Origin of the sequence: Nitrospira moscoviensis (assembly GCF_001273775.1) — a bacterium.
GTDB lineage: Bacteria > Nitrospirota > Nitrospiria > Nitrospirales > Nitrospiraceae > Nitrospira_D > Nitrospira_D moscoviensis.
The window spans coordinates 1,447,984-1,503,488 of record NZ_CP011801.1; the positions used below are offsets into that span (position 1 = coordinate 1,447,984).

A 55,505-nucleotide genomic window follows, 5' to 3' on the forward strand; every position below is an offset into this window, starting at 1 on the left:
GTTGAAGCCGCTTGCCCGGGCAGGTGCGAAGTGCGTCCAGAAGGTAGCGGGCGTTGAAGCCGGCTTTGAATTCCTTGTCGGCGATGACGGCCGGGATACTTTCCGTTCCTTCCCCGACGTCCGCATTCTGAGCATGGATCGTGAGCGTGTCAGGTGTCAGAGCCAGGCGCACGGCTTGGGTCTGATCGCGAGAAATGATAGCCACCCGGTGTAGCGCCTCTTCAAAGATTTCGCGGTCGATCTCCATGCGTGCACCGTTCAAGATCGGGATCACTTGCTGGTAGTTGGGATAGGTCCCTTCGACGAGCCGGCTCGTCAGGATGACGTTCTTGACGGTCACGCAGAAGAGTTTCTTGGAGATGGCGATGGGGACATCCAGCGTATCATCCTGAGCGAGAAGCGTGGCGAGCAACTGAGCGGCTTTCTTGGGGATGAGGGCGTTGAACTGCTGAGGTGGGGAAGTCACCCACCTGCCGGCACGTGATTCAGAGATGACCAGGCGGTGCCCGTCGGTTCCAACGAGTTCGATCGCGGGCGATTCGTGTGCACTGATGCTGATGAGCACGGACTGCAGGACGAACCGCTGGTCCTGATCGGGAACCGCGGGGAGCACTTGCTGCAGGCATGTGAGGAAATCGGTGCTTGGGATGCTGAACTGGGCAGGCTCATCGAACGCAGGGAGCTGGGGATAATCATCTGCGGGCAGGCCGTGGAGCGTGAAGCGGCTGTTCCCGGACGCGAGCTTGACCACGTGTTTGTCGTCAGCCTGCCAGGTGATGGGATGCTCGGGATCGAGTTCCTTGAGCACATCGCCAAGCGCCCGAGCGTTGACGGTGACGCGTCCGGGTTTCTGCACGGTGCCGTCGTAGACGCCTTGGAACCCGGTTTCGAGGTCTGTGCCCAGGACCTTGAGGCCTGTGGGTGTCGTTTCCAGGAGGGCATTGGCGAGGATCGGGAGAGTGGACCTGATCGAGGTAAGGCTGAGTAGATTCCTGATGGCGCTCAGCAGGATGTTGCGGGTGCACATGAATTTCATAGCAACCTCCACACGGGAGAAGATGTGAGTGATGTTCTTGAATCGTCGGGCGCAGAGATCGAGAGTCAGGCGGCCCTATGATCGGATTCATCCTGTGATGCTGCCTGCAACGCCTTTCGGACCAAGCCGCCGTTGGTCACGAGATCCATGAACCAGAACTGGTCCACCTTGCGTAGCGGGAAGGCAAGGGGATGTTCGATGATGAAGCGGAGGAGATCCCTATCGGTCACGTACCAGGCGTCGTGGGTTCGCTCGGTGCCGCGCCGTCTGACCTGGAGCTTCTGCTCGCGAACCCATCGTTCGATCACGCGGTGATCGCATCCGAAACAGAGCTCAAGCTCACGTAGCGTGTACCCCTCCCGGTACCGGACACTCAGCTCCATGTGGCGGCATTTCATCTTCACGGACGTGAGGGAGCGGTGCAGCTTCCTGGCGATCCAGGGCAGGAGGCGGGTGCCAACGTGTTCCAGGAGAAAGGCTTCTTCTTCCTTGGTCCAGGGCTTCGGATCGAGGTGATACGTGAGTCCAAGCTCGGCGGCGCGGCGTTTGATTACCCAGGTAGGCCATCCGAGCAAGGCGGCAATTTCAGCCGCGCGCCCTTTGATAGTTCCATCGTAGCGGTCACGAAGCACCTGATCGCAGTCTGCTGTCCAGATGTATTTCTTCGCCCTCTGCTCTCGATGTTTCCATCGGCAGCACGGGCCATACTGCGCCGCCTCTGTGCCCAGGAATGGTTTCCGGCAATCCTTGCAGGATCGTTCTGACTTCATGGCGCACCCGCAAGAAGTGCTCACCGCCTTCCGCGGCCTGGAGTCCTGGGTGCTCGATGGCTCGTTGCTGGATGTCATGGTGTCTCTGGTGCGACATCTCCGCGGTGGTCGACGCAATTGACGATGACGTGCTGGCCGTAGGTAAGCCCTTCGGTGATGTCCCAGGCCTGGATCTGGGGGACGAACATTTCGATGACGCGCGTCACGGTGCGGGTCTCGCGTCCCCTCTGGATGTCGTATTCTTCCTGCTCGGGCGGCAGTTGTTTGGTGGTCTTGTCGGTGAAGCCCTTGATGATCCAGCGTGAGGACCCGGTCGCGATCGTCTGGTTGTTCAACATGCCCGCCGCGATCATTCTCGCGAGATGCCCTTTTCTGAGCGGCATGAGTGGAGTACAGGGGCCCGTGACGGGAAAGTGGAGCGCATCGTGGATGCGGGGGTCTTGCCAGATGCCGTATTTGGAAGCCTCAGCGAACTGGTCTTCAGGAGAGACCCAGTGGCTGCGAAACTCGATCGGTCCTGCGATCACTTGGGGAGGAATCGCATAGAGCGGGGTGAGGCTGCCCTCGAGGGAGCGGTACTCAATCTCCTCGGCCACGAGCGCATCGAGCCGTCTGCGATCGTGCGAGGGCGAGGCGGCTTTCACTCCGAAGAGGACGACCTGCCGGAAGGCGAGATACTCCGGATGAGGAAACCTGTAGAACGTGACCTGCCGGTAGTGCGTGGCGAGATAGCGGCGGATTTCCTTCGTCACCCGCGGCTCCGGGATGATGAAGACGAGAATGCCTCCCGGTTGCAGGGCGGGAGTAAGCAGGCGGAGCCATGCGGGTTCGCTGCGCTGGCGTTTTCCCACATCGTCATACGGGGGATTGAGGAACACCATGGACATGCTGTGCTTCTGGATCGCGGTGGCAAAGGCGTCGGAGCGGAGCGTGTGGTTGAGGATGAGCTTCGAGGCCTGGAATCGTTCTTTGTCGAGTTCGATCCCGAAACTGAGCAGCCCGAGCGACTGGGCCAGGGTGCGTGCTGGTTGTCCGACGCCGCAACAAGGATCGCAGAGTCGGCCGGGATGGTGGGCGGGGTTGTGAATCAGCTTGGCGATGGCGTGGGTGACCGGTTCCGGCGTCGGATAGAATCCCGCCTTCGCTCTGGCGATCGTTCTCATGGTCCGTGGCTCTCGTGTGAATGGTGGAATGTTGTTCCCGCCCTGCTCAGGCTGGAATGGGCAGTGCGCGGGCTTGGAGCTGGGTGGTGATGAAGTCCTGCACGACGCTGCGAGGAGGATGGATCTCCCAGGCATGCAGCCTGTGTCCGATCAGGGGAGTGACCCATCCGGCTTCCAAGCCGAATTGCCAAAGGGCCTCCGCCCAGGGAGCGAGAATCGGAAATGGCAGCAGCCGGTCGAGCAGCGGGATAAAGCCGGCCGGGGTCGTGGTGACGGTGCCAGGAGGGGCAATGAGATACGCCGGCTTGTTGGCTTCAATCCCATAGGCCGTGGCGGTCTTGGGGATCCAGAGGGAGGACATGAGTCCTGAGGGGAGCCGGCGGTGAAAGGACTGGATCTCCAGGTCGGAGGGCCTCGGCCAGGAGAGTTGTCCGACCCCGTCGATGTCAACCTGATGTCCGAGGCTCATGTTGGCGCGGATCGCTCGCATGCTGGACTCTCGAGCGATGAGTGACAGCGCCCGTAAAGAGAGACAAGACTCCAGGTCCTGGTACGCATAAGATTCGATCAAGGCATCGAAGCCGTTGACCCGGAGCATCTTCGTTTCGTCGTCCATCGTGCTCGAGCGGTCGTGTGTCATGCGGGCCTCATGGATGAGTTACAGAATGAAATGGGTCAGGCAGCGAAGAGACCGAGTTGCAGGGAGAGCTCTGGGGATTGCGCGTGAGCAGGCCCAGTTGGCGCGATGGCGACAGCTTGTTCCACGGCCGGTGATGTGGCCATGAGATGCAATGGGGGCTGAGGTGATGGGTCGCCGACGAGCTCCCGTTGCTCCTGATACGCGCGGGCGAGGTCGCGAAAGGCGTTTTCCGCGCTCATGAGCTGAGGGTTCTGGTCGAGGATGAAGCGGATCAGCCCGATGGTGACGTCGTCCTCTTGATTGAATGCGGCCATCGCGTGACTGGTGATGTCCCCCTCGGTGTACAGGCTGGCCTTGATCCCGCTGGCGATGAGGGACCAGGCCTGTTCCTGGGCCGTGCCGGCATACATGAGCGGTCGCACGTCGACGGGCTGCTGTTGTCCCGGCCGCCAGGAGCGGCGAGAGGCTTGCCGGACAGTTAGGATGTTGTAATCCGACTCGAAGAATCGCAGGCTGGGAAAATCCAGGAGATCGAGGCCGGTTTGCACGAGACGGGGATTACAGATCAGCACGTCCAGGCCGGCCTTCACCCAGTCCTCGATCCATTCCTCCCTCCGCTCGGCTTGCACAGAAGCGGTGAGCACCGCGGTGCGAAACCCGGCTTGCTTCAGAATCAGATGAAGGCGCGGCGTGATATCGCGCGTCCCCGTGTGGGTGCAGTACACGAGGACCCGGCGATGCCGGTTCAAATTGTCTTCCACTTGTCGGAGCAGCAACCGTTCTTTCGGATAATGGATGGATTCGGGTAACGGTGGGAGGAGGAACTTGACCTGTCCAAACTTGTTCGTAATCCGTTCCTCGCTCGTACAGCGGTCCGGGTAGGCCACCAGCGCCTGGATGACCGTCGACAGCAGATGCCCGTCGCGGGATTTCCTGGCTTCCCGGATCAAGGGTTTGGCCGCTTTGAAGAGCTGCTCGTAATTTTCCTTGAGTTGGCCTTCGAGCTCACAGGTCTCCACGTGCTCTTCATAGGGTGGGAGGGCGATGTCTAGGTCCTCCATGCGGAGGAAGCAGGCCTTGTCGACCAGTTGCGGGATCAGCCGAGGCGAGATCCCAGGTCGTTCCAGGACCGTGACATAGACTTTCCGTTTCGACTGACTTCCGTGCTCGACCACCTGGTCGGCCTCGATGGAGGTGGTGCGGGTCTCGCGGATGCCATAGATATCGACCCAACGGGATTCGTCGTGGAAACGATACGCCGACTTGAGGCCGGGAATGAGACGCCAGAGCAGGTAGAAGAGCGAGGTGCTGCGTCCGTTCGACAGCGTGCCCGTCAATCCGATGACACGGTCCGTGACCTGCATGAGGTTCGCAAAGGCGATGCCCTGGGCCGTGGCTTTGCCCTTCAGTTCGTGGATCTCGTCCACCACCAACGTATCAAACAAGGTCGGATGTTGCTTACAGATGTAATCGGCCAGGGAGTACCGGCGTGGCCCGTTCGGATCGAAGTCGTACAAGGGAGAGCGACAGTCGCGACATTGAGATTTGGCCGGCAAGGTCTCCGGTGTGAGGGGCGTATCGTCGGCATCCCGGATCTGGGCCCCACAGTGGGGACAGCAAAAGAGGTCCACCAATCCGTGCTCGCCCTTCCATCGTTTCAGGACCAGAGCTGGTTTCGTGGCATACGAGAGCTTGGCTTTTTCGCGGGAGATGATCGCAAAGAGGGGGAGATGGTTGCGGAGGGGAGTCCGGGCGATGAGATCGATGCTGCTGAGCGATTTCAGCTGATGGACCCGGGCGTCCGGCAGAATGCGTTTGATTTCCCTCTCCCACTTGCGGAGGAGATGGGGCGGCGCCATCACCAGCACGCGTCGGGCACCTCGGATGAGACAGGCACCGACCGAGGTGCGCGTCTTGCCGGTCGCCATCTCTCCGACGATCAGCGCGCCGCGATGCTGTTGCAGCACTAAGGCGGTCGCAGCGGCGACATCCGCTTGCGGAGGCCAGAGCGGTTCCTTGAGTTGATTCAAGATCGGCTGGGCCTGGATCCGGTGCTCGGGTCTGAAGGTAGGCCTCAGCTGCGAAGCGGCCGATTCACAAAGGCTGGCGCTGAAGGTCTCGATAAACGTCGTGATCGGAACCTGGCGCGTGTCCATGGCGTCTCCGTGCAAGATCTCGACTGAACAATTCTTGTGTTGTTACGCGAAAGTGGAGGGAACGCACGGCGAAGCTTGGTGCTAAATGCCGCTCTTGGTGAGGTGGAACGGCGAGATGCGGGTCCGAGTCTGAAGCAGGAGCTTATGGAGGTCCTTCACGCCTGCCTGGTGGTGCACTCGGACTTCCACGACGTGCATGCCCAGTCTGGTGACCAGCGCGATCGCTTCCTGCTGGGCTTTAGGACCCTTGTCAGGCTCGGGGTCATTGTCCAGCGCAAGGTACACGATCCTGGCATGGAGCCGAGTCAGGTACTCCGGAAGTTTGCCGACGTTGCCGATTCCATTCAGAGCACAGAGTGTGAACGTAGGGCCGCACAGAACATCGCCAGCCAAACAGTCTAGGATGCTTTCCGTGACGAGGACTGCCGCGTTCTGGCGCTTCAGGATCGCCCCATCGTGGCGCGAAGGAGTTCGTTCGGAACGTCATGGAGCGCTCGACATTCCAATCCGTGCATGACGTGGATGTTCGGGCTGGGAAGCGGGATGCCGATGTACGGGGTCTTGGCCTCGCCGCGGGCTATCCAAACCGCTCCGAGGTGGGGATGGTACGGGACCTTTCGAGAAACGAAATACTGCCGAATCTCCTCTTCTTTCTCGGGCGTCATACTTGCCTTGGCCCTGTGGAAGGCCTGCCGCGCCTGGTCGATGCGCCGCCGCTGTTCTCGATTCGAGTCTGTGCGGGATTGGCGCGGAGGGGGGCCGTCGACGATGGGATGACCGAGCAGCTTCCGCACCGCTTCAGGGAAAGTGAGGTGAAATTGCTGCTGGATGAATTCGATCACATCGCCGTGTGTGCCTGGGCCGAAGTCGTACCAGACCCAGCCGCTGTTGACGTAGGAGACGGAAAACGAGGGATGGCGATCGTCACGCAAGGGCGAGTGGAAGAGGGCATGGTCCTGACGGCGGGACACGGGCTTGTGGCCCAGTCCAATGAGCATCTCGATGAGATTGACCGAACGGGCCCGGCGGATATCGTCAGGCGAGAGCTTCATGATGAGTCGTGATCCTTTGCGTAATCCTGCGATGGAGGTCCCGGCAGGGAGGGTATTACTGCGAAGACGCCGTCGGATTGTGATTCGGCAACTTTCTCCTATTCGTCCTCCAGCGCGTAGACGCGCGACGGCTTCTCGACCAGCAGCGCATCCAGCTGGGACTTGATCGCTCGCATCCCTCCGCGAACGACCGTGGCGACGGATTCGTCCGTGCGGATGCGCGCCGGCTCCATCCCCGAGAGGAGGCCCTTGGCCTGATCGACGAGCTTTTGCAAGTCCAGATCCCGACTGAGATTGCGCGCGTCGAACCGGTTCAAAAAGTCCATCAGGTTGGTCACCGTACTGGCCCTGAACGTCTTGGCCTTGCCGTTGGCGTTGGGCGTGAGTCGCTCCATAAGGTGATCGACCAGTTCCGCCATCGCCTCGCGCAGGGTGGTCTTGGCTTCCTCAAGCATCTGCCTGACTTTTTTCGAGACGTTTTCCGTCTCACGCATGAGCAGCCGCTCGCTGAGGGCGCTCAGGGTTCCGGGAATGTCGAAGGTCAGATATTGGCATTCGAAAAGAAAGCCGGCCTTGACGGTGTCGACGTCCGGGTAATCGGCTGGATTGTAGAGGTCGGCCAACTTGAGCTGGGCTTCTTCTCTGCGCTGGGGGTAGACCTGGACAAAATAGTCAATCAGGCTCTCCCGTTTCTCTTTGAAGTTCAGGATCAGCTCGTCGACTTCTTCCAGCAGAGCGTTGGGGACGAGGTAGATCCCTGGCCGGAGGGAAGACGGCAGCGTATAGCTGGAGAGTTTCTTGCGGATCTGCGCGTCGAGCTTCGTGATGGCCTCGTATTCAGGACAGGCCAGAAGCGCCTTGGTCACCTTGACCATGGCGCGGTCGGTCTCGACGGCGAGCACATCCTGGTGAACGGTCCGCTTGATGCCGAGTTTCCGCAACGTGAGGACGAGGCAGACCGCGTTCTTCCAGAGTGCGGACAGGGTGGCTTGTGGGGTATCCATGGTGAACCTCATGCGCGATGTGAGTGGTGGAGATGCGAGTGATCGCCGTGCTGTTCCTGAAGCAGGCGTTCCGGCCGCTGAACGGATTCAGTGTGGCCGCCGGCGAGTTGGTTCAGCAGTTGGAGCAGATCATCCGCTTCCCGATGGTTGGGCATGCTGATGTCGTCCGTGGTGACCGTCAAGCTGCCGTCCTGGGCGATGTGCACATGAATGGCATCAGGTCTGTGCATGACCGGCTCCTTTCCCTGCCACGATCAAAACTTGGTGAGGACGAAATTGGATTCGGATGTGTCCGCGGATTCGAGGGTCCAGCCAAATCGGGACGCCACGCTGTCAAGAATCTGATGGGCATAGGATCGTTGCAGCGTCTTCACCAGTTCTTCCTGGCCTCGAGGAATCACGGCCGACTGGGCGGACACGAGGAGCGTGATTCCGTCGGGCGTCTGGATGCGCAGCGCCTCTCCCTCAGGGAGCACGGTCCAGCCGAGCCGTTCAGCGGCCTGTGTGAGGAGCGTCTGATCGGCGGCTTTGAGTTCGACGGTGGCGGTGGCGGTCATCCAGCAGGGCATGGGGGCCTCCTAGAAAAGGGAGAGCGATGCGCTTATGCCACGTACATGCGGAGGTTCGGTCCCTGAGCGGCCTCGGCCTTGTCCATCAGATAGGGGCCCGGGTAGCTGGCTGAGAGGTAGCGATAGTTGGCTTGCGAGCGCAGCTCCTTGAGCTGGTCCGCGGCGCGGATCGAGACGGGGATGATATAGGCGCTGGCTTCTTCCAGAGAGCATCCGAGTTGCCAACTCAGCTCGCAGCAGGTCCGGATCTCATCGCCCGTCCAGCCCTGGTCCGCCGGCAGGGCTATCTCGGCCGGGATCCGGAAGTGTCCGCGATAGATGGCCCAGATAGTCTCCCGTTCGGCCGCCGAGGGCAGATCGAAGAACATGACGCCGTATTTGAAGCGGCGGAGCAGCTCCGGCGGGAGGGCGCTGACATTGTTGCTGGTGGCGATGAAGAGGACATTGTCATCCGCGACGGCGCTGACAACGCTGAGCGCCTGGCGGAGCTGGCCTTCGGATTGGCCTACGAGCGAGGCTTTCATGGCGCCGAGGTCGAAGCAGATCGCGGGCACCCCGGCTTCCGTGCCGCTGGCCTTGGCCACCATGGATTTGCACGTCCCCGGGGGGCCGACGAAGATGACGCCTCTGGCCTTGTGATCCTGCATGTAGGTGAGCAAGGTGCCCAGCATAGAGACGGTGACGCCAGACGAGTCCTGATTGGAGGAGAGGGAGCCGCTGAACATTTTCTCGATTTCATCGAGGAAGACGACGGCCTTCGGCGGATCGTTGCCCTTGAAGAGTTTGGAGAGGAAGTCTTTGGCGGCTTGCACGCCGCCGATATCCTGGAACCGTTCATTCCCGCCCCACACGGAAAGCCCGGGCGTGGCGTTGATCATCTGCCGTTTCCGTTCCCACAGCCGCGCCAGGTTGATGCCGTTCCTTTTGCTGAGCGACAGGGCCACGACCTGTTCGGCCGGAAAGGCTGCGAGTCCTTGGAGGGCGGAGACGGCCTGCGCCATTGCGTCCTCGGAGGGCGGATTGATCTGCGCTTGGACGCATTGGTCCTTGATGATCGCGGCCAGTTGTTCCCGCCCCGGCAGCGTTTCTTCCAGGACCAGGAGATCATGGAAGAGTTCCGCGGGCACGTCGATCGTGGGTGCCAGCAAGACGAGGGTCGCTGGTTTGCCCTTGAAGAGGTCGCGCAGATTCCAGATGCCCTGCGAGACGAACTCGTTGCGGATGAAGCGATGGGCGTTGTGAAAGAAGACCACGCTCTTCGGGGGGACATTCGCGAGGAGCTTGAGGGTTTCCGAGGGATTGATCGTGACGCTGGCTTTTCCTGTTCCCAGCAGCGCCGCCAAAGCTTTTTCAGCCCCGCTGTTGACGGGCATGAGGCCCCGGCTGACGTCCCAGGAAAAGACGGGGTCTTCCTGGTCAGATCCAGGACTTCGCAGCCCGTAGGTCCGGATCAGGCCGATCGTGGCGGCGGGATCGGGTGTCGTGATGGCGAGGAGAGGAACCGAAACGCTGCGGGCGCGGACGAACTGCGCCACGAGATCGGGCATGGAAGTCTGCATGGCCTACTCCTTTGTGATGGCTTGTCGCGAGAGAGTAAAGAGACGGCTAGGTGGGGGAAGGATCGGATGATTGTGATGGTCGTAGCGCGGCTCGTTGGGAGGGTTCGGCCGAGCCGGACCGAGCAGGGGAGCCCGGTGTGGAGACGGGAGCGTTGACGAGTGCGGCGACCCGCCGCGCGTGCTGAATGAATGCATACTCATGTCCCTGCACGTAAGCCTCTTCGCATTGGTCGAGCAGCCGCATGATGGAAGAGAAGCGCGGATCGTCGCCTGTGATCCCGGAGGTGAGTTCGGCCAAACGACGAAAGCGTTTGAACCAGCGGTCCGGGCCGGTGAGCATCGGGGGATTGGCGGAAGTACTGCCGTCATAGCCGTGCGGATTGACGGTCCAGGCGGCGATGCAATGACCGGCTTGATCGACGGCTTTGACGGCGGTGATGTTGGCAATGGGGAGGGTGACCCCGGAATCGAGGTTGACTCGACCGTTGGTACTTGGGTCGAGGATCTCGATGATCCTGCCATCCTGCAGTCGGTCTTTGGCATCCCGGTACACCACGGTCCATCCGACTTGAAGCCCAACGTTCTGAGCCGTCCCTGGTGTCACCGCAGGCGTGTTGAGGGGAACGGACGGTGGTAGAGACTGGGGAGGCATGGCCGACCTTTCTCTCTCTATATAATGGTGAACCGTCAACTGCACTTGGTCCAGCCGCAGTGCCGGCAGATCAGACAATTCTCCTGCCGAATGGTGCCCTGGCTGCATTGCGGACAGGGAGGGAGTCCATTGCCGTTGTCTTTGACCAGTTGACTCATTCGGAGCGCTCGGATGATGGCGGCCGGGATGCTGGCGACCGATCCGTATCGCTGGTTGGCCTTTTCCAGTTGTTCGAGCAAGGCCTCCACCGGCACACCCGATCGTAAGGAGATGGAGAGCACTCGCGCAAACGACTCGTAGATTTCAGTGTTGCTGGCCTCGACGGGCGTGTGGATGAAGACCTCGAGCGGTCTGGTCTTGAAAGTCGAAATCGTGACGTACACATGACCATCGGTCGTCTTCACCTGCACCCGCTTTGCGTCTAAGACGTCCGGCAACTCGAACGGGTTGGCCACAGGGAGGTCCCCGTCTCGCACCTGGCTTGTTCCGTTCGAGGACAGGCTCCCATTGCTGTCCGCCTTGCCCAGATTAAGGACCTGGCTGGTGCGGCTCCCATCGCGGTAGACGGTGATCCCGCTGCAATCGAGTTCCCATGCGAGCACATAAGCGTGGCGGACGTCTTCGACAGTCGCCGTGGAGGGCAGGTTGATCGTCTTGCTGACCGCTGTGTCGCTGAACCGCTGCCAGGCGGCCTGGACTCGGACATGCTGCTCAGGGGTGAGATCGTGGGCCACTGTAAAGATCTGTTGCCAGTGGGCGGGAACTTCCTTGAGCCCCTGGCAAGACCCGTGATTGGCTACGATCCTGTCGATGAGGTCGTCGTGCCACCAGCCCTCCCGCCTGGCCGTGGTTTCGAAGAGGTCGCACAGGTAAGGGAGCTTCCTCCCTTCGAGGACGTGCTTGAACCAGACCAGCGCGAACTCGGGCTCACAGCCGGCACTGGTGTCGGCGATCATACTGAGGCTGCCTGTCGGCGCCACGGTGGTCACGTAGCTGTGCCGGACCTGCCTTCCTTCCTGTTCATGCTTGCTTCCCTTCCACGCGGGATACACGCCTCGTGTTTTGGCCAGTTGCTCTGACGCGCGCCACGCCATGGCTTTCATCTGGTGCGCGATCCGCTCCGTCAAGCGTATGGCTTCTTCGCTGCCGTAGGGAAGGCCCAACGCCATCAACAGGCGGGCATACCCCATGATCCCGAGGCCGATGCGGCGGGTCTGGCGCGTCATGGCGTTGATCTGGGGAAGCGGATGGTCGTTGGCATCAATGACGTTGTCCAGGAATCGAACCGCGAGGCGGATGGTCTGGTCTAGACTCTCCCAGTCAATCTCGTACTGACCATGGCCTGGCTGGATCCGAACATGTTTCGCTAAATCGATGGAGCCGAGTGTGCAGGCATCGAAGCCGTGTAAGGGAACCTCGCCGCACGGATTGGTGGAGACGATCTCGCCCATGGCAGGAATGGGACAGGCCCGGTTCGCGCGGTCGATGAAGAACAGCCCGGGATCGCCGGTCTTCCAGGCTTCCTCGACGATGCGATCGAAGACCAGCCGTGCGAAGACTTCCTTGACGGGGTGTTTCGTGCGGGGATTGATCAGGCTGTAGGGCTTGTCCTCCTTGACCGCGTTCATGAACTCGTCCGTGACGGCCACGCTGATGTTGAAGTTCCGGATCTGGCCGTCCAGCGTCTTGCAACTCACGAAGTCTAAGATGTCCGGGTGCTGGACATGGAGAATTCCCATGTTGGCCCCCCTGCGGGTTCCGCCCTGGCGCACCTGTTCGGTGGCGCCGTCGATGATCTTCATGAAGGAGACCGGGCCTGACGCGACGCCGCCTGAGCTCCTGACGCGATCTCCCTTCGGACGCAAGTTGGAGAACGAAAAACCGGTGCCTCCCCCGCTTTTATGGATCAACAAGGCTGCTGTGACGGCATTCCCGATGGACTGCATGTCGTCCTCGATGGGGATCACGAAGCAGGCGGAGTACTGCTTGTGGGCGCCGGGTCGACCCGCGTTCATCAAGGTGGGGGAATTGGGCAGGAACGTGCGAGAGGCGAGCATCTGGTGGAACTGTTCCTCGACAGACGCCACTTCCTCACTCGTCGCACCATACAGGGTCTCGACCGTGGCAATTTCGCAAGCGACTCGCTCCCAGAGTTGATCGACGGTTTCAATGATATGCCCCTCGTCGTCTTTGGCCAGGTACCGCTCGCGGAGGACGGTGAGCGCGTTTTCCGAGAGCGGCATGCTTTCGGGAGTGGCTTCGTGAACGGAATTGGTTCTGTGCTGCGTCATGAGTAACCTGTCGTTGTGGTGAAACTCTGAAGGCCTCTACTCAGAATTACTTCTGGTGCGTGCCAGCCGGCTATTTGGAAACGTCAAGATTTCGGAACAGGTGGCCGAGCCGCTCTCTGATTCAGACCTGAGTGCTGGGGAATGGTCGGGCGGTGTGTTGAGCCGGAGGAGGTGGCTGAAGTAAGACGGTTCTAAGATGTTGGCGGTGTGGGGTAGTCGAGTAAGATGGCGGGGATGTGGATGGCTTGAAGCCTGACTCCTGGGCCTCGGCAGCTGAATTCGCGAGAGCAGCAGCGAGTGTTTAACCCCTTGCCTTCTTCTGGCTATGCATCTCTGTTCAGGCTGCGCAGCAGGACAACTTTGTCACGTCCTTCTTGAACGTCAGCGCGGCGAGCTTGAGGCCTTCTACCATGGTCAAATACGGATGAAACGTATCCGCAAGGTCTTGGATGCTTAGCCCGAACCGAATAGCCAGCGTCGCTTCCTGGATCACTTCACCCGCCTCTGCCGCGAGCACGTGTGCGCCAAGCAATCGGCCTGTCTCATCTTCGGCCACCAGTTTGATCAGGCCTTTGGTGTTCCGGGATGCCAATGCACGCGGGACATGATGGAGAGGCAGGACGGCGGTTCGCACACCCCGTCCCTGTGCCGTGGCTTTCTCTTCCGTCAGCCCAACACTGGCGATCTGCGGATCAGTGAACGTGACGTGCGGCAAGGCCGTGAGATCGAATACTCTCCCGACGCCGCTGAGGGCATTCTCGGCCGCCAGTCCACCGGCATACGCGGCCACATAAACGTACATAGGATTGCCAATGCAATCGCCGGCCGCATAGATGTCCTGATTGGTGGTCTGCAGGTGTTCGTTCACCACGATCTCGCCCTTGGCTCCCAGCCTCACCCCGGCTTCTTCCAATCCGAATCCGATGGTGTTGGCGTGCCGGCCTGTGGCGACCAGCAGACGCTCCGCCCGGCAGATCTTCGGTTTCCCGTTCGCTTCGGTGTGCACGAGATATTCGCCATCTCGGCGTTCCACCCGGCTGATTGTGACGTTGGTACAGATCTGGACTTTTTCGTCCTCCAGGTAGCGCACAAGCGCCTCACCAATCTCAGGCTCCTCTGCTCTCGCCACGTGCGGACCGGATTCCAGTACCATGACGCGGACACCGAACCGTGTAAAGAGCTGCGCAAGCTCCAAGCCGATGCTGCCGCCCCCGATGATGACCATCGAAGCCGGCAGAGCTTCCAAGCTGAGCGCCAGCTCACTGTCAAGAAACCCAGCTTCTTGAAGCCCAGGAATGGGCGGCACCAAGGGGTGAGAGCCGGTCGCCACCACGATCTTGTCCGGTTCGTAGACTGTGCCGTTCACACGGACACGGCGCCCGCCCAAGAGCCGAGCTTCTCCCCTCAGGATCGTTATGGTGGGATATATGGCGGCGACGTCGACATACTTTCCCTGGCGCAACGCAGCGACCAGTTCATCTTTCTGCTGCACCACCCGCCGCCAGTCTGAAGGCGGCGGACAGGCGTTCAGCCCTTCAAAGTTCGGGTAGGCGGAGTGATAACAGAGTTCAGCGGCCTTAATGAGTGTCTTCGATGGCACGCAGCCGATGTTCACACAGGTCCCGCCGATCGTCCCTTTCTCCACGATGGCGACCCGCGCCCCGAGCTCGGCGGCTTTGATTGCCGCGGCAAAGGCGGCGGATCCCCCGCCGATAGTGAGTAAGTTGTAGTCCCGTCCCTCGGACGTCGCAACAAGACGAGTCGGCTCAAGCGGGCGGCGCTCCACAATCACGCCATGATAGCCCGCTTTGTGGACGGCATCCACCAGGAGGTGATCCCTGACCTCGGCGCTTGCAACGACAGTCGCCTGTCCCGTCCGCCAGGAGCCAACCTGCGCCGTGTCGACCCCAGGGACCGTTTTCAGCGCTTCGGTGACATGCCGCGCGCAGCCGTCGCAGGTCATACCCTCTACCCGTAATGCAAAATGGAACTTGCTACTCATGATTCATCTCCTGAATGGATGCAGCAGGCCGTGATTGGGGTTGCTTGAGGCCCGCTGTTGCAGTCCTTGTACGCCGCATATGCTTTCAGCGCCCATTCTTCGCCCGGACAGCCCTGCATGGTTATGGCGACCTCGAGGAATTCAACCAATTCCTCCCGCGAAATGCCCTTGTCGACCGCCATCTGGACGTAGGCCCTGACACAGGGCTCACATCGGATCGCGATCGAGATCGCCATGGCGGTCAGGAGCTTGTACTTGGCCGCCACCACCGCATCGCGATACGCCTCCTGCCGCATGCGCAATAGGCCACCGGTAACTTTTGGGCTCAACTTTCTCAGCTCACTAAACAGCTCGGCACTAACGGTTGTCCCATGATCCACGAATAGTTCCTCCATTCCTTTCTAATATGTCCGGCACGGAGCGAATAGCGAACATATCCAGGCTGCCCCCACGAGTCCTGTCCACTCCAAGGAGGATGTTGGGGGGTGACTTCTTGGCTGTTCGCCATCGACTACCAGCTATTTCTGCAGCAGGCGAGCCTTGTACGGCGACAGCGGGCTGCCCGCCCCTTCGATGGCCTTGATCAACGCTTCCATGCCCACCTTCTCCGGATCGAACGTCACTGATGCACGGGCGTCTGAATAATCGGAGAAAAAGATCCACTTTTTTCCCAACCTGACCTCAACCGCGCTGACGCCCGGGACCTTGGCGAGAGCGGCTTTGACGTCCTTGACGCAAGCCCCGCACGTCATGCCGTCGATCTGCATAGTGACCGTCTGAACTCCCTGGTTCTCAGCCGAAAGACTATGGAACTCAGTCAGCGCAAGCATCATCACCCCGACAAGGAGACCTATCCGGATCACTTGCCACATGCCTGATCACCTCCGTTCAAAAGAGAGCTTAGAGCGAATAGTCGTGCCGGCCGCATCAGGTTGAACGCTCATTCATCACGCGTCATCCCCAGTCTCACAAGGCTAACCAATAGGGCGCCAAGACCAACACCAGTGCCAGGGCCGCTATCAGCCACAGCCACGTCCGGTTCAGCCCATTCACTGATCGAGCACATCCCGCCTCTGTCGCGCACACGGATGAAGGTTTCCGGTACGCGTGATAGAAGCTGATGCCAAGCAAGAGCAGCGTCAGTCCGACAAAGACAGGCCGGTAGGGCAGCAGCGCTTTCAGGAACCCGGCTGTGCTGGCCAGAGCACCTGTGGCGCCGACTCCGACACCGAGTGCGGCGAACACCAGCGGCCCGATACAGCACACGGAGGCCAAGAACGCTGCGACGAGCCCGGCGATCGAGGTACTCGCCACCGTTCCCGTTGCCGATAGTCCCGCGTCATGGCTTTCCAACGGATCAAGGTTTGAGCGAGACGGCGTGGCGAGCAGGGGCTCGAAGATGGCCTTACCGATATAGAGCGTCTCACCGAGGCTTATCACTGACCCAACGGCATTGGGTTGCTTCCGCAGCCATTTCTCAACGTGCGCGGCCGAACAAAAGAAATTGATGGCGGGGCACGCGGAGGCTGCGACGGGTCCCTCTTGTATCGTGCCTGCCCACACCAAGGTGTCGGATGGGCTGTGCGCGACGATCGTTTGGTCGCGCACCGTGATGGCGATGGCCTTGGCGCAGGACGCACAGGAAGACGTGATGGACAGATCACGATGTAACATGAACGCCAGACCCAAGGCATCAATCGCGCACTGCGCATAGACAGGTTTCGCTTCCGACCACTGGTCAAATTTCACCACATGCGGCGTCGGAACCGACGAGAACGGATAGGCGAGACGGATCATAGAGGACTCCGGCTCCAGGCTCAGCATGTCCCATGCATCGAGGCGCTGCAGAATGGTCTTCGTGCCGTCCGGAGTCAGGCCAAGCGCCTGGCTGATCTCCTGTACCGTTGGCGACCGCCCTTGAAGAGGATACTGGGCGAGGATGTACCGCCGAACCGCGTCTTCCTGAGCGCTCAGCTTGTGCTGATCCCATCCCAGCATGCTCCCCGCCATTGAGGCCAGGGTCTTGGCTCGGTCGGTCGCAGTCGGCACAATCATGCCGCCCTGCTCGGTGCGGCCGGGGATCTGATTGGCCTGACTTTGGTTCACGTCGGTTTCACAACAGCATGCTCTTGTCATTGGACCTTCCCTCCCTCGTCCCGTGTCTTCATGACGTCGCCTTCGAGGCGTTACTCCGCCTTCAGTGTCGACGCTCCGTGACCCAGTGCATAGGCAGCCAGGCTTTGTCAGGATGTTGTCCGACCAGCCGCGACCAGATTCGACGAACGACAACCAACGGACAAAAGCCCAATCATTCTTCATATGGACACATGATCGCTACCTCCTCTTTGTGGCATGAACCGTTCCCGCCTTCTCTCCCTCGAGACTTTGCAAGATTGGACAATGATCGGTCGGCTGCCCGGCCCGGCAGGTGCGGATCAAGCGTTGCAGCGCCGTCGCAAGCGATTGCAGGTCGCGCACTTTGGCTTCCACGTGTTTCAATTTGGCCTCCGCTTTTCGTTGGACATCACCACAGCGGGCCTTCGAACTGACCCGGAGATCGAGGAGTTCCTCGATCTCATGGAGCGTGAAGCCCAACGTCTGCGCATTCTTGATGAACCGCAGCCGCCGTTGAGAATCTCTGTCGTACAGCCGGTAGCCAGATGGGAGTCGTGATGTCGGACCGAGCAAATTCAGTCGCTCGTAATAGCGGATCGTCTCGATATTCACGCCCACCTGTTTCGCGAACTGCCCGATCTTGAGTTCGGTTGTCATATGTACCTCATCGGTCACGATACACCCTGTACCATAGTACGGAGTCAAGGAGCTTGTCTGGGACCTATGGAATTTGAGACAAGTCTCCGGAGCAACGCGGGGAGCGATATATCCCATATCGTCATCAGGAGGGAGGAGTTTGATGCCTATTTCTGTATCACTTGGGCTGTTTGTACTCGCTGGCGTGTGCGAAATCGGCGGTGGCTACCTGGTCTGGCTGTGGTTTCGCGAGGGAAAAGGCATAGGCTATGCCGTGGCCGGAGCCGCAATCCTGATTCTGTATGGAATCATTCCGCCGTTCCAACCGGCACACTTCGGACGTGTCTACGCCGCGTATGGAGGGATGTTTATCGTCCTGTCGCTTCTGTGGGGCTGGGCAGCCGATGGAAATCAACCAGACAGATATGATGCATTCGGAGCCATGGTGTGTCTCATCGGGATGGCTATCATCATGTATACCCCTCGAGGGTAAGAAACAGGCCACTGCGTTTTTGAGGGGCCACATACATGTGTGCCGACAATGGAGGAGCGAACAGAACGTGCGCTCGTCACGTTTTCGCCGGGTGGTTGATCCTCCGTGAGAATTGCCAACACCGGTAGTAATCCAGTGAGGGGGACCTCGCCATGTCGGTATCGAACAATGAGGCTGCGAAAATAGCTTCTTCGTTGGAGCTGCTCCGTGCAATCAACAGCAAGGGCAAAGCGCGACCGGTTCATCCGGACCTGACGTTGTTGGGCTTCGGCGCGAATCTCGACGACATCCGGCAGGAAGGCATCTTTGCGATCCGGGATGCCGATCGGAGCGGCCATTTCGGGTGTCTTGGAACAACGCGGGTGGGCAAGACGCGTCTGGTGGAGAATATCGTCGAGCAGGACATCAGGAAAGGCTACTCAGTGGTGGTGGTCGATCCAAAGGGCGACATCGAGCTGTTCTCAAAAATCGTCCAAACAGCGGCCGAGTGCGGACGGTTGGATGAATTGATGCTGCTCACGCCAATCTTTCCCGAGGAGTCGGTCTACCTGGACCCGTTGTCGAGCTACTACATGGAAGATGAGCTGGTGAATCACATCGTGTCGGGGATCAAAGCGCGGGAGGATTTCTACATTGCGATCGCGACGCAGGTGGCCCAGGTGGTCGTCTCGGGGCTGATCGTGCTTGCCAAGGCGAAGGGGATCCCGCCTCAGATTTCCTTCTACGATGTGAAGCTACGGGTAGGGCACAAGGATCTGATGCAATTCCGCGATACGTTGCAGGCGCTGCCTGGCACGGAGGAACTCTGCCTGGCCATCGATCAAATCACGCACGGTCCCAATATGCAGGACTTTTACGCGAAGGTATCCGCGTCGCTGCAAACCATGTTGTCGGCTCTCACGTTCGGTACGACGGGACGGATTATCGGCAAGGCGAAGACGAATGAATTCATTCGCCGGCTGGAATCCGGGAAGCGCGTGATCATGGTCTGCAATACCGGGACGCTGTTGACGCGCCGCACGGCGCATATCATCGCGAAGGTCTTCATCTCCATGATTCAGAGTCTGGTGGGCCGACTGTTTGCCTCAGGGCGTGCGCTCACTCCCCCCTTGTGCCTGCACATCGACGAGGGCCATAACGTGCTCTATCCGGATATCAAAGAGCTGTTCAATAAGGGCGGCGGGGCCAATATCTGGATTCATCTCTATACCCAGTCCCTGGCGCAGATTCAGGAGGAAGTCGGTCCCTACGCAGCGCAGAGCATTATGGACAACATCAACTCCTGGGCCTACTTTCTCGTGAACCACCCGGAGACGGCGCAGTATGTGGAGGATTCGACGCCCCTGGTGACCAGGCCTGAGCCGATTATTTCCGTCGGCGGAGGGGTGACGATGAGATTGGCGGAGCAGCGGCAGGTCCTGCGCGATCGGGTGATGTCTTTGCCGAAACGCTGGTTCTATTTCCGCACCTACGGGCAGACCTATAAGGGGCAAACTTTGGATACTACACCCCTCTATGTCAACGTGAAGTTCCCCGTGATCAGTCCCCTCATAACGGCCGAGTCCCCGCCGACTTCACCGGGCGCCACCAAGGGGCGGTCCAGCTGCGATGCCGAGAGAGCCGAAAGGGCCTGAGTGAATAGGTGGTGGACAGGTGAAGCGCGACGGTGAAGCCCAGGAGTCCAAGGCGCATCCGCACCTCATCATGTCCAGGGTGGACGCCCGCCCTGCGCGGCTGAGTTCTGTGGGTCCTGGTCCAGGCCCTTACGCAGGCTTGATGAAGTGGATGAGGCGGTCTTCTCAAGCTTGAGCGGCCGGGCGTCGACCGGATTCCCTTTCCAGTCGCTCCGTACTTTGTCGAAGACCCAGCCTCCCTTGCCGAGATCCTCGACTGCGAGCCGGCCGGCGAGATAGTTTCCGACCCGGATCACGTCATCCAATTCATCAGCAAACGCGACGAGGATGAGCGTCCCGGAGGGGGCCACGAGGAAGAACGCGCGGCTGTCCCGGTCTTTGGTCCGTCCGCGCTGCGCCTCGATGATGTCCCCCACCGAAGCGGCGAACGCTCCGGTAACCTCCGCATGAAACCGGCCTTTCGGTTTCCGCTCGACCGGCACAGGTTCCCAATGGATTATCTGTTGTGTGAAGTCCCATGTGACCCGAGCGACGAACGCGGGATCCTTCCGTAAGACGGTCGCGTGAAAGGTAAACACGAATCGCGTCGGGCTCTTGCCGGGGGCGATCATCGGTCCCGCTCTTGCAGAAGTGCGAGGGGTGCATTGGTGAGGATTAGGCGGAAGATCATGGTAACGCGGGGTCCAAGCTACAAACGTATTACGGCTTGGCGAAAAGTGGCTCAGGCATCCCGGACACCGGCGAAGGAAATGAAGGAGGTCGGTTCGGAGCGGCAGAGAAATCGTGGTTAGAGAAGGGAGGGAGGTGGCGGCTGGTCTGTGTCGGAATGTTCTGGGCAGTTGATCTGCAGGTCCCGACCGCCAAAGGGAGCCTCGACGAAGGCGCAATGGTGCGGTCTGTCCGGATTCTCGGGGTATTGCATAGACCGGAAGTGCCGGCAGGTGATACACATCAGGCTGATGGGGATCTTCTTGGTCTCCTGAAGCTGCAGAATGGTGTGGAGCAGGTCGACGTAGAGTTCTTCCTGGGTGGAAGGACTGAGGGATTCAAGGACGGAGTCGAGTGCATGGGGCCATTGGATGAGGTGATGGGCGACGAGCGCCCCGGCCGGTTGAAGGGTCACCAGCATGTCTCTTGAGGGGAGTTCGGTTGCATGCGCTTCAATGAGACCCTTGAGGACCAGTTGTTGGATGGCTTCATCCAGGCTCGCGCACCACACATCGAGCGCACGCGCGAGGCTGCTCCGGAACAGGCTGTGGAGTTGCGATGCCATGAGCAGCGTGAGGATTTGCTGTTCGATCAGCGAATAGGGGCAGGATTCGGGTTCTTTGGCGGCCTGGTTATAGAGGCTGATTTTACTGAGGGCCACCCGGATGCGCTGCAAGAGCGAAGAATGCGGGAGCGCAGCGTTGGCCACTTCGTTGCAGGCAGAGAGCGGTGAAGCGTCAAGACAGTCCATAGGGAAAAGTGGCTCTGGGAGAGGGTTTATACCATTGTGATGGTGCATGGTTCTTATACCAGCAAGATAACACTCCGCGCACCTGGACATTAGTAGGGGGAACCTGGCCACTTGGCCAGGTCCTGAAGGCCTACGGCTGCGAGTGGACTGGCGGATCGTCATCCATCCAGTGAGGTTCCCTTGTTCCTTGGTCGCCCGGCGCTCAGTTTGGCGGCCCCAGCGCTGATCATGTTGAGTTGAGGCGTCCCATTCCCTAGCGGCTGAGAGTCCTGGACCCTGCGAGTAGTCGTCGTGATGGTCTGGCGGAGCAGTCCGAGCTGTTGCTCGATCTTCTGCAAGGACTTGGCCGCCTGGCCTGGGGTACCGGGATTCCAAGTCGTGATGGTCTTCGCATAAACCGCCAATGTGGCGAGGATCTGACTGGCGCAATCGAGTCCGTTGCAGAGGAGCTCGGGTCCCGGGCTGTGTCGGAGTGAGTCCTGGAATCGGTCGACAGCCTGCTGCTGTTGGAGCGCAGCGGCTTTCACCTCTGCCTCCATGGCCTTGATCCGGTTGCGTTCCTGCTGAAGTTGTTCCTCCAGCGTCTCCTTGTCCTTCTGAGCGGCGTGGAGTTGCTTGGAGAGATCCTCAAGCCGTTGCCGGAAGTCCTCAAGTTCGGACTGGAAACGGCTCTGCACGGCCTGATCGACGGTGGCGTTTGCGGTCTTCTGTTTTGAAGTCAGCGTCGTGGCGAGGGACTTGGCCTGCTTGAGGGTCTGTTGGAGCGCCGTGATCCGGTCGTTGAGGGACTGGATCTGAAGCTGTTTCTCCTGGAGTTGCTGCCGGAGATCCTCGATCAAGGAACTCTGCTCGGCAGCGGGCCCGACTGGCGCAACGGAGTTGTATTGAGCGGTGAGCCGCTTCTGCAGTTCGGTGAGATAGGCACGCTGGCGCTCGGGCGAGGCGGCGGCGAGGGTGAGCTTGATCTCGCCGGGGAGGTAAGGAATCAAGGACTGCAGCTCCGGGATGAGGCTTTCGAGGGCCTTGCGTTTCCAATCGGCCTCGCACAAGCGGAGTCGTTCCTGGTCGTGCGGTGAGAGGTGACGGCGATGGATGTTGTCGAACAGCGCGGCGATCTTTTCTTCCAGCGTGGTGGCGATGCTGCAAGGCACCTCGCTGAGATTGGCTCGGATGGCGGCCTCGTAGCGGTGATGGCCGGAGAGAATCGTGTACTTGTCGCCGGTGCGCTCGACGAGCAGATGGCAGAGGATGCCGACTTCCGCGACGCTTTGGCAGAGGTCGTCGAAGTCGCAGCCGGCGAGCGGCGGAAAGAGGTCTTTGTATTCCCGGTTAACGATGAGCTGGTTGACTGGAATCATGACCGAGGGTTGCATACAGTCCTCCGAGTTTGATGGTGCCGGCTGCTTTCCGCACAGCCTGATAGTGGATGGTGAAGCCTTCCTGTTGTAAGTGCCGATGGATCTCTGTCGATCTCAGTCGGGGGTTGGCCGCGAGCAATGTGCGAATCGTCCGGATCAAGGTGTCAGCAGAGATGTCCTTCCGTACGAGCTGGCGAAGGCGGACGAAGTCCTGCGCCTCCTGCGACAGAAAGCTGAGAGGGATGGCGTAGCGGCGGCCGTTGCGCCCGCCGCGGCCGCGGGTTCGGAGGAGATGCCATCGCTCCGGCGCGTGACAAAGGAGAAACTGCAGCGGGGTCGGAAGATGGGTGCGGGGGAGGAGGAGCCAGACGCGGAGCTGCTGGAAACTGTGTGCGATGCGGAACCGGCTCAGTACGTGGCGGAACGCCGGCAGCGAGATGTATTCCACCTCGCCGAGCGCGTCGGTCTGCGGGCAAGTGAGTCCAAGGGCGATCCCGAGTTCCCGTGCCAGCGAGTGGATCTCCTGCCTTGATGTGTTAACAAGCAGGCTGGTGTCCACTGAGTCGCTCCGGGTGCGGCGCATCCATCCATGCCAGGATCGAGTGTTCGTCGTCCAGGGATGAGAGATCCGTTGCGCAGTCTTGATCGTCGAGACAAGCCTGTGAGGGGGGTTCGTCGTGAGGATCCTCGCCGGCATCACCCCGCGAATCCTGGAACGAGGTCTCCCGGAATCGCTCGATGCGGGAGAGGATGGTCGTGCGGTAGCCGAGTTCCCGGAATTCTCGCTTGCGTTTTTCATAGGTGGAGTATTCGACGAATTTGAGGAAGGTCCCGCTGGCATCCTCGACCAGGACGATTTTGTCCCGGCCTGGGACGAGCCGGTGGAACTCTTTCTGGAGGAATCGGTAGATGTAGCTGCTCAGTTGGCAGTAAGCCCCTTTGGTGAAGTCGTAGTTCGCGAGGCCCTCCACGAAGGCGATGAACGATTGTTGTTTAAGATCTTCCCGGCTGACGGCCGGATCGAGGCAGTGGTAGCGATCAATCACGGCCTCGATGAGTTTGTCATGCTTCTGCCAGAGCTCGAAGATGGCGTTGGGGGGATTGGTGACGTGCAACGAACTGTTAGAAGGCCCAAACATGGTGATCCCTTTCCTCTGCGTATGTAAATCTGTTGACAGACATCAAGGGCGACATAAATTGGAAAGACTTTGATGCGGTGAAGGACTGTTACGTTCCCTCAGAATGTTCCTCTTCCGAAGCCGGACAGGTACCGGTTCTTGTCCCATGGACGACCATCGGCAGACGGGGATGAAGCCTTGCATGCTGGAGCAATGTACTTTCCGGATGCGGAACTGGAAGGGATTCGGAGCGAGCCGTACAGCTGGCTTGAGCAGGGCGCGCGAGAGCATCGCAGCCCTGTGTCCTATGTGGCGTTCGGCAGAGGCGGATTCCCGTTGGCTCATGTTGAACACGCTCTTGGAGAATTCAGTTTGGCGTTGAATCGGCATTGTATGTTAACTAATTAACAGATATCAAGATGCCTACAAAAAAGGTGAACTTGTGCCGTTTGAGTAATACAGACTCGCGTGTATGAAATTATAATCGTCTATAATCAATAAGATATAAAATGACGGTATTTCGAGAGAGATCTTTACACCCGTGGATCAGTCTGTTATATGTCAGTAAACTAATTTATAGATAGGACGACAAGGATGGCCGAGACAGCTCTGTGGAACTTAATCAGGGACGTGCGGACGCGGGCAGGACTGAATCCGAGGGAGTTGGCTCGACAGCTCAAGATGTCGCCAGCGCACCTCTACCAGATCGAGGATGAAAAGAGCGGGGCGTTACCGAGCGATGAAACGCTGCGGGCAATTGCACGGGTCTGTTGTGAGGATCCTCAGGAGCGGGCTGCGGTGGCACAAAGGCTCTTGCTGGCTCGTGCTCGATTAATTGTCTCTCCAGAAGTGGCTGCCTATCTGTCGCCTCGCGTGGAAGAGAAAATGCCTGATGAGTTTCAAAGGCGGCTGCAGGCTGATCTCGCGGGACGACGGGAACACGAAATCAGGCTGTTGGATGCTCAGTTGAGTTTCAATGGGCGGCTCGGGTTGGTCGCGGCCGGGCTGACAGGCTTGACGAAGAGTGAGGTGCGCGCCTTGGCCGTGGCATTGGGCCAGCCGGTCGAGGACTATTTGGTGGCAGCAGGATATTTCCCGGATTGGATGTTGCCGTTGGTGAGAAAAGAAGAGGGGGGTGTCGGGCTGTTCGACGTACTTCGTAACATTTCAGAGAAGGGCCTGGGTGAACTCGCCAGCGTCCTGCCGCCTGCCTGGATGAAGCTGATCAACGGCTTGCAGGCCGCAAAGGTCGAGGTTGGGCAGAAAAAGTAAGCCGGCTGTCTGGGGGGCTGACGAGAGTGATCTCCTGTCACCCTTCGTGTTTTTTGGCTATCCGCCACTGCCCGTGGTAGTGCCCGCCCTATGCGCTGACTCTTCACACCGGCAAGCGGGAGGAATGAGAAGCGACTCGATCCCTCTGGAGGCGGGAAATCTTTCAAAGCAGGGAGGACGGCTCGCTGCTCACGCGTCGCTTCACTCGGTACCCGCAAGAAGCTCGAGGAAGTCGGTCAACCGGATCAGCTGCACACCTTTGTAATTCCCAAGTATCAGGAGATGCCGATCGCCTGTGACGATGAAGTCCGCATGGGCGTGAACCGCGCACTCGAGGATGCGGTTGTCGGGTTCATCTTCTACTACACGGAGACGGGAAGTGGTCCTGACGACGATGGCAACGCGGCTGATCGCTTGCACTAATTCCCGCGTCTTCTCCTCTGCCCAGTCGAACTTGCTCTGGAGGACCGTCGCCGTCTCTGTGAGGATCGGGACTGAAGTGAAGAGTTCGAATCTTCCACGGAGGGCGCCGAGGTAGGCTTCTTCCGCCCGACCGCCAGGAATCCCAAAGGCTGACACGTAGATGTTCGTGTCGAAGACGACGCGCACGGTCAGCGGTCCTGGAAGACCAGGGCTTCGACATCGGCTTCCGTCAGCACCCGTTTTTTGCGTGCCTGTCTGGCACCGTAGCGCTGAAGTGCGAGAAACTCCTCCTCCCGCCGGCGCTGCTCATAGACGGAGACCATCTCACGGAAGAGCTGGCTCTTGTTCTTCGCCTCAGCCTTGGCCAGCTTCTCGAACTTGGTCGCCAACTCGGAGGGGACCGAGACTGTGAGAGGGACGCGTCCACGCTTCATTTCCACCTCGCTGTATGACAAAATTATACAGGCGTGCGGGACATCGGTCAACGTCGAAGAGCGAAGCGCGAGCTCGCCTACCCCAGAATCGGTCTCATCGTGAATGAGTGCGCCGCGGCGCTCCATCGGATTGTGGCATTCGCGGCCCTGGCGTGCCACCTTGGGCCTACGTCTAAATGCGTGCCCGTGGATTCTGCCGTAGTTGGTCAACGGGATGATCGTGTCAGACAACTGAGTGACCTGAAACTTGCGTTCGCGCCTATCAATTCCCTAAGTTCGGCCGAATAGCAGTCTTCGTTAGAATTCGACTCCTCCCGCACCAGGAATGATGGCCGGCAACCCTCGGCCATCGACCGGTGGGAATTCCTGATCCTCGGCTTGGTCGAACGAGGACGATTCGTTTGCCGTTCCATTTGTATGGGGTTCCAGAGCCTGAGACTGCGCGACTGAAGGTGCCGGCTGCGTGGCTGATGCAGCGGCGTCGAAGAAAGAGAAGTCCTGTCGGTCGAGTTGGGAAATCAGGGCCGAGGCATCCTTCTTCGTCAGGTGCTGGATCTTGGCGAGAATGATGTCCTCGGGCAATCTCGCTTCCGTGACCCTTCGCAGAATACGCCGCTTCTGGGGATCGGTCAGCAATGGCACTGCAGGTGCGTCTGCGGTGGCAGAGAGGGAATGAACTGCCTGTTGCACAGGCGGTGCCGGAACGGATGCGGTCGGCGGCTGAGACGTTGCGCACTCGACGGGGTCCGAGCCATCTCCGTTCAGGGACAACGCCTGGGGGAGGTCATGTTCGAGGACCGTGGTGGCCTGCGGGTCTATGGCCGGATTGGTGTCCTCCGGTTCCTGGACTTCGATGGAGGCGAGCTTGGCGAGGATCGCTTCGTTATTCTTTTTCAATTCCCCGACGTCGGCGGCCGAATCATCGAAACGCAGGACGAGGGGGTAATGCGTACGCGGCTGGCCCTTGTGGACCATTTGGCGGGGGACCCGTCGCAGTTTGAGCTGGATCATCGCGAACCGCCCGATATGGGTATTCATCCAGTCGAAGTAGGAGTTGATGTCGATCATGCTGTTCGAGCTGCCGATGTCGATCTGATAGAGACCGGCCATGCTGATTTTGGGAAGCATGACGAGGAGCTGGGCTCGTTCCGAGCAGTCTCCGTTCTCGAGAAGGTCACAGGGGCATTCGCGCGGCTCGAATCTGAAGGTGCGTTCGTTGAGGCGCTGGGCCTGTTTCTTGTTGCCGATGCACTTCAGCCCGTGCGAATTCCCGTACCACCGGAGGGATTGGGGGAAGATCAGGTCCGGAGTGTTGGAAGGAAACATGACGTCCAACTCGATAGGCTTTTCCCCATAGATCTCCTGGACCTCCTTGGGCACCACGAAGTACGGCGTTTCGATGGGATAGCCCCCGTTCTTGCCGAGCGCTCTGATGCCCAGGCGAATCTTGCCGATGATCGGATACCGACGGCGGTTGGACAGACCGTTGATGCGGGTGAACGGAATGAAGGTCGGGGTCATGGCGATGTACCTCCTTGTAATGGACTGAGACAATCGATCAGGTGATCTCGGAGATGTGCGGCGGCCCCGCGGGGATCATGCGACCCGGGGGTCCGGATTGATCTGGACGGTCCGGGTCTGCTGGGCGAGCGCCCGACTCACCGAGAGCTTCTCGATCGGGAGAGTGGTCTCGGCCAGTTCCTGGACGTAGGATGGCAACAGCTTCACGTCATGTCTGGTCTGCGTGGATTGGTTGATGCGCACGACGAAGCCGTGCCCCGCTCCTTCGACGGCTTGCTCCGCCTTGAGGCCGGCTTTGAGCAGCTTCTTGAGCTGGTCGAACCGTTTGGTGAGCGGTTTGATCCTGCCCTCAAGTTCAAGGTACTCGGCGGCAAGCGCCGCCATTTCTGTTGAGAGGGCCACCGTGTTCGTGAGGGCCGGAGCCACGTGACCCTCCCAGCACAGGCGTGAGTAGGGACAGTACTGGCAGTGGTAATCGGAGTCGTCGTCGTAGGGGCGGTCGGGCAAGGTCTGGTCCACCCGGTACTGTTCGACCTGGGTGAATCGGGCGAGCGCTTGCTGGTATAGACCGATGACCTCCTGTTTCAGGAAAGACCGCTCCCCGTTGGAGTGCACGACCTCGACCACGGTGAGTCGATCGTTTGGTAAGTCGTAGCGCAGTCTGTATTCGAGATAGGCGCTCTGGTTCTTGTTCTTGATGAGGAGCAGGGCTTCGTCGATGTCGGGGTTGAGTGTGCTGATCCCGTGCAAGTAGAAGCAGACCTGCGCAAAGTAATCGAGGGGGTAGTCGCCCTCTGCATACCGTTGGAAGGTGAAGTGTTCGATGGCCTTGTGTTCGAGCAGCCTGTCAATGCCGAGGAGATCCGTGACGATGCCGTCGATGTGGCCCAGGATCGTGTACGGCTCCCCTTGAAAAATGGTCTCTCCGCAGATGACCTCTGTCTGGCGATCCCGCAGCTGAAACGCCGATTGCTCAATCCAGTTCAGCGTGAGCTCTTCGTGCCAGGAGCTGTCGTCCAGCACGACCAGGAATCGGCCATGTGCCTGTTTTCGTGGAAACTCGCGGGCGTGGTAGACGAGCTTCCGCAAACAGTGGTTGGGACCGGCACTGGAGGGGCGGGGCCTATACGGCCAGTTCTGTGCTCCCATGGCGGCGAGGGGATGGATCAGTTCTGCGAGCATAGGTCACCTGTCGAGGACTCATGTTCAGAAATACCGGGATAAAGGACCAGATGCAGATCTCTGCGGTCGTGGCCGCCGGATTGAGGGGGAGGAGTGCGTCGTTGCGGAGGGCAAGCAGACACAGAAACGAACACAATGGTCCAAAGTGAAAATAGAGGAGCGACGGTCTCTATGTTCACAATGGAAAACAGAATCGGGTCCGGACACTGGTGCGGGGCACCGCGCATCGCTTACTCGGACGGTCTCCGAGAGTCTTGCGGGCCTGGACGGCAGGGTAGTGCGTTTGTGTCGAACCTCAGGAAGGCGTATGGCAGAACAAAACGCGAGGTCAGTCAACAGAGTGGCTTGGATCGGCGAGCGCTGTTATTGCAGCGGAGAGGCGAATGAACTCATGGGAAGTGGGACTCTGCCTGCGGCATCAACCGGTGGCTGGCGGCTTTTGCGGGAGTTTGCTCGAAGCCCGGCGTGCGGGACAGAGTTGCCGAGTTGAGACAGGGGTCTCATCAAAGAGACGGCCGCGCTTGGAGATTCCCCATCACTTGCCGTCACTGATGAATCGGGTCTTGACCCGTGATACGGCCTGGGAGCGCGATCGTTCTGCTCACCGGCGATTCGCATCAGAGCGAGAGTGGGCGTCAGGTCGCATGCGGAATCGGGATGAGTTAGGACGGGTGATCTGCAAAGTGTCCGGCTCGTGGTAGGGAGCGGCCAGGTTACCCACTGGAGAGTGGAGAAGTGTGCCTCGGTGCATAAGGAGCGTGGAGTGTCAGGCTCGCCTGTCTGTGTCGAGGTGGAAGTGTTGCGGATCGTGTACCGGAAGGCGGAGACTGGATTTACGGTGTTATCCGTGCGCGAGACGGGGAAGGCTGCATCGGATTTCGAGGCGCAACGGGTCTTCAAAGTGGTGGGGCTGTTCCAGACGCAGCCGGCACAGCTTCAGCGCCTGCTGCTGGTGGGCCGATGGGAGTGCGGCAGTCGGGGAGAACAGTTCCGCGTGGTCGCGGTCAGCGGGACACGACCTCACACGCCCGAAGGCATCAAGGCGTATCTCGCCTCTGGCGTGATCTACGGCATCGGGCCGGTCCTCGCGCAACGGATCGTGGATCGCTTCGGGAAAGATGCCCTCACCGTGTTGGATCTGCACCCTGAAGAGTTCAACGAGATTCATGGAATCGGCGAGTCCACCATACACCATATCGTGAAGTCGTGGCAGATTCAGAAAGGCCAGGCGGCGGCGCTGACCGAGTTGTTGGGCATGGGCCTGAGTGTGAGTGTGGCGAACAAGGCCCTCGGGCAGTTGGGACCGGAGGCTGCGACGCACATCCGGGCGAATCCTTACTGTTTGGTGGAGCTCCATGGGGTGGGGTTTCAACGGGCCGACAGCATCGCCAGAGGACTAGGGATGGCGGTGAACGATCTCCATCGGCTGATGGCCGGACTGCACTATGTCCTGGAGCAGGAGGCGGGAAAAGGGCACAGCTGCCTGCCGCATGAGGTCCTGACGAACGAGGCGGGACGGGTGCTGGATGTTGAAGCGACCGAGTTGGACAGGGCGGTGGCGAAAGCCAGAGAGTGCGGGACGCTCCGGGAGTGGGAACAGGCTTTCTACCTGCCGCGGTTCTATGAGGCCGAGCGTCAGCTTGAGGGGGGATTGCGCAAGCTGGCAAGCCAGATCTTTCTCCCCTGCAGGAATGAGCTGGGGTCGGTGGAGCGCGTGGCCCTGACGCCGATACAACAAGAGGCGATCACACGGGCGCTGAATCATGGTCTGTCGGTGATGACGGGATTGCCTGGAACGGGGAAGACAATGGCCGTCGGATATCTGTTGCGCCAGGCCGTGCGGCTGGGATTGAAGGTGGCGCTGGCGGCGCCCACAGGGAAAGCGGCCAAGCGGGCGGGGGAGGGAACCGGCCTCGACGGCATGACCATCCATCGGTTGCTGGAATGGCACCCCCGGGACGGGTGTCGGTTCAATCGGCGACGGCCTCTGCGGGTCGATCTGCTGGTGGTGGATGAAGCGCCGATGATGGATCTCGAAATGGCGGCAGCGCTGGTCAATGCGCTGGATCCGGCTAGGACCAGGATGGCGCTCGTCGGCGACATCCATCAACTGCCGGCGGTGGGAGCGGGACAGGTTCTCCGCGATGTCATCGCAGCCAAGATCTGTCCGGTTACGGAACTCGTGGAGATTCAGCGCCAGACGGCCGGGTCACGGATTGTGCGCCTGGCGCACGACATCCACTATGGGGCTGCGCCCTCTCTCCATTCCAGTTCGCGGGGGGAGTGTGAGTTCATTCTGCGGAACGAGCCGGACGAAGTGGTCGCGGCGCTGCGCGAGGTGCTGCCGAGGCTGCCGTTTCAGCCTCATGAGATTCAAGTGCTGGCGCCGATGAAGAGGGGGCCGCTGGGGACGGTCGAGCTCAATCGAGTGCTGCAGGACGTGATGAATCCCGGGACCTCTCTCGATGGCTTTCCTTTTCGTGTCGGGGATCGGGTGATCCATTTGGATAACGACTACAAGAAGCTGGTGTTCAACGGTGAGATCGGGTCGGTCGCAGAGGTGGCAGAAGCGGATCGGCTGCTGCAGGTCGCCTATCCGGACCGACAAATTTGTTATGCGGAAACAGGCTGGGACGAGTTAGCGCTGGCCTATTGCTTGACCATCCACAAGGCTCAGGGGTCGGAATTTCCGTGCACCGTGGTGGTGATGCACTCGAGCCACTACCCGATGCTGACACGGGAAGTGTTGTATACAGCAGTGACAAGGGCCCAGAAACATCTGGTCTATATCGGGAGTCCTCAGGCCTTTTACACGGCGTTGAAACGGGATCACGCGTCCGTTCGCCATAGCCGGTTATTTCGGCATCATTCCTCCCCAGCGTCCTGGCCGATTTCTCAGCAGCCAGTGTCTCTTCGATAGAACAATTCGCTTCTCTCTATCCCACGATCAGTCAGTAATACTCTCGGTGGAATCGTCAGGGCGACGGAGCGTCGTGCGTTCTTCAGTTGCGCGATTGCGCTCGTGGCAGAGGGAGGCGTTGATGAGATGGGGAGTGATGAGTCTCGCAGTGGCGGGAGTGCTTTGTTGGTCATCGGTTGCCGTCCAGGCGGCATTAGTCGTGAAGGTTTGTGAACGGACGCATCTGCTTCCTCGTGGAGTCGTGACGGTCAAAGAGACTCATCAGTACGTACTCGGAACGTCTTTCACCTGTCCGGAGCTGGAAGTGCTCTCGCCTCTTCCAGCGGCGCGGGTCTTAGCTCCAGTTCCGGAGGCGATGTCGTCACTCTTGAAGACAGTCAAGTCGCTTCCCGTGTTGTTGCCGGCACAGCGGTCCGTCAGTTCGGCCACGGCGATCAGCACCGCGGGCTCAGTCGGTCAAAATCATGGAGCAGGAGGAGCGGATATCCATCGCGAGACGGTGCTATTCGGGTCTGGATCGAGCCTGGGTCGACTGCACGATGAAGGGAAATGACGTGAATCGGCGGGCGGAGCCGTGACGTACTCCGAAACTGTTGCGATGATCGGCGTGACACCACTCGGGACGGCAACTGCGATGGAGAAAGGTTGGGTGACCCGGTGAGGAACTAAGGCGCGTCTGTGTTCACACTTCGTTCGGCATGACTGTGCCGTAGGGTGCTTCGGCTCTCAATGGTCCTGACGATACAACCTGGAGGGGTCTCAGATGGGTAAGCTCGTGAAGAAGATGACAGCGGTTCTTGGTGTGTTCGCAATGTTCCTTTTCGCCAGCATGGTGATCATGGCGGTACCGGCGCTTGCGGGCGCGGATGCGACGTTCGGTCCGCTGAATACCCTGTTGACGGGCTGGATGCAAGGTTCGCTCGGCACGTTGCTGGGCCTGATTGCTGGTGCGATCGGGTTGGGTTCCGCGATGGCCGGCCGGTGGGGCTACATGTTCACCGGGTTCGGCGTCGCAGCCGGGTCCTTCTATTTGCCGACCGTGATCCCGACGATTACCACGGGACTGATGTAAGGCAGAGGCTCGATGGGGATGGGGTTGGACAGACGACTCCATCCCGATCTGCTTCACGGGCGAGGTACCTGGGTCCACGGTTCACCGGGTGGATGTCGGAGGGAGGGTGACGATGCCGGTCTTCATCCCGAGGTATATGGACAATCCGCCGCAGATCGCCTGGTGGGAGTTGGACGAATTGATCGTGCTGATCCTCTGCGGCTTCATCGGCATCCTCACCCGACAGCTGACCTCCCTGCTCATCGTCGGCCTCATGTGTACGTTCATGATTTCGACGCTCAAGAGCGGGAAGAGCGACGGGTTCATCTTCCACTGCGCCTACTGGTACGGGATCCCGGGATTCGACCTTCCGCAGGGACCACAAGGAACGATTCGGGAATTGATCGAGTGAGGAACCAATGCATCTCGGACAGTATGTGAAGGATCTCTACAGCACGCGGGCCATCGCGTTTGTTCTGCTCTTGGCCAACATTGGATTGGTGCTGGCCTTGATTGCGAACGGCCTCTATCGCCGGGTGGAGATTCTCCACGTGGTCCCAGCGTCGGTCTCCCATGAATATCTGGTCACCTCCGACGGGAATGTCTCGGATGAGTACCGGCGGCAGATCGCGCTGACCTTGCTGCCGTTCATTACGAATGTCACGCCGAGGTCGGTCGAGTTCGGCCACACGGTCGTGCTGCGTTATGTGGCCCCCGAGCAATACGGGACGATGTCGGAAGGGTTGGGGGCCGAGCGGATCTACATCGTCGGGAATAACCTCAATCGGGTGTTTTTCCCGGAAACCACAGAGATCATCGGCGAGGACGTGGTCATCAGCGGGTTGGAACGCCGGTTTTCCGGGTCGATCCTGGTGGCGGAGGAGGAGCGTGAATACCATCTCACATTGCGATTCAAAGACTTCAAGCCTGAGATTGTGGCGATCAGCAGCCAGCACCGCGATCGCGCTCGCGCTGGTAAGTCCGCCGTTCAGTCAGGCCGATCAGAGACTGACCGTCGAGGATAGCCGGACGCTGCGGGCGGCCGTGTCGCTTCGGGACATCAATGTGATCGAGATGCCCGATGAGGTGACCTCCGTTTCCAGCTCCAAGCCGGACCTGGAGGCGAAGGCACAGGGCCGGTACGTCATGGTTCGCATCCGCACGAGCCCAGCGGATCTCGTGGTGATGGCTGGCCGACAGGCCTATCTCTTCGAGCTAGTGGCGAGCGAGGAATCGACGCAACGGATCACGGTCGAGGACTATCGGGCGGAAGGAGCGACGGGCGAGGACGATCCCATCAGGATGGCGACGGACTATGTGGATGGTCTGGTCGAGTTGATGCGTCGAGCGGCGCTCGAAGACTTGCCGCGCGGCTGCCGTTCATCGCCGATCGATCCGGAGCGCTATCCCAGGTGGATGGAACTCGAGGTCGTCCAGGGGATCGAATCCCGCTGTCCGCGCTGAGGCTGAACGAGCGGCAAAACACACCGTTGCGAACCTCGGTGGGGGAGAAGTGCGGATACAGGGACGGGACGGGCAATGGCGAGATTCGGATAGTGTACCACCTGGCAACGATCCCATGCCGCCGCGTGATCGCAAGCACTGAACGTCACAGTACGGTGTTTCGCCAATCAACGTCCGTTAATTTCAACGAAGGAGACCAGACTATGCCGGATAAAAAGACGGTCACAATCATTGTAGAAGGCACTCCACACGAATGGCCAAAGGATGAGATTACCTATGCGGAAGTGGTTACACTCGAGGTGCCAGACTACCCTCAACACCCCGAGATCACATATTCGGTCAAGTACAAGAAAGGCCACGGCAATCAGCCTGAAGGAATCCTCTCCCCCGGCGGCTCTGTGAAAGTTAAGGAAGGCATGGTTTTCAGTGTTTCACCAACTGGTCAGTCATAACGACGATATACGGCGCTTGGTCGAAAAAGGCTATGCCATCGCCTTTGACAGCAATTACCTCGTGATACGGGATATTCCGTATCTGGACAGTGAGCGCAAGCTGCAAATCGGCGCGATTGTCGCGAAGCTTGAGTTCATAGACCAGAACCGTGTCACCCAGACAGACCATCAGATTTGTTTCGCCGGGTCTGTGCCACATGGGCAGGACGGGACGCCGATCCCTAATCTGGGCGGCGGGCCTACTCAGCTGGCGCTGAGCGAGGCCAGCAAAGATGTAGTCGTGCAGCGCTCCTTCTCAAACAAACCCATAGCCACCGGAAAATTTCAGGACTTTTTTGAAAAGATCGAAAGTTACGTCGGAATAATATCCGGGCCAGCGATGGCACTACACGGTGCCAGCCCCTACACGTTTCGCGCAGTGAAAGAGGTTGTATCTGACTCTGTTTTTGAATTTCACGACACCTTGACGAGCCGCGCAGAGATCACTGACCTGTCGGAAAGGTTCAAGGATGACGTGATCGCGGTAATCGGCCTTGGCGGGACAGGCGCCTATGTTCTCGATTTCATGATCAAGACGCCGGTCCAGGAGATTCGGGCATTCGATCTGGATCCATTCCATGTACATAATGCTTTTCGTTCGCCGGGCAGGGTTGAGGCAAGTGAGCTCGGCAAAACGAAGGCGGAGGTCTATCTTTCGCGTTACAGCAACTTCCGAAAAGGACTTTCTGTTTATCCCAAGTTCATTGACGCTTCTTGCTCCGACGATCTGAACGGTGTGACTTTTGCGTTCGTGTGCGTTGACAAAGGCTCGTCTCGAGCTGAAATTTTTGACTTGCTCATTTCAAAAGGGATTGCATTCATTGACGTAGGCATGGGCCTGAATCGTAAAAAGGGACCGCTCAACGGGATGTTGCGTATGACCTACTACTCCGCTGAGCAAGGCCAGAAGGTAAGGGACATGGGGTTGGCCGAGATTGTGGACCGCCCTCAGGATATGTACCGCGCCAACATCCAGATCAGCGAACTCAATGCACTTAATGCGTGCTTAGCCGTTATCAAGTTCAAGCAATTGCGTGGGTTCTACTCTGAAGAGCTTCCCAATTACAATCTCCTCTTCGAAGTCGGCGATCTGAAGATCGCTGGGGCGTCTAAGTTCGATGAAGATTGAGCTGCAACGTGTTCATTACATGCCGAAGGAGTTGAAGCCCGGTGTGCTCTATGTTTCAGAAGCATTCGGAGCTGCAGCGCATCTTTGCGCCTGTGGATGCGGGTCTAAAGTCAGGACACCTTTGGGTCCGACCGAGTGGTCTCTTGAGGAGACTGATGCCGGACCAACTCTTTACCCTTCGGTTGGGAACTGGCAGCAAGCTTGCCAATCGCACTACTGGATAACTCGGGGAAAAGTTATGTGGTCCACCAAGTGGACGCCTGAGCAAATCGCTGAAGGGCGTCGTGCGGAGGAACAGCGCCGCCGCGTCTACTATGACGCTCTCTATTGTCAACAAGGTGGAACCTTGCACGGATTCTGGCGCTGGATCAAACGCGTATTTCAACGCTAGGGTCGTTCTCTTGGACTGAGATGTCTCAAGTTGATTCGGTCCAAAAAACTAAACTCAGCACGAATTGAGGGGTGATTCTTATAGAAGCCGCGATTACCTGAACTCCAGAAGCCTCTTTTAGCTACCAGTATCAGGACATTGGGGGACTGAGGGTGAGCACTCATTCTGTCTACAGTTCTTGGTGATCGGCAAAGCTGTAGTACCGGTCCTCGCCCAGCACAACGTGGTCAAGCACGGTGATGCCCAGCAGCTCGCCCCCGTCTTTAAGTCGCCGAGTCAGAGCACGGTCTTCTGGGCTCGGAGTCGAATCGCCGCTCGGATGGTTGTGGGCCAGGATGACGGCGCTCGCGTTCATGAGGATGAGTGGCTTGAAGACTTCGCGGGGATGGACGATGCTGAGGGTAACCGATCCGATGCTGACGGTGTTGATGCCGATGACGGCATGCTTCGCGTCAAGGCCCACGACCATGAAATGCTCACGATCGAGTCCATCGAAGAGCGGATGAAGAAGCCGGTACGCTTTCTGTGAATCGCTGATCCGGACGTCACCGGCAGTTACTCCTGATTCTTTGACCAGCATGACACGATAACGGGGAGGGGTGTAGGAGCGCATGTCTCTTCTCTCCGAAGGTTGAAACAAATGGCATGGCGAATCTCGGGAGCGGTTGGGGTCACAGCAATGAACAAGGATGGGGTGGGGGCAACGCGTCCAGCCTCAATGCTCATCGATGAGGAACATGCATGCCAATGGTGACGCTCTCTCTGCCTCAAAATCACTTGGCTCCAGTCGGTAGCCGTTTCAGATACGCCCGTCTATATTTCTAGATTGACACGGCCAGCCAGCCTGCGGTAAGTATCGCGGTCGACAACTGAGTGATCTCTCGGATGCCCGTAAGGGCGTAACAGGGAAGTCCGGTGAGAAACCGGCGCGGTCCCGCCACTGTAAGTGGGAAGCGACCCCGTTCAAGCCACTCGACGACGAGTCGGGGAAGGCTGGGGAAGCGTTGAGGGTCTGACCTTCTGAACCCACGAGCCAGGAGACCTATCCGAGGTGACATGGCACTGTTTCTCCGCGCGGTAACGGAGATCTCGCCTGCCCCTTCGGCATGTGACCTCTTGTTCCCGTTGCGGGACAGGAGGTTTTTTTATGCCTTCCTTTTTCCCGGATCAACGCGAGATTGATCTCGGGTCCCCGGAGTCAGCGGCACTGTCCGGACCGGTCTGGGTCGCATGACCACGGGACTGCTCATCGTCGGACACGGCAGCCGCGATCCAAAGGCCAACGTCGAGTTCGAGTCCTTAATCGCGGCCTATCGTACGACACGGCCCGATATCGACGTTGCGCACGGATATGTGGAGCTCGCCCGCCCGTCTTTGTCCACCGCCCTTCGCGATCTAGCTCAGCGGGCCGATTCCGTTGTCGTCCTGCCGTTGTTCCTCTTTGCCGCAGGGCATGTGAAGAACGATATTCCTCTCGCGCTCTCGCAGGCGCGGCAAGATTTCCCGACCGTTCGTTTTACCGTGGCCAACGCGTTAGGTGTCCATCCGAACCTTGTGGAGCTGGCATTCGAGCGTGCGCGAGCGGCGCTGGCAGGTGCCCGCGAGGCGACGAAGACCGCCGTCGTTGTGGTGGGCCGTGGGTCGACCGACCCGGACGCGAACGGTGACTTCTGTAAGGTCGTTCGCCTCCTCGCAGAAGGCCGCGAGATCGGTTGGGTCATGCCCTGTTTCATCGGCGTCACGCGACCGCTGTTTGAGGAGACCGTGGAACTCGTCGCACGTGCGCGTCCCGAACGGATCGTCGTGATGCCGTACTTTCTCTTTGGCGGACGGTTGATCAGCAAGATTCGCGAACAGGTGGAGGCGTTCCAGGCTCGCTATCCGTGGATCAAGACCGAGCTCGCCCCGCATTTGGGAAGCGACAACCGCTTGCTCAAGTTGATGGACGAGCGTCTATCCGAAGCGATGGGGGGAGTGCGTCCGCTCCCCTGCGACACCTGTCAGTATCGAGTGCCGGTTTCTGCCGTGACCGGGAAGGTAGGGGGTCTCAGCGCGCTCCTCTGGAGTCTCCGGCACGGGTTCACCCATGCGCAGGCCATGCCACACGTGCATGCCCATCGCCCGCTCACCAAACATGTGCTGGTCTGTGGGAATGCCGACTGTGCCGACGCCGGGAGCGTCACGTTGATTGCCACATTGCGGCGGCTTCTCAAAGAAACCGGACGGGAGCTGGATATCCGAGTGACCCGGACCTCCTGTATGGGTCGCTGTGGGGAGGGGCCGACGGTCGCCGTGTATCCAGACGGCATCTGGTACCGGGGCGTGAAAGAGACGGATGCCAAAGAATTGGTCGAAGAGCACCTGCTCGGCGATCGGCTCGTCAGTCGTCTGATCGACAATATCATGCAGTAAGGAGGGTTCACGATGGCCTGTCACGAAATCGCAGGGCTTCGACTGGGTTTGATGGAAGTGTTGGGTGTGAAGAACGAAGCCGAGCGGCAGCACGAGCTGGCTGAGCTCGGCACCGTGGCCAATCAACCGGGACCCGTCCGGTCCATGTGCGGCGCCAAGGACTTGGCCACGCTCAAGCAATTTTATGAAGGAGCGGTGGCCGCGCTTGAGGCACGCGTGTCCGCCACGCGCTCCGACGACCCGAAACTCCCGTACCTGCGCACGCTCGTTGTGCTTACGAAGAAGGTCGATCTCGACCTGGCGCATCAGATCGAAGGCCTCACCCATCTCTACCGCGATCTGGATGAGATGCACGACTTCGTTCACGAGATCTATCCAGCGGAGTAGCGGCGATGGCAGTGGCGAAGACCGCCCGAGTGGTTGGAACCGCGAAGATGGGGCCGGATACCCTGCTTCTCGATCTGGTGGCTGCAGAGCCGTTGGGGTTTGTCGGCGGACAGTACCTCATTCTCGACAGCCGAATCGTCTTGCCGAGCGGCAAAGCGATCAAGCGGGCCTACTCATTGATCACCAGCGATGCGGAGCAGGTTCGCTTTCAGCTCGCGGTGAAACGCATCCCCGATGGACCGGGCTCGGCCTTTATTCATGGGCTTGAAGCGGGAATGGACATTTCGTTCAGCGGACCCTGGGGCAAGTTCTTGCCGCCGGAGGGTGCCTCGGGCAGCACGTTGATTCTTGCAACAGACACGGGGATCACCGCAGCGCTTGGCTTCATGCACGCCATCCGGTTCGCACCGCTGCTCCCCGAAACCGTGCTCATTTGGCTGCGCGCTTCGCCTGATTACTTTCTCCCAGAGGAGTTCGTGCGCGAACGCATCCCCGCCGATTGTGGAGAGGTCAAAATCGAAGTAATTCCTGGGATTGGTCACCCGGAACGGGTTCTCCATGCCCGAGCCATTCTTCGCCAGATGATGGCGCGCGGCGGCCTCGCGCAGGTCTTCATCGCGGGCGATGGCGCGGTGAACCAGGCCTTGCTCGACGATCTCGTAGTCGCCGGACTGCCTGTGAGTAACGATAATGTTGAGTCATTCTTCAACATGCCCAAAAAATCTGCATGATCGACCGGGACCACATCATCGAAGCCATCGAGGCCGCCCTCGCCTTTGGAGAGACGAGCGTCGTTGTCCGTTCGGCAGGCGCCGTTGCCGAGGTCCACGGTCTCCTTACATTGCGGCATGGGGATGAGTGGATCACGCTTGGCAAGGAGCCAGGCACGCACGTCCATCTCAAGATTCAGGATGGATGCAGGCTCCGCTACACGCAACCAGACGAGGGCAATGCGGCACTTGAGTTGCTGGGGTCCGACGGAGATGTGCAGTGTCGTGTCTCTTTCCGGGGCACGAACCCGGCACGAGCGGAAAGCTACAATCGTGAGCGCGCAGCAAGCCTTCGTGCGTGTTTCGAACGCCTCGTGGAGTGTACGGACAGATGAGCGATGAGCAAGAGTGTGCCGCCGAACAATCGAAAGGGCTTGCGCACCGGGTACACGACCGGCGCCTGCGCCGCAGCGGCAGCCAAGGCCGCGACACGCTGTCTTGTGAGGAGCACCATGCTGTCAGACATTGAGACGACGCTGCCGAATCGCACGCGAGTCACCTTCGCTCTTGCGCGATGCGAACGTGTGGAGACCCGTGCGATCTGCAGCGTGATCAAGGACGCCGGCGACGATCCCGACTGCACGCACGGTGCTGAGTTAATTGCCGAAGTGGAGCTGCGCACTGAGCCGGGTATCGAAATCAGGGGAGGCGTCGGGGTCGCCACAGTCACCAAAGCAGGTTTGGGCCTGGAGATCGGTGGGCCTGCGATCAATCCGGTCCCGCGGCGAAACATCATGGAGATGGTAGGGGAGGAGCTCGCGGGCGCTTCCTACGGAGGCGCCGTCGTGACGATCAGCGTGCCAGGCGGCGAGGAAATGGCCAAGAAGACCACCAATGCGCGTCTCGGCCTCTTAGGCGGCATTTCCATTCTCGGCACGACGGGCATCGTGCGGCCGTACTCCACGGCGGCCTTCAAAGCGAGTGTGATGCAGGAGATCGATGTCGCCGCGGCCAGCGGCGAGCATGAGCTCGTGCTGACGACCGGCGGCAAATCGGAACAGTATGCGATGGCGCTGTACCCCCATTTGCCGGAACAGGCGTTCGTCCAGGTGGGCGACTTCATTGGTGTCGGCGTCAGGCACTGTGCACGACGAAGGATCCCGCGCGCGACCGTCGTGGGGATGATGGGAAAACTTTCTAAGATGGCCAACGGCAAGATGCAGACGCACGCGGCGGGATCGGAAGTGGACATGGTGTTCCTGGCTTCGCTGGCGGCCGAACTGGCTGCCCCGAACGAGCTGATCGCGTCGATCCGCGAGGCCAATACCGCCCGCCATGTGCTTGAACTCTGCCGCGAGGCCGATTTCATCGGCATCACGTCGCTGATCTGCAAGAAGGTCGTCGAGCATTGTCGGCACCACGCGGGTGATACGCTGGCGGTGCAGGCTTGCCTCGTGGACTTCGGCGGTGCCTTGCTCGGCCGTTACCCGGAGGTGAGCGAATGAATGACATGCGACAGATGACTGCCCTTGGACGGAGCATCGAGGATGGGAGTTTCGCCATCATCGATCATGAAGCTGGGGCGCACGACTTTGAGCCCGCCGAGTGGCAGGTCGTGCGCCGTGTCATCCACGCCACGGCGGACTTCGAGTTTAAGACGCTCATGCGCTTCCATCCGGACGCGGTGCGTGCCGGTGTGGCGGCACTCCGAAGCGGCTGCCCGCTGTTGGTGGACGTAAAGATGATTGCTGCAGGCCTCAACGAGGAACGGCTATCCGCCTACGGCTGCAGAGTGCATTCCTTCATCTCGGACGAGGATGTCATCGCAACCGCCAAAGCCAACAACTCGACACGTGCGGTCGAGGCCATGCGGAAGGCGCATCGCCTCAATCTGCTCAATGGGGCGATCGTGGCCATTGGAAACGCCCCAACCGCGTTACTCGAAGTCGCGCGCCTGATTCGCGAGGAGGCAGCGAAGCCAGCGCTGGTCATCGGCGTGCCGGTCGGGTTCGTATCGGCGGCTGAGTCGAAGGACGTGACACTCGAACTGCCGACTCCTTTTATCGTGGCACAAGGCCGCAAGGGTGGAAGTCCCATCGCCGTTGCGATCATCCATGCCCTGCTGTTGCTTTCAACAAAGGAATCGGCATGAGCCCTCGACGCGCAATTACCCTGGTGGGCATCGGGGACGATGGCTGCGTCAGTCTGACGAGCCGTGCCGTGAGCGCGGTGACGAAGGCGGGAGTGCTCGTGGGCGGTGAGCGGCACCTTGAGTTTTTTCCGCAGTTTCACGGCGAGCGGATTGTGCTCAAGGGCGGTCTTTCGACGGTGCTCGATCGGGTGGCGGAACTTGCCGAAGAACAGAATGTCTGTGTGCTGGCCTCTGGTGATCCGATGTTCTTTGGCATCGGCGGTCTGGTCATCAAGCGGTTGGGCGCCGAACATGTTGAGATCCTGCCGCAGCCGAGTTCGGTCCAGTGGGCCTTCGCGCGCGCCGGGCTGAAGTGGGACGACGCCGCCTTTCTTTCTCTGCATGGCCGCTCGGCGGAGGGATTTCTCACCAGGCTCAAGCGTCACGCCAAGGTCGCGATCCTCACCGATGAGAACACCTCGCCGCCGGTCCTGGCGAGGCGAATGACTGAACATGGAGAGACGGCCTGGATCGCCTGGGTCTGTGAGAATCTGGGCGGCCCCGATGAGCGGGTCCGACGATTCACGGTGGAGGATCTGGCCGCTTGCCAGGACATTGGTCCGCTCAACGTCCTCTTGCTCGTCCGCTCCGATCCCTCCTGGCGCGTCCCTTGTACCATTCCCTTCCTCCATGAAGATGCATTCGCGAAGCGGATGCCCAAGAAGGGACTGATCACCAAGCGCGAAGTGCGGCTGTTGTCCCTGGCGGCGATGGGTATCCGACCGGACAGTGTGATCTGGGACATCGGGGCCGGCTCTGGATCCGTGTCGGTCGAGGCTGCCCTGCTCGCACCAGAAGGGCGGGTATACGCCATCGAAGTCGATCAGGAAGGTGTCGAGATGTGCCGCGAGAATCTGCGTGCTCATGCGGTGGACAACGTGCGTGTCATTGCCGGCCGAGCGCCCGAGGTACTAGCAGACCTTGAGCCTCCTGATGCGGTCTTCGTCGGCGGAAGCAAGGGAAGCATAGAGGAGATCATCGACATCGTCTTCGACCGGCTACAACCAGGCGGCCATCTCGTCGTCAATGCCATCACGCTTGAGAATGCGGGGGAGACCTATCAGGTCTTGCGCCGGCGAGGCTTGGTGCCGGAGGTCACTCTCCTCCAAGTTTCGCGAGCTGAGCCCTTGGCGCACTACCTTCGCTACGAGGCCCTGAACCCCATTCAAATCTTTGCGGTCTCGAAGCCCATCCAGACAGGAGTGGCCTCATGAACTACGGAATACTGTACGGCGTCGGAGTCGGCCCAGGCGCGCCGGATCTGATCACCCTCCGTGCGCTCAATACCATAAGGAACGCGCAAGTCCTCGCGCTGCCGCGCAGTTCCGATTACGGGGAGTCGATGGCCTGGAAGATTCTCAAGCCGACCTTGGGTGAGATTCCCGGACAAGAGCGCCTCTTTCTGACGTTCCCGATGAACAAGGACCCGGAGCGCCTTCGACCTGCCTGGGACGTCGCTTTTGCGGCCATCGGGGAGCGTCTGGAGCGTGGGTTGTCGGTCGCATTCGCGACGGAAGGCGACCCGTCGCTCTTTAGCACCTTCATCTATCTGCGCCGGGAAGCCCCACGGCGATGGCCTGGTATCCGCATTGAGGTTGTCCCAGGCGTGTCGTCGATTGTGGCGGTGCCATCGGTGACTGGAATCCCGCTGGCCGACGGACAAGAGCGGATCGCCATTCTTCCAGCGAGCTATGGGGTGGAGGATCTCAGCCAGGTGCTGGAGATGTTCGACACCATCATCTTGATGAAGATGGGCGCCGAGATCCCCAAGGTGGTGGACGCGCTTGAGCGCCAGGGACTCGTCGACCGAGCGGTCTACGTGTCGAAGGCCACCATGGCTGAAGAGCGAATTGTCCGGGATATACGCACGATCCAGGCTGAGCGCGGCGATTGTTTTGCGATGATCGTCGTCTCGCGCAAGGTACGCAGTGGGCTGCTGGCAGGCGCGGTGCCCGTAACGCCGAGAGTGGCCACCCAAGAGACGAGGGCATGACATCCGAACGCAAGCCATTTGCGGTGTACGCGATCACGAGGCACGGTCTTGGGATCGCCGCCCGCTTGCTGCCACAGCTTCCGGGATCTGACCTATTCGTGTCGGAGAAGGTGATGGATTCGGCGCCCGTTGATGCACTGCCTCTATCGCTGCCGATGGGCCCCACGCTCTCCGAGATCTTCTCCGCCTATGACTGCCATATCTTCATTATCAGCGTCGGCGCGGTGGTGCGGATGATTGCACCGCTGTTGAAGAACAAGAAGGTCGATCCGGCGGTGGTCTGTATCGACGATGCCGCCCGGTTCTCGATCTGTGTGCTGTCCGGTCACGTTGGCCGCGGCAATATGTTTACCGAACGGATAGCGGACGCGCTCGGCGCGCAGGCGGTCGTCACCACCGCATCGGATGCGATCGGTACACTGACCGTCGATATCCTCGGTCGCGAACTGGGATGGACACTCGACGATCCGGACCGCAATGTGACGCGAGGCTGCGCGGCGGTGGTGAATGCGATGAAGGTGCTCTTTGTCCAGGAAACAGGAGAACCGGACTGGTGGGCCGCTGAGAAGCCCCTGCCGGATGGTGTCGGGTACGCCACCTCGCTGGAGGGCATAGATCCGAACGATTTTGAAATCCTGCTGATCGCCACGGATCGCGAGATCGCTGAGTCGCATCCGGCCCACTGGAAGAACGCCGTGATCTATCGCCCGAAGAGCCTCGTGCTCGGTATCGGGTGCGACAAGGGGACGGCTCCCGACCTGGTGGAGCGGGGTGTTATGGCGCTGTTGGCGCGCCATGGACTCTCCCCTAAGTCGGTGAAAGAGTTGGCGACTATCGAGGTGAAGAAGGACGAGCCTGCCTTGCTGGCCTTGAGCGAGCGGCATAGTTGGCCGTTGCGCATTTACCGGGCGGAGGAACTCGATGTGGTGCCTGGTATCCAGAATCCTTCCGAGAAGGTGAAGCAGCACGTCGGCTCGCGCGGGGTTTCTGAGCCGGCCGCGCTGCACACTGCCGGAGTCAAGGAACTCCTTGTTCCTAAGCAAATCTATACTGAGCCGGGAGCTGGGCGATCCATGACCTTGGCTGTGGCCCGACGGGCTTTTGCTAAACGGCGCATGGAGGTGGGCTGTCCATGACCGATTCGAAAGGGATTCTCTATGTCGTGGGCATCGGACCCGGCGCGGAAGCGCATGCCACCCCCGCGGCGCTGAAGGCCATCGCCGAGGCTCAGCTTGTCGTGGGCTACACCACCTACATCAAGCTGGTCCGCCACCTGCTCGACGGGAAGGACATCGTCAAGACCGGGATGACGGAAGAGATCGGCCGCGCGCGTGCCGCTATTGAACGCGCGCGAGCTGGCGCCACGGTCGCGCTGATCTCCTCCGGGGATGCGGGCGTCTACGGAATGGCCGGCTTGGTCTTTCAGGTGTTGCAGGAGATAGGGTGGAAACGCGGCGATTCACCGGAACTGCGTCTGATTCCCGGGATGACCGCCCTCAACGCGTGTGCGTCCTTGGTCGGCGCGCCGCTGGTCCACGATTTCTGCTCGATCTCGCTCTCGGACCTGCTGACTCCCTGGTCCGTGATCGCGCGACGGATCGAGGCAGCGGCCAGTGCGGATTTCGTCATCGGCCTCTACAACCCGGCCAGCGGTCGGCGTACGCGACAGATTGTCGATGCACAGGCGATTATCCGGCGTTACCGCGAGGCCAGTACGCCGGTGGCGCTCGTCAAGAGCGCGTATCGCGATATGGAGCAGGTGGTCCTGACGGATTTGGAGAACTGTCTCGATTACGAGATCGGCATGCTGACCACTGTCCTCGTCGGATCAAGCCACACCTTCATCTATGAGGGGTATATGGTCACTCCGCGCGGCTATACGAACAAGTACAGTTTCGACGGCACCGTTCTTCCCGGTCAGCGACCGGGCTTTTCGCTCGTCGTGCCTCCGACGTCGGAGGCCGACTAATGGCGCGAGTCGGACGTTTAGCCGGAGCCATTCTGGCCGAGACCGAAGGACAGTTCTTCCTGGTGGGCAATCCCAAAGAACCCTGCGACTTTGCCGCGGTGGGATTCGAGCCTCCGGGTGTGATCAACGCCCTGGAACGTCCCTTTGTCCGTCTTCTGCCCGCTCGTTCGGTTCAGGTCCAGCAGCCGTACTTGACGATGGAGATCGAGGGAGAAACGCTTGCGCGATTGCTTGTCGATCGGTTCGTCATCCAGCGCAATGGATCGGTCAGCGATCGCCTCTGGCGTCTAGTGATTGATCCCAAGGGAGACGAGCGCGCGGTGTGCGATGGAGGTATCGAGGGGCGGTGGCTTGGAGAAATCCCCGCAGAGATTTGGCAGGTTGTGCGAGAAACCGTTCTTAAGTGCACCTGAGGCAACTCGATGCGCGTGTACATCATTGGAGCAGGTCCGGGCGATCCCAAATTGCTCACGCTTCGCGGGGCGGAGTTGATCGCATCCTGCCCCATCGTGCTGTACACAGGATCGCTGGTTCCCAACGAGGTGATCGCGCACGCCAGACCCGACGCCAAGGTGATGGACTCATCGGGAATGACGCTCGAACAGATCGTCGATGTAATCGTGGCTGCCTGTGACGCGGATCAGGATGTGGCGCGCGTCCATACGGGAGACCCGCTGATCTTTGGATCAACCGCCGAGCAGATGCGCCGACTCAGCGAATTGGGCATTTCCTACGAGATCGTTCCCGGTGTCTCGTCCTTTACCGCAGCGGCGGCGGCGTTGGGTCGCGAACTCACACTTCCCGAATTGTCTCAGACAGTCATCCTCACGCGAGCCGAAGGCCGGACTCCGATGCCTCCACGCGAAAAATTGGAGGACCTTGCGCGCCATCAAGCGACCTTAGCGCTGTTTCTGAGTATCACACTCCTCAAGGATGTCACCCGCGCCCTGCTTCCTTCTTACGGAGCGGATTGTCCCGTGGCGGTGGTCCATAAAGCTTCCTGGCCGGATCAGGTGATTGTGACCGGCACGCTGTCGGATATCGAGGGCAAGGTGAAGGCCGCCAAGCTTCATTCCACGTCGATGGTCTTGGTGGGGCGCGTGCTCACGGCCACCGAGTTTGCCAATTCGCGGTTGTACGATCCGGAGTTTACCCATCGGTTCCGGAAGGGTGTAACGGCGACCAGGAAGCAAGGAGACGTTCGTGCGGACTGACCCAGATGCTCGAACAGGCATGGTCTATCTGGTCGGGGCAGGACCCGGCGATCCTGGACTGCTCACCGTCCGCGCACTGGAACTGTTGCGTGCCGCCGATGTAGTGGCTCACGATGCCCTGGTTTCGCCCGCTATCCTCTCGCTCGTCGGGCCGCAGGTCGAGTTGGTGTGCGTGGGCCGACGCCATGGCGTCGGTGCGACCTCGTATCGAGTGCATCCGGAGGTGCTGTCGCGCGCCAAGGCAGGTTGCACCGTCGTCCGGTTGAAGGCGGGCGACCCGCTGATCTTTGGGCGCGGCGGGGAAGAAGCGGAACAGCTGGCAGAAGCCGGCATCCCCTTTATGATCGTTCCGGGTATCTCTTCGGCTCTTGGCGCCGCCGCATATGCCGGCATTCCGCTCACCCATCGCTTGCACGCATCCGATGTGACGTTCCTGAGCGGCCACGATGTTGAGGGAAGTCATCGCAGTCTTACCGATTGGTCCAGGGCTGCTACGGGGAGGGGTACTCTGGTCATCTTCATGGCTGCGAGAAAACTCTCCGCAAATCTCCAGCGTCTGATTCAGGCAGGCCGCTCCGCCGAGACTCCCGCAGCCTACATTGCGTCAGCCACGACACCCGATCAGAAGGTGATCATCGGTACGCTGGCGACGCTTCCGGAGAAGACGGCAGACGTCGATCCCACGGCCCCGGCGCTCGTCATCGTGGGCCATGTCGTCCGACTACGTGAGGGGATCGCCTGGTTCGAACGCCGCCCCTTGGCAGGCCGGCGACTCCTCGTCGCCCGTGCGCGCCCAGGCCGTTCTGCGGTTGCTGCGGAACTCCGCGCGCTGGGAGCGGAGGTGCTGGAAGTTCCCGAGGTCGAGGTGGTGCCCCTCAATGGAACGTCCCAAATCAAGGCCGCCCTTGCGCGTCTTCACGAATTCCGTGGCATCGTCTTCGGGTGCGCCGCCGGCGTCGATGCTCTGGTTCCATATGCCGCCTCCCTCGACGTGCCTGTTATTGCGGTCGGGGCAGGAGCTACGGAGGCGCTTACCCGGCATGGCATCACATCCGCTGTCAGTATCCGGGGTGCGTGCCAAGACGCGCTACGCGAGCACTCGGTTTTTCTGCAGGACGGGCCGTTCCTCCTTGTGACAGCGGAGGATGGTCGCCCGAACCTACGCGACGAATTCACCAGGCTTGGTGTGGATGTCAAAGTAGTGGCCGCATATCGCTACGTTCACCGGATGCCGAGTCTCCCGTTGGCACCGATCGACCTGGTGGTCCTGCCGAGTTCTTCGGCGGCTCGCGTCATGCTCTCGAGCGACTTCGGAGAGGCCTTACGGCGCGTGCCCATGGCGGCGATCGGTCCACAAACCGAGCAAGCGGCGCGCGACCGCGGGGCGCTTGCTGTGGTTCGGGCGGAGGAAGACACCGTGTCCTCGCTGGTGTCCCTCGCTGTCTCAATGCTGGAAACCGTATGACCGATCATGCCTTGCCTGACGCCTGGCGTCGAGGGCTCTATGAGACGATTTCGCGCCGTCGCGATATGCGATCCTTTCTCCCCAATCCGATCCCGGCCGAAACCCTTGCACGCATCCTCTCGGCAGCGAACCAGGCGGGCTCCGTCGGATTTTCGCAACCGTGGAACTTCCTCGTGGTGGAAAACCTCGAAATCCGCAGGGAGGTCCGTGTCCATGTCGAAACGGAGCGGTTACGCGCCGCCGAGATGTTTGGAGAGGAGCGCCGCACGACGTATCTTTCTTACAAGCTGGAAGGGATTCTCGACGCGCCCATCAATGTGTGTGTCACCTGCGACCAGGAGCGCTTCGGGCCAGCGGTGATCGGGCGGAACACGATTCCGGAAACCGCGGTCTATAGTACCTGCTGCGCCATCCAAAACTTCTGGCTCGCCGCGCGTGCTGAAGGGGTCGGAGTGGGATGGGTAAGCATCATGGAGCCAAGTGTCCTCCGCAAGATCCTTGGAATTCCTGAGCGGATTGTTCCCGTCGCGTACCTTTGCGTTGGCTTTGTCGAGCGCTTTCCCGAACGGCCGACGTTTGAGACAACCGGATGGCTGCCACGGATTCCCCTCCACGACTTGGTGTTTCATGACCGCTGGGCTGCGCAGCCGCCGCCAGACCTCCTCCGCGCGCTCGAGACGACCCGGATTGACGGCGAGCGTGCGAGCGAAGATATGCGCCCACAGACTCCACCGAGGGTACACCCGAATGGCGACGAACGGCCCGGAAAGGGGGAGTTAGGGCGAAAAGGACTGCTGCTGGTCTACACGGGTCAGGGCAAAGGGAAGACGACGGCTGCCTTGGGCCTCGTCTTTCGGGCCATCGGGCGCGGTCTTCGGGTCGCCGTGGTTCAGTTTATCAAGGGCAAGTGGAAGACCGGCGAGCGGTTGTTCGCCGAGACAATCCCTGGGCTCACGTTCCTCGTGATGGGGCACGGATTTACCTGGGAGAGTGACGACCTCACACGAGACCGAAACGCGGCGGTGGCGGCCTGGACCACGGCGAAGGGGCTCATTGCGAGCGGCGAGCATACCGTGGTGGTCCTCGACGAGATGACATACGCGATCAACTACGGCTTCGTCGCGTTGGCGGACGTCCTGGCCACTCTTCGCGAACGCCCGACCCATGTGCACGTGGTCATCACGGGGCGGAAGGCGCAGGAGGAACTCTGCGCACTGGCCGATCTCGTGACGGAGATGAAGCCGGTAAAGCACCCGTTTCAACACGGCTTCAAGGCTCAGCCGGGAATCGACTATTGATGATTCCGCGTCTCGTCATCGCAGGCACCTCCAGCAATGTCGGCAAGACGACTGTCATGGTTGGTCTCGTCCGGGCCTTGCGGGCGCGCGGGTTGCGAGTGGCCGTCTTCAAGTGCGGCCCTGATTATCTCGATCCGACCTACCACGTGCGCGCGGCCGGCACTCCCTCTCACAATCTCGATGGATGGATGATGGGGCGTGAGGCGGTCCTCTCGACGTTCACGCAGGCTTCGGAGGGGGCAGACATCGCGTTGATCGAAGGAGTGATGGGGCTATTCGACGGAACGTCGCCGACGAGCGAGGAAGGTTCGACCGCCGAGATTGCTAAGTGGCTCCAGGCGCCGGTATTGCTCGTCTGCGACGCGGGAGGCATGGCTCGCAGCATTGCGCCGCTGGCCAAAGGGTTTTCGACCTTCGATGCCGAGCTTCAGATTTCTGGCCTGATCTGTAACAGGATCGGCAGCCGCGGGCATCTGGAGTTGCTTCGCAAGGCCACCGGGGGCGTGCCTCCCGTTGTGGGCGGGCTTCCCAAGGAAGCAGTGCTGGCGTTTGCGGACCGGCATCTGGGCCTGCACAGCGCCGACCGGGTGACGGTCCCGGAGGACGTCTTCGTGGCCTGGGGCAATCGGGTGAGCGAGTGGTGCGATGTCGAAGGAATTCTCGCGTTAGCGCGCGACGCACCAGATCTTGCAGACATTCCTGCGATGGAACGGCTTGTCGGGGCTGGGGCTAGGTGCCGAATCGGTCTCGCATTCGATGAGGCGTTCCACTTCTACTACGATGACAATCTCCGGCGTCTTGAGAGCCTCGGCGCGGAGCTGGTGCGTTTTTCCCCCATTCACGAAGCGCATTTGCCTGAGGTGGATGGTCTCTACTTCGGTGGCGGCTACCCGGAAGTCCATGCCGAAGTGCTGTCCCGAAACCAGTCCATGCGCAAGGAGGTGGCGTCATTTGCAGCGTCCCACGGACCTATCTACGGCGAGTGCGGCGGGCTCATGTATTTATCCCATGGCATCCGGACGCTTGATGGCACGCTGCATGCCATGGTGGGGCTTATTCCAGGCGAAGCGGAGATGACAGATCGTTTGCAGGCGCTCGGATATGTCGAGGTGGAAACGCAGAACGCGACGATGTTCGGCCAACCGGGCCTGCGCTTCCGCGGACACCAATTTCGCTACTCGGACTTTCGACTCCAGGCGGAGGTCGAGCGCGTCTATCGCGTGCGTCGCCGCCGGGTGGGCGAGGTGCTCCGAGAAGGGTATCGTGTCGGCAACACGCTTGCTTCGTATGTGCATGCCCACTGGGCGTCAAATCCTCTTGTGGCTCAGGGGTTCGTTCACGCGTGCACTGACTACGCGAGGAGACCGCAGTGAACGTACCCTTCCGCATCGGCGCTACTTCGTTTATCTACCCGTCCGGGTGGCTTCCAAACGTCGAACGGCTGGCCGGTCGGGTGGACGACATCGAGATTCTCTTGTTCGAACTCGAATGCGGCGTTCCTGGCGAAGCGGAACTGCGCGCCCTCGTTGAGTGGCAGAGGCGAGCCGAGCTGACCTATACGGTGCACACGCCTCTCAACGTCAGCTTGGCAAGCGACAGGGAATCCCAGCGTCAGAGGGCCATTGAGCTGGTCTGTCGCGCGATTGAGCTGGCCTGGCCGCTCCGGCCTCACGCGTATATTGTGCACGTCTACTTGGGTGACTGCGAACACGATAGGGAGCCATCGGATCTTTCCGCCTGGCGTCGCCGGGCCGCAGGCTCACTCCAGGCAATTTTGGACAGCGGGATTTCTTCCGCGGACGTGTGCGTCGAGACGCTCGACTACGATTTCTCCTATGTCGAACCGGTGGTCGACGACTTGGGCCTTTCTGTGGCCATTGATCTCGGACATCTTCATCGCGACGAGCGTCCGGAGCAAGAGTTGCTGCTCCGGAACCTACACCGTACGCGGGTGATCCAGTGGCACGGCGTAGACCCATCGGGGCGAGACCACCGCTCACTCAAATATTACCCGCGCGAGCGTGCTCGTTGGGTCATCGACACTCTGCTGGGTGCATCGTATCGTGGAGTGCTTACGCTCGAAGTCTTTCGTGAGGTCGATTTTGAGGAGTCGCTGGCCGTCGTTCGGTCGCTCCTCGTGGAGGAGCGGTCGTGATCCGCGCCCATTCTCTGCCGCCGCCTGCATTGGTGCGGTTCAAGGGGTCCCCAGAAATAGAGATCGTGCGGACACAACGGTGGCTCATTGTGCGATTTGGCAAGAGCCACACCCTGGCTAGCTGGGCGATCGTTGGCGGGGGATTGCGCCGGAGCCTTGCCGTCGCGTGGCACCGGGTTTTGGAAGATGAATTACGTCCGCCGGTCGACGCGCGCGACCTGTTGTGCATGCGCCTTCGCGATGCAGGGATTGCTGATGCGGTCGGGTTGCTCACCAGCCGTAACCTCGAGTCCTATGTGGATGTCACCAGGCGCTACGGTGACCTTGAGGCCCGGTGTCTCGCTACCGTGGGGCTGGGGAATGCGCTTCGCGCCGGGGATCTGCCAGGACCGGCGGGGAGGATCGGCACGATCAATGTGCTCTGTCGCCTGTCGGTCCCCCTTTCTGCCGAAGCGCTCCTTGAAGCGCTCGCGTTGGCCTCCGAGGCGCGTGCCTTAGCCGTCCGCGAGGCCTCCATTCCGAGCACGGCGAGTGGAGAGCCCGCTTCGGGAACCGGGACCGACTGCATCGTCATTGCTGCGCCTGATGAGCATGGCGTTCCCGCACGCTACACCGGGAAGCACACGGTGCTCGGCCATCTCATCGGGACGGCCGTCAGAGAGGCCATCGCCCAGGGCGTGGAGGACTGGAAACGCGAGCAAAGAGCTCGTCGATGAGTAACGACACCAGGATCGTTCTGATCGGGGGAGGAGCCCGATCCGGCAAGAGCGCCTTCGCCCTTTCGCGGGCACGGAGCCTCGGCACGCGGCGCGCGTTCGTCGCGACCGCGCAGGCCCTGGACGCAGAGATGAAGGAGCGGATTGCAGAGCATGCCCGCACACGCGGGACTGACTTTCGCACCATCGAGGAGCCACTGGCCCTAGCAGAGAAATTACTCGAGCTTCACGACACTGACGTCGTCGTGATCGATTGCCTGACTCTGTGGCTTTCAAACCTACTACTGCGGGACGAGGCGGAGGTGAGGATTTTGGAGCAGGTGGAGGCCCTTGCCGGCGTCTTGGAACAGCGGGCGTTCCACGCCGTCATCGTGACGAACGAGGTGGGGATGGGCGTGGTGCCCGAGACCTCGCTCGGAAGGGCCTTTCGGGATGTAGCGGGCCGCGCCCACCAACGAGTCGCTGGCGTCGCCGATGAGGTCTATTGGGCGATCCTTGGGTCGGTCCTGCGCATCCGACCCGCGCCCGTTTTGGTTCACACCCAGGGAGACCCACCATGAGCAAATTGGTCGCGACCTGTTCCCGCATCAGAGAGCCCAACCGTCGCATGGCAGAGGAGACGCAACGATTTCTCGATAGCAAGACCAAACCGCGGAGGAGTCTTGGTCGACTTGAGGACCTTGCCTGCCAGATCTCGGCGATTCGTGGCACGAGCGAGCCCGAGCCTCCCCGGAAAGCCATTGTGGTGATGGGAGCTGACCACGGGGTGGCCGAGGAGGGTGTAAGCGCCTATCCGCAAGAGGTTACTGGTCAGATGCTTCTCAACTTTGCGCGCGGCGGTGCGGCGATCAATGTGTTGGCGCGGCATGCCGGTGCCCAGGTCGTGGTTGTGGACATGGGCGTGAAGGTGCCACTCCCGGCGGTCCCAGAGATCCGGGTGCACCGTATCGGGCCCGGCACGCGCAACTTCACAAAGGGACCGGCGATGACGCGAGAAGAGGTCGTTGCGGCGGTCGAAGTCGGCACTCGGATCGCCGAGGAACTGGTGCGGGACGGGGTGAGCCTCCTGGGCATTGGCGACATGGGCATTGGCAACACGACCGCCGCGAGCGCCTTGGTCGCGGTGTTCACAGGAGCACCTGCGGAAGAAGTCGCGGGAAGAGGCACTGGCATTGATGACGTGGCCTTCAAGCGAAAGGTCGATGTCATCCGACGGGGGATTGCGGTCAACTACCCTGATCCACAGGATGGCCTCGATGCCCTAGCCAAGGTCGGGGGATTTGAGATCGCCGGGCTTGCCGGCGTGATCTTGGGCGGAGCGGCGTCTGGGGTTCCAATAGTGGTCGATGGATTCATCTGCGGCGCCGCAGCGCTCGCCGCGACGCGGATCGCGTCCCTCACGGCAGGTTACCTCATTTCCTCGCACCGCTCTGTGGAGGTCGGGCATCAGCTCGTGCTCCAGGCACTCGGCACCAAGCCCCTGCTCGATCTGGACCTGCGTTTAGGCGAAGGTACCGGCGCGGCGCTCGCGATGAATCTCGTCGAGGCATCGCTCTACATCCTTCGCGACATGGCGACGTTTACGGCGGCGGGGGTGAGCGACAGTGGCGCCTAGTTTCTCAACAGCTCTGGCGCCGTCCTTCGCGGTATTCGCAGTGGCGCTCGTGCTCGATGTGCTCTGTGGTGAGCCTCCCAACGTCATCCATCCCGTCGCGTGGCTCGGGAATACGGCATCGTTCCTGCTGCGGCTCGCCCCTCGCACGGGCGTCGTCAGCCAGTTTCTCTTCGGTATGTTTGTCACGATTGTCGTCCCAGCAAGTTTTGCCATGGCGAGCGCAGGGCTCCTCTTGGCCACCGCGCGGTGGCCTCTCCTCGAATTCGCGGCTGCGACCGTGCTGCTCAAGCCGATGTTCGCCTTGCGGGCTCTTGGCCGCGCCGCGGCTCAGGTGCGTGACGCACTGGCAGCGGGCCAGATCAGTCAGGCCCGCCAACATGTCCGGAGTCTGTGCAGTCGGGACGCGTCCACCCTCGATGCACCGCTCTTGGTGGCTGGGACGGTGGAATCGCTCGCGGAAAACACGTCGGACAGCCTCGTGGCACCCCTTTTTTATTACGTTTTATTCGGACTTCCAGGGGCCGTTTTCTACCGCGGGGTCAATACGCTTGACGCCATGATTGGCTACCACGGCCGATACGAGTACCTCGGCAAAGCGGCCGCACGGCTCGATGACGTCTTGAACCTGATCCCGGCCCGGCTGACCGCGGGGCTCTTGCTCGTCGCCGGTTGGTTCTCAGGCAAGGATGCGCTTCGTGGCTGGCGCGTGCTCTGGCGGGATGGAGGAAGGACGGAGAGCCCGAATGCCGGCCGTCCTATGGCTGCGATGGCCGGTCTCCTGAGTGTGGAGCTGGAAAAAAAAGGATCGTATCGACTCGGGGATCCGGTCGTGGGTCATGAGATCGCTACTATCGACGCAGCGTGGTGCGTCGTCAAGCTCTGCTCCGCCCTTGCCGTCGCATTGCTCGCCGCCGCCATAGGAGCCCGTCATGCCTATCTTGGGTAACCTCGGCGCCCTGCGCATCGACCGGCGGGATCACGGCGGCCTCCTCCAGGCTGAGCTGTGCACCCTTGGTATCACACCCGCTGATATTCTCGACTTCAGCGTGAGCTGCAATCCCTATGGGCCGTGTCGCGAGGTGGTTGAAGCAGTGCGGTCTGCTCCAATCGATCAATACCCGGACCCTACGGCCAGCGAGGCGCGGGGGGCGATCGCGTCATCGCTCAGCGTCGACCCCGGCCAAGTCGCTTTGGGGAATGGCGCATCAGAGCTGCTGTGGACACTGGCACACATATTTGTTCGACCTGGCACCGGCGTCGTCATCGTGGAACCAACCTTCTCTGAGTTCCGCACCGCGGCAGAGCGGGCGGGTGGTCGGATCCACGAGTGGAGAGCGACGTCCAGCGATGAGTTTGCCATCGATCTCCAGGCGGTTGAAAGGCGAGTCCGTGAGG

The 55,505-nt window shown here is 60.3% G+C and carries 61 protein-coding genes and 1 riboswitch (2 of these 62 only partly in view); of the genes, 33 read left to right on the forward strand and 28 right to left on the reverse strand.

The features are described from left to right. The 18 genes from dnaN to NITMOv2_RS07175 form a co-directional block, all read right to left on the reverse strand. Positions 1-1,036, reverse strand: the 5' portion of a protein-coding gene (dnaN, locus tag NITMOv2_RS07090; RefSeq protein WP_053379200.1) for a DNA polymerase III subunit beta. The gene continues 89 nt to the left of window position 1, outside the view; 1,036 of the gene's 1,125 nt are visible here — the first part of the coding sequence; the start codon lies at positions 1,034-1,036; its stop codon lies off the left edge, out of view. A gap of 65 nt (positions 1,037-1,101) precedes the next feature. Then, positions 1,102-1,806 (reverse strand): hypothetical protein, encoded by a 705-nt coding sequence (locus NITMOv2_RS07095; protein WP_145976209.1) that lies wholly within the window; start codon positions 1,804-1,806, stop codon positions 1,102-1,104. A gap of 74 nt (positions 1,807-1,880) precedes the next feature. Next, a complete protein-coding gene (locus NITMOv2_RS07100; protein ID WP_053379202.1) occupies positions 1,881-2,969 on the reverse strand; it encodes a DUF6094 domain-containing protein in 1,089 nt (362 codons plus the stop codon). 46 nt (positions 2,970-3,015) lie between these two features. Then, positions 3,016-3,609, reverse strand: coding sequence for a hypothetical protein (locus NITMOv2_RS07105; protein ID WP_053379203.1), 594 nt, complete (start codon positions 3,607-3,609; stop codon positions 3,016-3,018). Positions 3,610-3,644: 35 nt separating this feature from the next. Beyond that, positions 3,645-5,765 carry a helicase-related protein gene (locus NITMOv2_RS07110; protein WP_053379204.1) on the reverse strand — a complete coding sequence of 707 codons (2,121 nt, stop codon included), beginning with the start codon at positions 5,763-5,765 and terminating at the stop codon, positions 3,645-3,647. 81 nt (positions 5,766-5,846) lie between these two features. Continuing rightward, complete coding sequence (locus tag NITMOv2_RS22595; RefSeq protein ID WP_083447835.1) at positions 5,847-6,212, reverse strand: toprim domain-containing protein; 366 nt, start codon at positions 6,210-6,212, stop codon at positions 5,847-5,849. Further along, positions 6,206-6,817, reverse strand: a complete 612-nt coding sequence (locus NITMOv2_RS07120) for a CHC2 zinc finger domain-containing protein (RefSeq protein ID WP_053379206.1) — start codon at positions 6,815-6,817, stop codon at positions 6,206-6,208. The genes NITMOv2_RS22595 and NITMOv2_RS07120 overlap by 7 nt, the downstream gene beginning before the upstream one ends. A 98-nt stretch (positions 6,818-6,915) precedes the next feature. Then, positions 6,916-7,821: a hypothetical protein gene (locus NITMOv2_RS07125; RefSeq protein WP_053379207.1), complete on the reverse strand. Its 906-nt coding sequence runs from the start codon at positions 7,819-7,821 to the stop codon at positions 6,916-6,918. A gap of 8 nt (positions 7,822-7,829) precedes the next feature. Then, entirely contained in the window at positions 7,830-8,051 is a 222-nt protein-coding gene (locus NITMOv2_RS07130) for a hypothetical protein (RefSeq protein ID WP_053379208.1), read from the reverse strand. 24 nt (positions 8,052-8,075) lie between these two features. Further along, complete coding sequence (locus tag NITMOv2_RS07135) at positions 8,076-8,390, reverse strand: hypothetical protein (RefSeq protein WP_053379209.1); 315 nt, start codon at positions 8,388-8,390, stop codon at positions 8,076-8,078. A 32-nt stretch (positions 8,391-8,422) separates the two neighbouring features. After that, positions 8,423-9,949 carry an AAA family ATPase gene (locus NITMOv2_RS07140; RefSeq protein ID WP_053379210.1) on the reverse strand — a complete coding sequence of 509 codons (1,527 nt, stop codon included), beginning with the start codon at positions 9,947-9,949 and terminating at the stop codon, positions 8,423-8,425. 46 nt (positions 9,950-9,995) lie between these two features. Then, a complete protein-coding gene (locus NITMOv2_RS07145) occupies positions 9,996-10,505 on the reverse strand; it encodes a hypothetical protein (protein WP_238590486.1) in 510 nt (169 codons plus the stop codon). A gap of 131 nt (positions 10,506-10,636) precedes the next feature. Continuing rightward, complete coding sequence (locus tag NITMOv2_RS07150; protein WP_053379212.1) at positions 10,637-12,892, reverse strand: adenosylcobalamin-dependent ribonucleoside-diphosphate reductase; 2,256 nt, start codon at positions 12,890-12,892, stop codon at positions 10,637-10,639. 337 nt (positions 12,893-13,229) lie between these two features. Further along, complete coding sequence (gene merA / locus NITMOv2_RS07155; RefSeq protein WP_053379213.1) at positions 13,230-14,894, reverse strand: mercury(II) reductase; 1,665 nt, start codon at positions 14,892-14,894, stop codon at positions 13,230-13,232. Continuing rightward, a complete protein-coding gene (locus NITMOv2_RS07160; protein WP_238590487.1) occupies positions 14,891-15,274 on the reverse strand; it encodes a carboxymuconolactone decarboxylase family protein in 384 nt (127 codons plus the stop codon). The genes merA and NITMOv2_RS07160 overlap by 4 nt, the downstream gene beginning before the upstream one ends. A 138-nt stretch (positions 15,275-15,412) precedes the next feature. Further along, on the reverse strand, positions 15,413-15,766 hold the full coding sequence (locus tag NITMOv2_RS07165; RefSeq protein ID WP_053379215.1) for a heavy-metal-associated domain-containing protein: 354 nt from the start codon (positions 15,764-15,766) through the stop codon (positions 15,413-15,415). A 94-nt stretch (positions 15,767-15,860) separates the two neighbouring features. After that, positions 15,861-17,213: a mercuric transporter MerT family protein gene (locus NITMOv2_RS07170; protein ID WP_083447837.1), complete on the reverse strand. Its 1,353-nt coding sequence runs from the start codon at positions 17,211-17,213 to the stop codon at positions 15,861-15,863. A 15-nt stretch (positions 17,214-17,228) separates the two neighbouring features. Beyond that, positions 17,229-17,666, reverse strand: a complete 438-nt coding sequence (locus NITMOv2_RS07175; RefSeq protein WP_053379217.1) for a heavy metal-responsive transcriptional regulator — start codon at positions 17,664-17,666, stop codon at positions 17,229-17,231. Positions 17,667-17,808: 142 nt separating this feature from the next. Here NITMOv2_RS07175 and NITMOv2_RS07180 point away from each other — a divergent pair, with 142 nt between their 5' ends. Beyond that, entirely contained in the window at positions 17,809-18,138 is a 330-nt protein-coding gene (locus NITMOv2_RS07180) for a YnfA family protein (RefSeq protein ID WP_053379218.1), read from the forward strand. A 152-nt stretch (positions 18,139-18,290) separates the two neighbouring features. Further along, a complete protein-coding gene (locus NITMOv2_RS07185; RefSeq protein WP_083447839.1) occupies positions 18,291-19,772 on the forward strand; it encodes a type IV secretory system conjugative DNA transfer family protein in 1,482 nt (493 codons plus the stop codon). Between the two features lie 68 nt (positions 19,773-19,840). Here NITMOv2_RS07185 and NITMOv2_RS07190 read toward each other — a convergent pair whose 3' ends face one another. From NITMOv2_RS07190 to NITMOv2_RS07215, 5 genes are all read right to left on the reverse strand, one after another. Further along, positions 19,841-20,383, reverse strand: a complete 543-nt coding sequence (locus NITMOv2_RS07190) for a hypothetical protein (protein ID WP_053379220.1) — start codon at positions 20,381-20,383, stop codon at positions 19,841-19,843. A gap of 176 nt (positions 20,384-20,559) precedes the next feature. Further along, positions 20,560-21,231: a MarR family winged helix-turn-helix transcriptional regulator gene (locus NITMOv2_RS23335; protein ID WP_145976210.1), complete on the reverse strand. Its 672-nt coding sequence runs from the start codon at positions 21,229-21,231 to the stop codon at positions 20,560-20,562. 158 nt (positions 21,232-21,389) lie between these two features. Next, entirely contained in the window at positions 21,390-22,604 is a 1,215-nt protein-coding gene (locus tag NITMOv2_RS07205; RefSeq protein ID WP_053379223.1) for a ParB/RepB/Spo0J family partition protein, read from the reverse strand. Continuing rightward, a complete protein-coding gene (locus tag NITMOv2_RS23340) occupies positions 22,561-23,148 on the reverse strand; it encodes a hypothetical protein (protein ID WP_145976211.1) in 588 nt (195 codons plus the stop codon). The genes NITMOv2_RS07205 and NITMOv2_RS23340 overlap by 44 nt, the downstream gene beginning before the upstream one ends. After that, entirely contained in the window at positions 23,126-23,728 is a 603-nt protein-coding gene (locus NITMOv2_RS07215) for a hypothetical protein (RefSeq protein ID WP_145976212.1), read from the reverse strand. Before NITMOv2_RS07215 ends, NITMOv2_RS23340 begins: the two co-directional genes overlap by 23 nt. A gap of 573 nt (positions 23,729-24,301) precedes the next feature. On the opposite strand from NITMOv2_RS07215, the gene NITMOv2_RS07220 reads away from it, so the two are divergent. Continuing rightward, positions 24,302-24,979: a helix-turn-helix transcriptional regulator gene (locus NITMOv2_RS07220; protein WP_053379226.1), complete on the forward strand. Its 678-nt coding sequence runs from the start codon at positions 24,302-24,304 to the stop codon at positions 24,977-24,979. 201 nt (positions 24,980-25,180) lie between these two features. Here NITMOv2_RS07220 and NITMOv2_RS07225 read toward each other — a convergent pair whose 3' ends face one another. From NITMOv2_RS07225 to NITMOv2_RS07240, 4 genes are all read right to left on the reverse strand, one after another. After that, the gene (locus NITMOv2_RS07225; RefSeq protein ID WP_053379227.1) at positions 25,181-25,588 is read right to left on the reverse strand and encodes a putative toxin-antitoxin system toxin component, PIN family; all 408 of its coding nucleotides are present in this window, start codon (positions 25,586-25,588) and stop codon (positions 25,181-25,183) included. A gap of 2 nt (positions 25,589-25,590) precedes the next feature. Beyond that, positions 25,591-25,836 carry a ribbon-helix-helix protein, CopG family gene (locus tag NITMOv2_RS07230; protein ID WP_053382021.1) on the reverse strand — a complete coding sequence of 82 codons (246 nt, stop codon included), beginning with the start codon at positions 25,834-25,836 and terminating at the stop codon, positions 25,591-25,593. A 297-nt stretch (positions 25,837-26,133) separates the two neighbouring features. Further along, on the reverse strand, positions 26,134-27,357 hold the full coding sequence (locus tag NITMOv2_RS07235; protein ID WP_053379228.1) for a recombination directionality factor: 1,224 nt from the start codon (positions 27,355-27,357) through the stop codon (positions 26,134-26,136). Positions 27,358-27,432: 75 nt separating this feature from the next. After that, positions 27,433-28,539 carry a hypothetical protein gene (locus tag NITMOv2_RS07240; protein WP_053379229.1) on the reverse strand — a complete coding sequence of 369 codons (1,107 nt, stop codon included), beginning with the start codon at positions 28,537-28,539 and terminating at the stop codon, positions 27,433-27,435. Between the two features lie 763 nt (positions 28,540-29,302). Between NITMOv2_RS07240 and recD2 the strand changes: the two genes are divergently transcribed. The 9 genes from recD2 (at position 29,303) to NITMOv2_RS24955 (ending at position 35,985) form a co-directional block, all read left to right on the forward strand. Further along, the gene (gene recD2, locus NITMOv2_RS07245; protein WP_187299395.1) at positions 29,303-31,459 is read left to right on the forward strand and encodes an SF1B family DNA helicase RecD2; all 2,157 of its coding nucleotides are present in this window, start codon (positions 29,303-29,305) and stop codon (positions 31,457-31,459) included. Between the two features lie 763 nt (positions 31,460-32,222). After that, a complete protein-coding gene (locus NITMOv2_RS07255; protein WP_053379232.1) occupies positions 32,223-32,531 on the forward strand; it encodes a hypothetical protein in 309 nt (102 codons plus the stop codon). A 112-nt stretch (positions 32,532-32,643) separates the two neighbouring features. Next, entirely contained in the window at positions 32,644-32,922 is a 279-nt protein-coding gene (gene traL, locus NITMOv2_RS07260) for a type IV conjugative transfer system protein TraL (RefSeq protein ID WP_053379233.1), read from the forward strand. A gap of 7 nt (positions 32,923-32,929) precedes the next feature. Then, a complete protein-coding gene (locus tag NITMOv2_RS07265; RefSeq protein WP_053379234.1) occupies positions 32,930-33,535 on the forward strand; it encodes a TraE/TraK family type IV conjugative transfer system protein in 606 nt (201 codons plus the stop codon). A 49-nt stretch (positions 33,536-33,584) separates the two neighbouring features. Next, positions 33,585-33,974 (forward strand): hypothetical protein, encoded by a 390-nt coding sequence (locus NITMOv2_RS07270; RefSeq protein WP_420799882.1) that lies wholly within the window; start codon positions 33,585-33,587, stop codon positions 33,972-33,974. Beyond that, positions 33,916-34,116 (forward strand): DUF2188 domain-containing protein, encoded by a 201-nt coding sequence (locus NITMOv2_RS24950; protein ID WP_420799894.1) that lies wholly within the window; start codon positions 33,916-33,918, stop codon positions 34,114-34,116. The genes NITMOv2_RS07270 and NITMOv2_RS24950 overlap by 59 nt, the downstream gene beginning before the upstream one ends. A gap of 61 nt (positions 34,117-34,177) precedes the next feature. Then, entirely contained in the window at positions 34,178-34,426 is a 249-nt protein-coding gene (locus NITMOv2_RS22605; protein WP_083447843.1) for a multiubiquitin domain-containing protein, read from the forward strand. Then, positions 34,401-35,594: a ThiF family adenylyltransferase gene (locus tag NITMOv2_RS07275; RefSeq protein WP_053379236.1), complete on the forward strand. Its 1,194-nt coding sequence runs from the start codon at positions 34,401-34,403 to the stop codon at positions 35,592-35,594. The genes NITMOv2_RS22605 and NITMOv2_RS07275 overlap by 26 nt, the downstream gene beginning before the upstream one ends. Before the next feature lie 19 nt (positions 35,595-35,613). Further along, a complete protein-coding gene (locus NITMOv2_RS24955; RefSeq protein WP_420799895.1) occupies positions 35,614-35,985 on the forward strand; it encodes a ubiquitination-like system serine protease family protein in 372 nt (123 codons plus the stop codon). 169 nt (positions 35,986-36,154) lie between these two features. Here the strand turns inward: NITMOv2_RS24955 and NITMOv2_RS07280 are convergent, their stop codons facing one another. Next, entirely contained in the window at positions 36,155-36,598 is a 444-nt protein-coding gene (locus NITMOv2_RS07280) for a JAB domain-containing protein (protein WP_083447845.1), read from the reverse strand. Between the two features lie 253 nt (positions 36,599-36,851). Then, positions 36,852-37,049: riboswitch (cobalamin riboswitch) on the forward strand. Between the two features lie 166 nt (positions 37,050-37,215). On the opposite strand from NITMOv2_RS07280, the gene NITMOv2_RS07285 reads away from it, so the two are divergent. The 21 genes in view from NITMOv2_RS07285 to NITMOv2_RS07390 are tightly spaced (at most 19 nt apart) and all read left to right on the forward strand, a layout consistent with a single transcriptional unit that may run on beyond the window. Beyond that, entirely contained in the window at positions 37,216-38,397 is a 1,182-nt protein-coding gene (locus NITMOv2_RS07285) for a CbiX/SirB N-terminal domain-containing protein (RefSeq protein WP_053379238.1), read from the forward strand. A gap of 12 nt (positions 38,398-38,409) precedes the next feature. Continuing rightward, positions 38,410-38,784 (forward strand): DUF3209 family protein, encoded by a 375-nt coding sequence (locus NITMOv2_RS07290; protein ID WP_053379239.1) that lies wholly within the window; start codon positions 38,410-38,412, stop codon positions 38,782-38,784. Between the two features lie 5 nt (positions 38,785-38,789). Further along, entirely contained in the window at positions 38,790-39,515 is a 726-nt protein-coding gene (locus tag NITMOv2_RS07295; protein WP_053379240.1) for an FAD-dependent oxidoreductase, read from the forward strand. Then, on the forward strand, positions 39,512-39,889 hold the full coding sequence (locus tag NITMOv2_RS07300; RefSeq protein WP_053379241.1) for a hypothetical protein: 378 nt from the start codon (positions 39,512-39,514) through the stop codon (positions 39,887-39,889). Before NITMOv2_RS07295 ends, NITMOv2_RS07300 begins: the two co-directional genes overlap by 4 nt. 3 nt (positions 39,890-39,892) lie before the next feature. Continuing rightward, entirely contained in the window at positions 39,893-40,999 is a 1,107-nt protein-coding gene (locus NITMOv2_RS07305; RefSeq protein WP_053379242.1) for a cobalt-precorrin-5B (C(1))-methyltransferase, read from the forward strand. Continuing rightward, a complete protein-coding gene (locus NITMOv2_RS07310) occupies positions 40,996-41,646 on the forward strand; it encodes a precorrin-8X methylmutase (protein WP_053379243.1) in 651 nt (216 codons plus the stop codon). The genes NITMOv2_RS07305 and NITMOv2_RS07310 overlap by 4 nt, the downstream gene beginning before the upstream one ends. Then, positions 41,643-42,899 (forward strand): bifunctional cobalt-precorrin-7 (C(5))-methyltransferase/cobalt-precorrin-6B (C(15))-methyltransferase, encoded by a 1,257-nt coding sequence (locus NITMOv2_RS07315; RefSeq protein ID WP_053379244.1) that lies wholly within the window; start codon positions 41,643-41,645, stop codon positions 42,897-42,899. The genes NITMOv2_RS07310 and NITMOv2_RS07315 overlap by 4 nt, the downstream gene beginning before the upstream one ends. Further along, complete coding sequence (cobI, locus tag NITMOv2_RS07320) at positions 42,896-43,678, forward strand: precorrin-2 C(20)-methyltransferase (protein WP_053379245.1); 783 nt, start codon at positions 42,896-42,898, stop codon at positions 43,676-43,678. Before NITMOv2_RS07315 ends, cobI begins: the two co-directional genes overlap by 4 nt. After that, entirely contained in the window at positions 43,675-44,814 is a 1,140-nt protein-coding gene (locus NITMOv2_RS07325) for a cobalt-precorrin 5A hydrolase (protein ID WP_053379246.1), read from the forward strand. Before cobI ends, NITMOv2_RS07325 begins: the two co-directional genes overlap by 4 nt. Continuing rightward, complete coding sequence (cobJ, locus tag NITMOv2_RS07330) at positions 44,811-45,647, forward strand: precorrin-3B C(17)-methyltransferase (RefSeq protein ID WP_053379247.1); 837 nt, start codon at positions 44,811-44,813, stop codon at positions 45,645-45,647. The genes NITMOv2_RS07325 and cobJ overlap by 4 nt, the downstream gene beginning before the upstream one ends. Next, positions 45,647-46,060, forward strand: coding sequence for a hypothetical protein (locus NITMOv2_RS24205; RefSeq protein ID WP_053379248.1), 414 nt, complete (start codon positions 45,647-45,649; stop codon positions 46,058-46,060). Before cobJ ends, NITMOv2_RS24205 begins: the two co-directional genes overlap by 1 nt. A 9-nt stretch (positions 46,061-46,069) precedes the next feature. Further along, complete coding sequence (cobM, locus tag NITMOv2_RS07340; protein WP_053379249.1) at positions 46,070-46,861, forward strand: precorrin-4 C(11)-methyltransferase; 792 nt, start codon at positions 46,070-46,072, stop codon at positions 46,859-46,861. A 19-nt stretch (positions 46,862-46,880) separates the two neighbouring features. Then, the gene (cobA, locus tag NITMOv2_RS07345) at positions 46,881-48,326 is read left to right on the forward strand and encodes a uroporphyrinogen-III C-methyltransferase (RefSeq protein ID WP_145976213.1); all 1,446 of its coding nucleotides are present in this window, start codon (positions 46,881-46,883) and stop codon (positions 48,324-48,326) included. Then, the gene (gene bluB, locus NITMOv2_RS24210) at positions 48,323-49,624 is read left to right on the forward strand and encodes a 5,6-dimethylbenzimidazole synthase (protein WP_202967323.1); all 1,302 of its coding nucleotides are present in this window, start codon (positions 48,323-48,325) and stop codon (positions 49,622-49,624) included. Before cobA ends, bluB begins: the two co-directional genes overlap by 4 nt. Beyond that, positions 49,624-50,997 carry a cobyrinic acid a,c-diamide synthase CobB gene (locus NITMOv2_RS07360; RefSeq protein ID WP_053379251.1) on the forward strand — a complete coding sequence of 458 codons (1,374 nt, stop codon included), beginning with the start codon at positions 49,624-49,626 and terminating at the stop codon, positions 50,995-50,997. The genes bluB and NITMOv2_RS07360 overlap by 1 nt, the downstream gene beginning before the upstream one ends. Next, entirely contained in the window at positions 50,994-51,779 is a 786-nt protein-coding gene (cbiR, locus tag NITMOv2_RS07365; protein WP_053379252.1) for a cobamide remodeling phosphodiesterase CbiR, read from the forward strand. Before NITMOv2_RS07360 ends, cbiR begins: the two co-directional genes overlap by 4 nt. Next, entirely contained in the window at positions 51,776-52,495 is a 720-nt protein-coding gene (locus NITMOv2_RS07370) for an adenosylcobinamide amidohydrolase (protein ID WP_083447846.1), read from the forward strand. Before cbiR ends, NITMOv2_RS07370 begins: the two co-directional genes overlap by 4 nt. After that, positions 52,492-53,055, forward strand: coding sequence for a bifunctional adenosylcobinamide kinase/adenosylcobinamide-phosphate guanylyltransferase (cobU, locus tag NITMOv2_RS07375; protein WP_053379253.1), 564 nt, complete (start codon positions 52,492-52,494; stop codon positions 53,053-53,055). The genes NITMOv2_RS07370 and cobU overlap by 4 nt, the downstream gene beginning before the upstream one ends. Further along, positions 53,052-54,110 carry a nicotinate-nucleotide--dimethylbenzimidazole phosphoribosyltransferase gene (gene cobT, locus NITMOv2_RS07380; protein WP_053379254.1) on the forward strand — a complete coding sequence of 353 codons (1,059 nt, stop codon included), beginning with the start codon at positions 53,052-53,054 and terminating at the stop codon, positions 54,108-54,110. The genes cobU and cobT overlap by 4 nt, the downstream gene beginning before the upstream one ends. After that, positions 54,100-55,056 carry an adenosylcobinamide-phosphate synthase CbiB gene (gene cbiB / locus NITMOv2_RS07385; protein WP_202967324.1) on the forward strand — a complete coding sequence of 319 codons (957 nt, stop codon included), beginning with the start codon at positions 54,100-54,102 and terminating at the stop codon, positions 55,054-55,056. The genes cobT and cbiB overlap by 11 nt, the downstream gene beginning before the upstream one ends. After that, positions 55,040-55,505 carry the 5' end (the start) of a pyridoxal phosphate-dependent aminotransferase gene (locus tag NITMOv2_RS07390; RefSeq protein WP_053379255.1) on the forward strand. 626 nt of this gene lie beyond the right edge of the window, so only the first 466 of its 1,092 coding nucleotides appear in the window; its start codon is at positions 55,040-55,042; its stop codon lies off the right edge, out of view. Before cbiB ends, NITMOv2_RS07390 begins: the two co-directional genes overlap by 17 nt.

Coding starts and splice junctions, on each gene's coding strand:
- NITMOv2_RS07095 (WP_145976209.1), bottom strand. CDS start 1,806: ATGAAGTCAGAACGATCCTGCAAGGATTGCCGGAAACCATTCCTGGGC.
- NITMOv2_RS07100 (WP_053379202.1), bottom strand. CDS start 2,969: ATGAGAACGATCGCCAGAGCGAAGGCGGGATTCTATCCGACGCCGGAA.
- NITMOv2_RS07105 (WP_053379203.1), bottom strand. CDS start 3,609: ATGACACACGACCGCTCGAGCACGATGGACGACGAAACGAAGATGCTC.
- NITMOv2_RS07110 (WP_053379204.1), bottom strand. CDS start 5,765: ATGGACACGCGCCAGGTTCCGATCACGACGTTTATCGAGACCTTCAGC.
- NITMOv2_RS07120 (WP_053379206.1), bottom strand. CDS start 6,817: ATGAAGCTCTCGCCTGACGATATCCGCCGGGCCCGTTCGGTCAATCTC.
- NITMOv2_RS07125 (WP_053379207.1), bottom strand. CDS start 7,821: ATGGATACCCCACAAGCCACCCTGTCCGCACTCTGGAAGAACGCGGTC.
- NITMOv2_RS07130 (WP_053379208.1), bottom strand. CDS start 8,051: ATGCACAGACCTGATGCCATTCATGTGCACATCGCCCAGGACGGCAGC.
- NITMOv2_RS07135 (WP_053379209.1), bottom strand. CDS start 8,390: ATGCCCTGCTGGATGACCGCCACCGCCACCGTCGAACTCAAAGCCGCC.
- NITMOv2_RS07140 (WP_053379210.1), bottom strand. CDS start 9,949: ATGCAGACTTCCATGCCCGATCTCGTGGCGCAGTTCGTCCGCGCCCGC.
- NITMOv2_RS07150 (WP_053379212.1), bottom strand. CDS start 12,892: ATGACGCAGCACAGAACCAATTCCGTTCACGAAGCCACTCCCGAAAGC.
- merA (WP_053379213.1), bottom strand. CDS start 14,894: ATGAGTAGCAAGTTCCATTTTGCATTACGGGTAGAGGGTATGACCTGC.
- NITMOv2_RS07165 (WP_053379215.1), bottom strand. CDS start 15,766: ATGTGGCAAGTGATCCGGATAGGTCTCCTTGTCGGGGTGATGATGCTT.
- NITMOv2_RS07170 (WP_083447837.1), bottom strand. CDS start 17,213: ATGAAGAATGATTGGGCTTTTGTCCGTTGGTTGTCGTTCGTCGAATCT.
- NITMOv2_RS07175 (WP_053379217.1), bottom strand. CDS start 17,666: ATGACAACCGAACTCAAGATCGGGCAGTTCGCGAAACAGGTGGGCGTG.
- NITMOv2_RS07180 (WP_053379218.1), top strand. CDS start 17,809: ATGCCTATTTCTGTATCACTTGGGCTGTTTGTACTCGCTGGCGTGTGC.
- NITMOv2_RS07185 (WP_083447839.1), top strand. CDS start 18,291: ATGTCGGTATCGAACAATGAGGCTGCGAAAATAGCTTCTTCGTTGGAG.
- NITMOv2_RS07190 (WP_053379220.1), bottom strand. CDS start 20,383: ATGATCGCCCCCGGCAAGAGCCCGACGCGATTCGTGTTTACCTTTCAC.
- NITMOv2_RS23335 (WP_145976210.1), bottom strand. CDS start 21,231: ATGGACTGTCTTGACGCTTCACCGCTCTCTGCCTGCAACGAAGTGGCC.
- NITMOv2_RS07205 (WP_053379223.1), bottom strand. CDS start 22,604: ATGCAACCCTCGGTCATGATTCCAGTCAACCAGCTCATCGTTAACCGG.
- NITMOv2_RS07215 (WP_145976212.1), bottom strand. CDS start 23,728: ATGTTTGGGCCTTCTAACAGTTCGTTGCACGTCACCAATCCCCCCAAC.
- NITMOv2_RS07220 (WP_053379226.1), top strand. CDS start 24,302: ATGGCCGAGACAGCTCTGTGGAACTTAATCAGGGACGTGCGGACGCGG.
- NITMOv2_RS07230 (WP_053382021.1), bottom strand. CDS start 25,836: ATGAAGCGTGGACGCGTCCCTCTCACAGTCTCGGTCCCCTCCGAGTTG.
- NITMOv2_RS07235 (WP_053379228.1), bottom strand. CDS start 27,357: ATGACCCCGACCTTCATTCCGTTCACCCGCATCAACGGTCTGTCCAAC.
- NITMOv2_RS07240 (WP_053379229.1), bottom strand. CDS start 28,539: ATGCTCGCAGAACTGATCCATCCCCTCGCCGCCATGGGAGCACAGAAC.
- NITMOv2_RS07255 (WP_053379232.1), top strand. CDS start 32,223: ATGGGTAAGCTCGTGAAGAAGATGACAGCGGTTCTTGGTGTGTTCGCA.
- traL (WP_053379233.1), top strand. CDS start 32,644: ATGCCGGTCTTCATCCCGAGGTATATGGACAATCCGCCGCAGATCGCC.
- NITMOv2_RS07265 (WP_053379234.1), top strand. CDS start 32,930: ATGCATCTCGGACAGTATGTGAAGGATCTCTACAGCACGCGGGCCATC.
- NITMOv2_RS07270 (WP_420799882.1), top strand. CDS start 33,585: ATGCCCGATGAGGTGACCTCCGTTTCCAGCTCCAAGCCGGACCTGGAG.
- NITMOv2_RS22605 (WP_083447843.1), top strand. CDS start 34,178: ATGCCGGATAAAAAGACGGTCACAATCATTGTAGAAGGCACTCCACAC.
- NITMOv2_RS24955 (WP_420799895.1), top strand. CDS start 35,614: ATGCCGAAGGAGTTGAAGCCCGGTGTGCTCTATGTTTCAGAAGCATTC.
- NITMOv2_RS07280 (WP_083447845.1), bottom strand. CDS start 36,598: ATGCGCTCCTACACCCCTCCCCGTTATCGTGTCATGCTGGTCAAAGAA.
- NITMOv2_RS07285 (WP_053379238.1), top strand. CDS start 37,216: ATGACCACGGGACTGCTCATCGTCGGACACGGCAGCCGCGATCCAAAG.
- NITMOv2_RS07290 (WP_053379239.1), top strand. CDS start 38,410: ATGGCCTGTCACGAAATCGCAGGGCTTCGACTGGGTTTGATGGAAGTG.
- NITMOv2_RS07295 (WP_053379240.1), top strand. CDS start 38,790: ATGGCAGTGGCGAAGACCGCCCGAGTGGTTGGAACCGCGAAGATGGGG.
- NITMOv2_RS07300 (WP_053379241.1), top strand. CDS start 39,512: ATGATCGACCGGGACCACATCATCGAAGCCATCGAGGCCGCCCTCGCC.
- NITMOv2_RS07305 (WP_053379242.1), top strand. CDS start 39,893: ATGAGCAAGAGTGTGCCGCCGAACAATCGAAAGGGCTTGCGCACCGGG.
- NITMOv2_RS07310 (WP_053379243.1), top strand. CDS start 40,996: ATGAATGACATGCGACAGATGACTGCCCTTGGACGGAGCATCGAGGAT.
- NITMOv2_RS07315 (WP_053379244.1), top strand. CDS start 41,643: ATGAGCCCTCGACGCGCAATTACCCTGGTGGGCATCGGGGACGATGGC.
- cobI (WP_053379245.1), top strand. CDS start 42,896: ATGAACTACGGAATACTGTACGGCGTCGGAGTCGGCCCAGGCGCGCCG.
- NITMOv2_RS07325 (WP_053379246.1), top strand. CDS start 43,675: ATGACATCCGAACGCAAGCCATTTGCGGTGTACGCGATCACGAGGCAC.
- cobJ (WP_053379247.1), top strand. CDS start 44,811: ATGACCGATTCGAAAGGGATTCTCTATGTCGTGGGCATCGGACCCGGC.
- NITMOv2_RS24205 (WP_053379248.1), top strand. CDS start 45,647: ATGGCGCGAGTCGGACGTTTAGCCGGAGCCATTCTGGCCGAGACCGAA.
- cobM (WP_053379249.1), top strand. CDS start 46,070: ATGCGCGTGTACATCATTGGAGCAGGTCCGGGCGATCCCAAATTGCTC.
- cobA (WP_145976213.1), top strand. CDS start 46,881: ATGGTCTATCTGGTCGGGGCAGGACCCGGCGATCCTGGACTGCTCACC.
- bluB (WP_202967323.1), top strand. CDS start 48,323: ATGACCGATCATGCCTTGCCTGACGCCTGGCGTCGAGGGCTCTATGAG.
- NITMOv2_RS07360 (WP_053379251.1), top strand. CDS start 49,624: ATGATTCCGCGTCTCGTCATCGCAGGCACCTCCAGCAATGTCGGCAAG.
- cobU (WP_053379253.1), top strand. CDS start 52,492: ATGAGTAACGACACCAGGATCGTTCTGATCGGGGGAGGAGCCCGATCC.
- cobT (WP_053379254.1), top strand. CDS start 53,052: ATGAGCAAATTGGTCGCGACCTGTTCCCGCATCAGAGAGCCCAACCGT.